At 72.5% G+C, this 57,285-nt stretch carries 45 protein-coding genes and 1 tRNA gene (2 of these 46 cut by a window edge); 30 read left to right on the forward strand and 16 right to left on the reverse strand.

What is annotated here, in order from left to right; all coding sequences use genetic code 11:
- Positions 1-294, reverse strand: the 5' portion of a protein-coding gene (locus KME80_RS03755; protein WP_308125604.1) for a LacI family DNA-binding transcriptional regulator. It extends 741 nt beyond the left edge of the window; the window shows 294 of its 1,035 coding nt (coding positions 1-294); the start codon lies at positions 292-294; its stop codon lies off the left edge, out of view.
- A 182-nt stretch (positions 295-476) separates the two neighbouring features.
- On the opposite strand from KME80_RS03755, the gene KME80_RS03760 reads away from it, so the two are divergent.
- The 6 genes from KME80_RS03760 (at position 477) to KME80_RS03785 (ending at position 10,673) form a co-directional block, all read left to right on the forward strand.
- Positions 477-3,614: a family 78 glycoside hydrolase catalytic domain gene (locus KME80_RS03760; RefSeq protein WP_219500259.1), complete on the forward strand. Its 3,138-nt coding sequence runs from the start codon at positions 477-479 to the stop codon at positions 3,612-3,614.
- 170 nt (positions 3,615-3,784) lie between these two features.
- Positions 3,785-4,675 carry a carbohydrate ABC transporter permease gene (locus KME80_RS03765; RefSeq protein ID WP_308125605.1) on the forward strand — a complete coding sequence of 297 codons (891 nt, stop codon included), beginning with the start codon at positions 3,785-3,787 and terminating at the stop codon, positions 4,673-4,675.
- Entirely contained in the window at positions 4,672-5,496 is an 825-nt protein-coding gene (locus KME80_RS03770; protein ID WP_219500261.1) for a carbohydrate ABC transporter permease, read from the forward strand. Before KME80_RS03765 ends, KME80_RS03770 begins: the two co-directional genes overlap by 4 nt.
- A 49-nt stretch (positions 5,497-5,545) precedes the next feature.
- Positions 5,546-6,997, forward strand: a complete 1,452-nt coding sequence (locus tag KME80_RS03775; protein WP_219500263.1) for an ABC transporter substrate-binding protein — start codon at positions 5,546-5,548, stop codon at positions 6,995-6,997.
- A gap of 11 nt (positions 6,998-7,008) precedes the next feature.
- The gene (locus tag KME80_RS03780; RefSeq protein WP_219500265.1) at positions 7,009-10,104 is read left to right on the forward strand and encodes a DUF5722 domain-containing protein; all 3,096 of its coding nucleotides are present in this window, start codon (positions 7,009-7,011) and stop codon (positions 10,102-10,104) included.
- 80 nt (positions 10,105-10,184) lie between these two features.
- On the forward strand, positions 10,185-10,673 hold the full coding sequence (locus KME80_RS03785; protein WP_219500268.1) for a DoxX family protein: 489 nt from the start codon (positions 10,185-10,187) through the stop codon (positions 10,671-10,673).
- Here KME80_RS03785 and KME80_RS03790 read toward each other — a convergent pair.
- Positions 10,651-11,082: a MarR family winged helix-turn-helix transcriptional regulator gene (locus tag KME80_RS03790; RefSeq protein ID WP_308125606.1), complete on the reverse strand. Its 432-nt coding sequence runs from the start codon at positions 11,080-11,082 to the stop codon at positions 10,651-10,653. The genes KME80_RS03785 and KME80_RS03790 overlap by 23 nt on opposite strands.
- Positions 11,083-11,115: 33 nt before the next feature.
- On the opposite strand from KME80_RS03790, the gene KME80_RS03795 reads away from it, so the two are divergent.
- From KME80_RS03795 to KME80_RS03810, 4 genes are all read left to right on the forward strand, one after another.
- Positions 11,116-12,084 (forward strand): hypothetical protein, encoded by a 969-nt coding sequence (locus tag KME80_RS03795; protein WP_246643907.1) that lies wholly within the window; start codon positions 11,116-11,118, stop codon positions 12,082-12,084.
- Between the two features lie 9 nt (positions 12,085-12,093).
- Positions 12,094-12,948 carry a helix-turn-helix transcriptional regulator gene (locus KME80_RS03800; protein WP_219500274.1) on the forward strand — a complete coding sequence of 285 codons (855 nt, stop codon included), beginning with the start codon at positions 12,094-12,096 and terminating at the stop codon, positions 12,946-12,948.
- 67 nt (positions 12,949-13,015) lie between these two features.
- Entirely contained in the window at positions 13,016-13,762 is a 747-nt protein-coding gene (locus KME80_RS03805) for an SDR family NAD(P)-dependent oxidoreductase (protein WP_219500276.1), read from the forward strand.
- A gap of 11 nt (positions 13,763-13,773) precedes the next feature.
- The gene (locus KME80_RS03810; RefSeq protein WP_219500277.1) at positions 13,774-15,084 is read left to right on the forward strand and encodes a hypothetical protein; all 1,311 of its coding nucleotides are present in this window, start codon (positions 13,774-13,776) and stop codon (positions 15,082-15,084) included.
- On the opposite strand, the gene KME80_RS03815 is transcribed toward KME80_RS03810, so the two are convergent.
- The gene (locus tag KME80_RS03815; RefSeq protein WP_219500278.1) at positions 15,075-15,668 is read right to left on the reverse strand and encodes a class I SAM-dependent methyltransferase; all 594 of its coding nucleotides are present in this window, start codon (positions 15,666-15,668) and stop codon (positions 15,075-15,077) included. The two genes, KME80_RS03810 and KME80_RS03815, sit on opposite strands and share 10 nt — an antisense overlap.
- 46 nt (positions 15,669-15,714) lie before the next feature.
- Here KME80_RS03815 and KME80_RS03820 point away from each other — a divergent pair, with 46 nt between their 5' ends.
- The 3 genes from KME80_RS03820 to KME80_RS03830 are packed head-to-tail and all read left to right on the forward strand — an operon-like array spanning position 15,715 to position 20,394.
- Positions 15,715-16,191, forward strand: a complete 477-nt coding sequence (locus KME80_RS03820; RefSeq protein WP_219500279.1) for a MerR family transcriptional regulator — start codon at positions 15,715-15,717, stop codon at positions 16,189-16,191.
- Positions 16,192-16,229: 38 nt separating this feature from the next.
- Entirely contained in the window at positions 16,230-18,023 is a 1,794-nt protein-coding gene (locus tag KME80_RS03825; protein WP_219500280.1) for a glycoside hydrolase family 15 protein, read from the forward strand.
- Positions 18,024-18,033: 10 nt separating this feature from the next.
- Positions 18,034-20,394, forward strand: a complete 2,361-nt coding sequence (locus KME80_RS03830) for a DUF7824 domain-containing protein (RefSeq protein WP_219500281.1) — start codon at positions 18,034-18,036, stop codon at positions 20,392-20,394.
- A 241-nt stretch (positions 20,395-20,635) separates the two neighbouring features.
- Here the strand turns inward: KME80_RS03830 and KME80_RS03835 are convergent, their stop codons facing one another.
- Positions 20,636-21,820 (reverse strand): hypothetical protein, encoded by a 1,185-nt coding sequence (locus KME80_RS03835; protein WP_219500282.1) that lies wholly within the window; start codon positions 21,818-21,820, stop codon positions 20,636-20,638.
- 113 nt (positions 21,821-21,933) lie between these two features.
- Entirely contained in the window at positions 21,934-23,568 is a 1,635-nt protein-coding gene (locus KME80_RS03840) for a dolichyl-phosphate-mannose--protein mannosyltransferase (RefSeq protein WP_219500285.1), read from the reverse strand.
- A gap of 78 nt (positions 23,569-23,646) precedes the next feature.
- On the opposite strand from KME80_RS03840, the gene rsmI reads away from it, so the two are divergent.
- Together rsmI and KME80_RS03850 are read left to right on the forward strand one after the other, a co-directional pair.
- On the forward strand, positions 23,647-24,495 hold the full coding sequence (rsmI, locus tag KME80_RS03845; RefSeq protein WP_219500287.1) for a 16S rRNA (cytidine(1402)-2'-O)-methyltransferase: 849 nt from the start codon (positions 23,647-23,649) through the stop codon (positions 24,493-24,495).
- 10 nt (positions 24,496-24,505) lie between these two features.
- Positions 24,506-26,080: a dolichyl-phosphate-mannose--protein mannosyltransferase gene (locus KME80_RS03850; protein ID WP_308125607.1), complete on the forward strand. Its 1,575-nt coding sequence runs from the start codon at positions 24,506-24,508 to the stop codon at positions 26,078-26,080.
- On the opposite strand, the gene KME80_RS03855 is transcribed toward KME80_RS03850, so the two are convergent.
- Positions 26,016-27,473, reverse strand: coding sequence for a hypothetical protein (locus KME80_RS03855; RefSeq protein ID WP_308125608.1), 1,458 nt, complete (start codon positions 27,471-27,473; stop codon positions 26,016-26,018). The genes KME80_RS03850 and KME80_RS03855 overlap by 65 nt on opposite strands.
- A 186-nt stretch (positions 27,474-27,659) precedes the next feature.
- On the opposite strand from KME80_RS03855, the gene KME80_RS03860 reads away from it, so the two are divergent.
- Positions 27,660-28,889 carry a glycosyltransferase gene (locus KME80_RS03860; RefSeq protein WP_219500291.1) on the forward strand — a complete coding sequence of 410 codons (1,230 nt, stop codon included), beginning with the start codon at positions 27,660-27,662 and terminating at the stop codon, positions 28,887-28,889.
- Between the two features lie 44 nt (positions 28,890-28,933).
- On the forward strand, positions 28,934-30,715 hold the full coding sequence (metG, locus tag KME80_RS03865) for a methionine--tRNA ligase (protein WP_219500293.1): 1,782 nt from the start codon (positions 28,934-28,936) through the stop codon (positions 30,713-30,715).
- On the opposite strand, the gene KME80_RS03870 is transcribed toward metG, so the two are convergent.
- Complete coding sequence (locus KME80_RS03870; RefSeq protein WP_219500294.1) at positions 30,660-31,877, reverse strand: FAD-dependent monooxygenase; 1,218 nt, start codon at positions 31,875-31,877, stop codon at positions 30,660-30,662. The genes metG and KME80_RS03870 overlap by 56 nt on opposite strands.
- A 55-nt stretch (positions 31,878-31,932) precedes the next feature.
- A complete protein-coding gene (locus tag KME80_RS03875) occupies positions 31,933-35,022 on the reverse strand; it encodes an AfsR/SARP family transcriptional regulator (protein WP_219500296.1) in 3,090 nt (1,029 codons plus the stop codon).
- Here KME80_RS03875 and KME80_RS03880 point away from each other — a divergent pair.
- Positions 35,009-35,896: a TatD family hydrolase gene (locus KME80_RS03880; RefSeq protein ID WP_443680922.1), complete on the forward strand. Its 888-nt coding sequence runs from the start codon at positions 35,009-35,011 to the stop codon at positions 35,894-35,896. The two genes, KME80_RS03875 and KME80_RS03880, sit on opposite strands and share 14 nt — an antisense overlap.
- A gap of 80 nt (positions 35,897-35,976) precedes the next feature.
- Positions 35,977-36,918: a resuscitation-promoting factor gene (locus tag KME80_RS03885; protein ID WP_219500301.1), complete on the forward strand. Its 942-nt coding sequence runs from the start codon at positions 35,977-35,979 to the stop codon at positions 36,916-36,918.
- On the opposite strand, the gene KME80_RS03890 is transcribed toward KME80_RS03885, so the two are convergent.
- A complete protein-coding gene (locus tag KME80_RS03890; RefSeq protein WP_219500304.1) occupies positions 36,904-38,085 on the reverse strand; it encodes an FG-GAP repeat protein in 1,182 nt (393 codons plus the stop codon). The two genes, KME80_RS03885 and KME80_RS03890, sit on opposite strands and share 15 nt — an antisense overlap.
- A complete protein-coding gene (locus KME80_RS03895; RefSeq protein WP_219500306.1) occupies positions 38,082-39,647 on the reverse strand; it encodes a serine/threonine-protein kinase in 1,566 nt (521 codons plus the stop codon). The genes KME80_RS03890 and KME80_RS03895 overlap by 4 nt, the downstream gene beginning before the upstream one ends.
- 90 nt (positions 39,648-39,737) lie before the next feature.
- On the opposite strand from KME80_RS03895, the gene rsmA reads away from it, so the two are divergent.
- Positions 39,738-40,577, forward strand: coding sequence for a 16S rRNA (adenine(1518)-N(6)/adenine(1519)-N(6))-dimethyltransferase RsmA (gene rsmA, locus KME80_RS03900; RefSeq protein WP_219500392.1), 840 nt, complete (start codon positions 39,738-39,740; stop codon positions 40,575-40,577).
- Between the two features lie 122 nt (positions 40,578-40,699).
- Positions 40,700-41,281, forward strand: coding sequence for an NlpC/P60 family protein (locus tag KME80_RS03905; RefSeq protein WP_219500308.1), 582 nt, complete (start codon positions 40,700-40,702; stop codon positions 41,279-41,281).
- On the opposite strand, the gene KME80_RS03910 is transcribed toward KME80_RS03905, so the two are convergent.
- Complete coding sequence (locus KME80_RS03910) at positions 41,254-42,144, reverse strand: arginase family protein (RefSeq protein WP_219500311.1); 891 nt, start codon at positions 42,142-42,144, stop codon at positions 41,254-41,256. The two genes, KME80_RS03905 and KME80_RS03910, sit on opposite strands and share 28 nt — an antisense overlap.
- A gap of 214 nt (positions 42,145-42,358) precedes the next feature.
- Here KME80_RS03910 and KME80_RS03915 point away from each other — a divergent pair, with 214 nt between their 5' ends.
- Positions 42,359-43,261: a 4-(cytidine 5'-diphospho)-2-C-methyl-D-erythritol kinase gene (locus KME80_RS03915; protein ID WP_219500313.1), complete on the forward strand. Its 903-nt coding sequence runs from the start codon at positions 42,359-42,361 to the stop codon at positions 43,259-43,261.
- A 490-nt stretch (positions 43,262-43,751) separates the two neighbouring features.
- Positions 43,752-45,578, forward strand: coding sequence for an ABC-F family ATP-binding cassette domain-containing protein (locus tag KME80_RS03920; RefSeq protein ID WP_219500314.1), 1,827 nt, complete (start codon positions 43,752-43,754; stop codon positions 45,576-45,578).
- A gap of 176 nt (positions 45,579-45,754) precedes the next feature.
- Here the strand turns inward: KME80_RS03920 and KME80_RS03925 are convergent, their stop codons facing one another.
- Complete coding sequence (locus KME80_RS03925) at positions 45,755-46,255, reverse strand: MarR family winged helix-turn-helix transcriptional regulator (protein ID WP_219500316.1); 501 nt, start codon at positions 46,253-46,255, stop codon at positions 45,755-45,757.
- 55 nt (positions 46,256-46,310) lie between these two features.
- On the opposite strand from KME80_RS03925, the gene KME80_RS03930 reads away from it, so the two are divergent.
- From KME80_RS03930 to KME80_RS03940, 3 genes are read left to right on the forward strand one after another with little or no spacing between them, the layout of a single operon-like run.
- A complete protein-coding gene (locus KME80_RS03930) occupies positions 46,311-47,078 on the forward strand; it encodes a trans-aconitate 2-methyltransferase (protein ID WP_246643909.1) in 768 nt (255 codons plus the stop codon).
- Positions 47,075-47,422 carry a VOC family protein gene (locus KME80_RS03935; RefSeq protein WP_219500318.1) on the forward strand — a complete coding sequence of 116 codons (348 nt, stop codon included), beginning with the start codon at positions 47,075-47,077 and terminating at the stop codon, positions 47,420-47,422. Before KME80_RS03930 ends, KME80_RS03935 begins: the two co-directional genes overlap by 4 nt.
- A gap of 54 nt (positions 47,423-47,476) precedes the next feature.
- Positions 47,477-48,985, forward strand: coding sequence for a CYTH and CHAD domain-containing protein (locus KME80_RS03940; RefSeq protein WP_219500320.1), 1,509 nt, complete (start codon positions 47,477-47,479; stop codon positions 48,983-48,985).
- Here the strand turns inward: KME80_RS03940 and KME80_RS03945 are convergent.
- The 4 genes from KME80_RS03945 to KME80_RS03960 form a co-directional block, all read right to left on the reverse strand.
- Positions 48,960-49,793, reverse strand: a complete 834-nt coding sequence (locus KME80_RS03945; protein ID WP_219500322.1) for an NUDIX hydrolase — start codon at positions 49,791-49,793, stop codon at positions 48,960-48,962. The genes KME80_RS03940 and KME80_RS03945 overlap by 26 nt on opposite strands.
- Positions 49,783-51,843, reverse strand: a complete 2,061-nt coding sequence (locus KME80_RS03950; protein ID WP_219500324.1) for an RNA degradosome polyphosphate kinase — start codon at positions 51,841-51,843, stop codon at positions 49,783-49,785. Before KME80_RS03950 ends, KME80_RS03945 begins: the two co-directional genes overlap by 11 nt.
- A gap of 80 nt (positions 51,844-51,923) precedes the next feature.
- Positions 51,924-52,853 carry a TetR/AcrR family transcriptional regulator gene (locus tag KME80_RS03955; RefSeq protein WP_219500326.1) on the reverse strand — a complete coding sequence of 310 codons (930 nt, stop codon included), beginning with the start codon at positions 52,851-52,853 and terminating at the stop codon, positions 51,924-51,926.
- A gap of 48 nt (positions 52,854-52,901) precedes the next feature.
- Positions 52,902-53,843, reverse strand: coding sequence for an acyl-CoA desaturase (locus KME80_RS03960; RefSeq protein WP_219500327.1), 942 nt, complete (start codon positions 53,841-53,843; stop codon positions 52,902-52,904).
- Between the two features lie 268 nt (positions 53,844-54,111).
- Here KME80_RS03960 and KME80_RS03965 point away from each other — a divergent pair.
- The 4 genes from KME80_RS03965 to KME80_RS03980 form a co-directional block, all read left to right on the forward strand.
- A tRNA-Gln gene (locus tag KME80_RS03965) sits at positions 54,112-54,183 on the forward strand.
- 120 nt (positions 54,184-54,303) lie between these two features.
- A complete protein-coding gene (gene glmU / locus KME80_RS03970) occupies positions 54,304-55,764 on the forward strand; it encodes a bifunctional UDP-N-acetylglucosamine diphosphorylase/glucosamine-1-phosphate N-acetyltransferase GlmU (RefSeq protein ID WP_219500338.1) in 1,461 nt (486 codons plus the stop codon).
- Positions 55,765-55,786: 22 nt separating this feature from the next.
- Positions 55,787-56,728 carry a ribose-phosphate diphosphokinase gene (locus KME80_RS03975; RefSeq protein WP_246643989.1) on the forward strand — a complete coding sequence of 314 codons (942 nt, stop codon included), beginning with the start codon at positions 55,787-55,789 and terminating at the stop codon, positions 56,726-56,728.
- A 99-nt stretch (positions 56,729-56,827) separates the two neighbouring features.
- A protein-coding gene (locus KME80_RS03980; protein WP_219500343.1) for a 50S ribosomal protein L25/general stress protein Ctc crosses the window boundary here: on the forward strand, positions 56,828-57,285 show its 5' portion. It continues 157 nt past the right edge of the window; 458 of the gene's 615 nt are visible here — the first part of the coding sequence; its start codon is at positions 56,828-56,830; its stop codon lies beyond the right edge, outside the window.

Below are 57,285 nucleotides of genomic sequence, written 5' to 3' on the forward strand. Positions count from 1 at the left end.
CTGCGACAGCCTGGTCTCGATGCCGGGCAGCACCTCGGAGAAGAACGGGTTGCCGATGTCGCGCACCATGACGCCCACCGAGCGGCCGGAGCCGCCGCGCAACTGCCGGGCGGGCGCGCTGGGCACGAAGCCGAGCGCCTTGATGGAGGCGCGCACCCGGCGCAGCGTCGGCTCGGCGACCAGCTCGGGCCGGTTGAGCACGTTGGAGACCGTGCCCACGGACACGCCGGCGTGGGCCGCGACGTCGACCATGCTGAGCCGGCGGCGCTCGGCCGGCCTGTGGATGTCGGTCACCGGGGGAAAGCCCTTCTGGTCACCTGGCTGGAAGCGTCCAGTCTACCTGTTGAAATGTTTCAGCCAACCGCGCCGTCAGGCTGGGCCTGGGAGAGCGGGCATTGACGCGGAGACCTCGGGCTGTTTACGGTGCGCAGATATTGAAATGTTTCAACTAGCTTGGGAGTCCAATGCATCTCGCCGTGACCGATCCGCGGGTGGAAGGGCTGAGCGAGCCCCTGGGCCTGGACGTGCGCGCGCCCGGCTTCTCCTGGCGGCTCACCGGCCCCGGCCGCGGGCGGGCGCAGAGCGCGTACCGGCTGATCGTGGCGCGCGAGGGCGACCCGGTGGACGACGGGGCCGAGCTGGTCTGGGACAGCGGCGACGTGACCTCGGCCGCGACGTACGACATCCCGTACGGCGGGACGGAGCTGCGGCCGCGGACCCGCTACCACTGGCGGGTCAGGGTGGCCGACGAGAGCGGCGCGTGGTCGGCGTGGAGCCCGGCGCACTGGTTCGAGACCGGGCTGGGCGACGCCGGCGGCTGGACGGCCGGCTGGATCGGCACACCCTCCGTGCCCGGCTCGGAGCGCCTGCCGTCGCTGGAGAACGTGCCGCGCGTCTGGGTGGCCGGGCCGCTCGGCCCGTCGCCGTCGGAGAGCGGGGCGTTTCGGACCCGGTTCACCGTGCCGGGCGGGGCCAGGCCGCTGTCGGCGTCGCTGGTGATCGGCGGCGGCACGGCGGTCGAGGCGTACCTGAACGGCGAGCCGGTCGCGGGGGAGACGCGTGACGGCGCGTTCGTGGCCGAGGCCGGGGACCTGGTCGCCCCGGGCGAGAACGTGCTCGCGATCAGGGCTGACGGGTCCGGGCTGTGCGTGCGGCTGGAGGTCGTGGTCGAGGGCCGGCCGGTGCTGCCGCAGCTCGTGCCGGTGGCCGGGGAGAGCGCGGTGACCGTCACGTCCGGCGGCCGGTGGCGGGCGAGCGACGAGCCCGGCGACGGGTTCGAGCAGCCGGGCTACGACGACTCCGGGTGGTCGCTGGCCGAGGAGGCGGGCCTGCACGGCGACCCGCCGCACGGCCGCGAGCCGATCGGCGACCGGCCCAGCCCCTACCTGCGCCGCGAGTTCGGCGTGCCGTCGCCGGTGCGCCGGGCCAGGCTGTACGCCACCGCGCTCGGCGTCTACGAGATGCACCTGAACGGCACCCGGGTCGGCGCCGACCACCTGGCCCCCGGCTGGACCGACTACCGCCACCGCGTCACATACCAGACCTACGACGTGACGGCGCTGGTGTCGGAGGGGCGCAACGCGATCGGCGCGGTCCTGGCCGACGGCTGGTACGCGGGCCACATCAGCTGGTTCGGGTCCTTCCAGTACGGCAGGCGGCTCGCCTTCCGCGCCGAGCTGGAGATCCTGCACGACGACGGCAGCGTGACGCGGCTGTGCACCGATCGCGACTGGCGGGCCGGGTCGGGCGCGATCCGCTACGCCGACCTGCAGAACGGCGAGCGGCAGGACCTGGCCGCCGAGCCGCTCGGCTGGACGGCGGCCGGGTTCGACGACTCCGGCTGGGCGCCGGCGGTGCCGGTGAGCCCGCCCTCGGGCCGCCTGACCGCCGCCGTCGCGCCGCCGATCCGGGTGCACGAGGAGCTGGAGCCCGTGGCCGTGTGGGAGCGGCGGCCGGGCGTGTGGATCGCCGACTTCGGGCAGAACCTGGTCGGCTGGGTCCGGCTGACCGGCCGCGCCGGGCGCGACCGGCCGGTGGTGCTGCGCCACGCCGAGGTGCTCGACCACGAGGGCGGGCTGCACCTGGCCAACCTGCGCTCGGCGCGGGCGACGGACGAGTTCCTGCCGCGCGGCGACGGGGCGGAGACGTTCGAGCCGCGCTTCACCTTCCACGGCTTCCGCTACGTCGAGGTGTCGGGGCTGCGCGAGGCCCCGGCGGAGCTCACCGCCCGGGTGGCCCACGCCGCGATGGAGCCCGCGGGCGAGTTCGCCTGCTCCGACGAGCGGCTGGACAAGCTGCAGCGCAACATCGTGTGGGGGCAGCGGGGCAACTTCGTGGCCGTCCCCACCGACTGCCCGCAGCGTGACGAGCGGCTGGGCTGGACCGGCGACATCTGGGCGTTCGCGCCCACCGCGCTGTTCAACTACGACGCCGCCGCCTTCCTGCGGAGCTGGCTGGCCGACGTGGTCGACGCGCAGGCCGACGACGGCGCGGTCACGCACGTGGCGCCCGACGTGCTGTCGGGGCGCGGGCTGTCGCCCAACGCCAAGGAGGCGGGCTCGCCCGGCTGGGGCGACGCGCTGGTGATGCTGCCGTGGGCGTTGCACCGGCTGCGCGGTGACGCCGGGGTGGTCGCCGCCTGCTTCGAGCCGATGCTGCGCTGGCTGGCGTACCTGGAGCAGCGCTCCGACAGCGGCGTCTTCCCCGAGGAGGGGTTCGGCGACTGGCTGTCGATCGGCGCCGAGACGCCCAAGCGGCTCGTCGGCACCGCGATCTTCGCGCTGTCGGCGCGGCAGCTCGCCGGGCTCGCCGCCGCGCTCGGCCGGGACGAGGACGAGCGGGCCTGCCTGGAGCTGTACGGGCGCGTCCGGCAAGCGTTCCGCGCGGCCTTCGTCGAGGGGCCCGGCGTGGTGGCGAGCGGGACGCAGACCGCGTACGTGCTGGCCATCACGGCCGGGCTGCTGGAGGAGCACGAACTGCCCAGGGCCGCCGCGCGGCTGGCCCGCGACATCGAGGCGCGCGGCGGCCACCTGTCGACGGGCTTTCTCGGCACGCCGTTCCTGCTGGACGCGCTCACCTCGACCGGGCGGCTGGACGTGGCGTACCGGCTGCTGACGCAGGACACGTTCCCGTCGTGGCTCTACCCGGTCGTGCACGGCGACGCGACGACGATGTGGGAGCGCTGGGACTCCTGGAGCCACCACCGGGGGTTGCAGGACCCGGGCATGAACTCCTTCAACCACTACGCGTACGGGGCCGTCGGCGACTGGATGTACCGGACGGTCGGAGGGCTGGCCGCCGGATCGCCCGGCTACGCCGACGTCGTGGTGCGCCCGCGCCCCGGCGGCGGCATCACGTGGGCGCGCACCGCGCACCGCACCCGGCACGGCCGGGTGGAGGTCGCCTGGCGGCAGGGGGACGACGGCTTCGCGCTGGACGTGGTGCTGCCGCCCGGCACGCGCGGCGAGGTGCACGTGCCGGCGCCGCCCGAGCGGGTGACCGAGGGCGGGGCGCCCGTGGCGGAGTCGCCGGGCGTGCTGTTCGACCGGCCCGGTGACGAGGGCGGGTCGGTCTTCCGGGTGGGCTCCGGCACGTACGCGTTCCGGACGTTTTAACGTTTCACCGTGGCCGCCCGTACATCCCGAAATGTCGGGTTTGAGGCAGCCACGGTGAACAAACCGTTATCCCAGGCTATTGACACAAATAGAGGGGATCGCGAGACTCGAAACGTGTCTGAAACGTTCAAATCAACGCAGGACACGGCAAGGTGAGAGGCAGTTCCATCGTGACCAGCACAAAGGCGCGCCGCCGGCTCCCGTGGGGCGTCTATCTTGTTCTCCTCCCCACGTTCGCCCTGCTCGCGGCGTTCGCGTACTACCCCGCGCTGAACGGCATGGTCCACTCGCTCTTCGAGTGGCGGCCGGGCTTCGAGTCGCCCTTCGTCGGTTTCGAGAACTACCTCACGATGCTCGGCGACGACCTGTGGTGGGCCTCGTTCCGCAACATCGGCGTCATCTTCGTCTGGGCCGTCACGCTCATGTGGGTGTTCCCGCTGCTGGCCGCCGAGCTGGTGATGTCGCTGTCGAGCGAGCGGCTGCGCTTCGTCTTCCGCACGCTGCTCATCCTCCCGCTCGCCTTCCCCGCGGTGGTCAACGTGCTGCTGTGGCAGTTCATGTACGACCCGCGCGACGGCGTCATCAACAGCCTGCTGCGCGCGGTGGGACTGGACGGGGTGGCCGCCAACTGGATCGGCGACCCCGACACCGCGCTGGTCGCGCTGATGACGATCGGCTTCCCCTGGGTGGCGAGCCTGCCGTTCCTGGTCTTCCTGTCGGCCCTGCAGAACGTGCCCGCGGAGATCTACCAGGCCGCCGAGGTCGACGGGGCCGGGCGGCTGCGCCGCTTCTGGAGCATCGACCTGCCGATGATGCTGCGCGACGTCAAGCTGCTGTTCGTGCTGGCGGTGATCTCGGTGCTCCAGTACGGCATGCAGGCGCACATCATGACCAAGGGCGGCCCCGACAACGCCACCCAGGTGCCGGTGCTGCGCATGCTCGACGCCGCCTTCCTGGACACGAGCTGGGGCTACGCCGCCACGCTCGGCACCGTGCTGTTCGCGCTGACGCTCGGCGTGAGCCTGGTCTCGCTGGTTCTCGGCAGGAAGGCGGGAGCGTGAGCCGCACGCGCAGGACCAACCTGGTGGCGGGCGCGGCGCTGTCGGTGCTCGCCTTCGCCGGGCTGTTCCCGTACCTGTTCATGCTGGCCGCCTCGGTCAAGGACAACGAGCAGTTCTTCGCCAGCTACTGGTCGCCGGCCTGGCCGGTCCACCTGGACAACTACGCGGTGGCCTGGGAGCAGGTCAGCCCGTACCTGTTCACCTCGTTCGTGGTGGCGGGGCTGGCCATCGCGGGCACGCTGGTGCTGGCCCCTGCCGCCGCGTTCGTCTTCGCCCGCTACCGCTTCCCGGGGCGCGGCGCGCTGTTCGGGCTGATCGCGGCGCTGCTCATGGTGCCGTCGATCACCAGCCTGATCCCGCTGTTCGTGCTGATGCGCGACCTGGGCATCCTGGACAGCCGGCTGGTGCTGATCATTCCGCACGTCACCGGCAACACGGTGTTCGGGATCGTCATCATGCGCACCTACATGGCGCAGATCCCCGAGGAGATCTTCGAGGCGGCGCGGGTGGACGGGGCCGGCGGCGTCCGCCTGTTCCTGGCCTTCATGCTGCCGCTGGCCCGGCCGGTGATCGGCACGGTGGCGCTGATGACCGTGCTGGGCGTGTGGAACGACTACTTCTGGCCGCTGCTCACCGTGCAGACCGACGAGTTCCGGACGATCCCGGCCGGCCTGGCGTTCTTCGCCAACCAGAACGTGCAGCAGTGGGGGCCGCTGTTCGCCGGATACGTGCTGGCCAGCCTGCCGCTGCTGGCGCTGTTCACGTTCCTGTCGAAGTGGTTCCTGGCCGGCATCCAGGGCGGCATCGTCTCCGGCAAGTGAGGTCATGCGGTTGTTTGAAACGTATCAACCACGAAAGGACCCAGCTCTCATGAGAACACCCCCCAAGAGCGGGCTGGCGGGCGCCGCCATGCTGCTCGCCCTGACAGGCTGCGGCCTGCTGGGCACCGGCGACAAGGGCGCGACCGGCGCCGACGGCAAGGTCACGATCACCCTGGCCGGCCCCAACCAGTGGAACTCCAGCGGCAGCACCTTCGGCCCCGCCTGGGAGGCGATCGTCGACTCCTTCGAGAAGCGCGAGCCCGGCATCGAGGTCAGGACCCAGGTGCTGCCCCTCGACGGCTTCTCCCAGACGATCACCACCCAGCTCGCCGCCGGAACCGCGCCCGAACTCGTCTTCAACCAGCCGCCGCACAAGGCGCACGAGGTGCACGCCCTCGACGCCGAGCTCCAGAAGCCCAACCCGTACGTGCCGGGCAACCAGCGCTGGCTCGACGTGTTCAAGAAGGACTACTTCGGCCCCGGCGTCGCCAAGGCGCTCAGCAAGGAGAGCGGGAAGCTGGAGTACATCCCGTTCAACCTGGTCGCGATCGGCCTGTTCTACAACAAGGACGCCTTCGCCAAGGCCGGCCTCGACGGGCCGCCGGCCACCTGGGAGGACTTCAGGAGCGCCTGCAAGAAGCTGAAGGACGCCGGCTACGACCCGGTCGCGCTCGACAAGGGCGGCATGGCCGTGGGCTGGACCTGGGAGTCGATCAGCACCCAGCTCGTCGACAAGTACCACGACGAGTGGAACTTCTTCGACGCCACCGGCAAGCCCGGCAAGGCCACCGTCGCGCCCCTGGTGACGGAGAAGTCGCTCAGCAAGGCGATCAAGGAGGGCACGCTCAGCACGAAGACGCCCGAGGTCGCCGAGGCGCTCAAGCTCTACAAGGAGTTCTTCGACTGCGGCACGCCCAACTGGACGGGCGTGGCCGACGGCGGCGCGACGGTCGGCTACCGCGACTTCGTGGCCGGCAAGGCGGCCATGTCGTGGGGCACCGACTTCGCCGTCGAGGCGCTGAAGGCGGACGCGAAGTTCCCGCTGGCCACGATGCCGTTCCCGACCATCACCAAGGCCACCACGCCGCTGTCGAGCGACGCCCCGGCCCGCTACGGCGCCTCGATCGGCGGCACCAGCTACATGATCCCGTCGACGGTCAAGGGCGAGAAGTACGCGGCGGCGGTCAAGTTCCTGCAGTACATGAGCTCCCCGGCGATCAAGCCGTGGCTGGACGCGACCGGCGGCCTGCCCGCGATCGAGGGCGTCGAGCCGTCGCCCGAGACCGCCGGGCTGCTGGAGGGCGAGTGGGGCAAGACGTTCCGGGTCACCGGGCTGCCCGGCGGGCCCGAGGGGACCTCGTTCCGCGACGTGTTCGACGGCTACCTGCTCGGCGAGCGGTCGCTGGAGGAGGAGCTGGACGACCTGGCGAAGTGGTGGGACCGCGGCGTCGAGGCCGGCATCAAGAAGAACGCCTGGGGCGACGAGGACTGGGCGAAATAGGAGGAGATGGGATGCTGCGCTTATTGACGGCCTTCGCGCTGGCCGTGCCGATGCTGTTCGCCGGCCTGCCCGCGCGGGCGGCGGCTGCCGGGGTGACCGGGGTGACCGGGGTGGAGGTCGGCGAGAGCACGGTCACCGTCACCGGCACCGCCTCCGGGCCCGCCCGGCTGTACGCGCTGGACACCTGGCAGGACGGCCACGAGGGTGAGGAGCCGGTGGCGAGCGTCGAGGCGGGCGAGTTCCGCGTCGAGGTGCCCCGGATGGAGGGGGAGCAGGACCGGCTGCACGACAAGTTCGTCGCGGTGGGGGCGGACGGGCCGCTGGGCGAGGTGCGTTACGCCGACAAGCTGACGTTCCGGCCCACCAGCCAGACCCCTTATCCCGAAATTTCGTCCAAAAAGGGTCTGCAGGTGCAGATGACCGACGACGCCGAGGAGATCGGCGTCCAGCACGCGGGCATCAACCTGGCCCTCGACTCGGTCATGATGTCCGGCCCCGGCGCGCCGGGCAACACCATCGAGTTCGTCTCGCAGGGCAGGACCTACTACTTCGACCGGGGCGCCGTCGCCGGGGTGGACTCCCAGGTCAAACCGCTGTCGGACAACGGCGTCCTGGTCAACCTGATCGTGCTGGTCTACAACAGCACCGCGCCGAACTCGGCCGCCCGCACGCTCATCCACCCCGACGCCGAGCTCGGCAAGGGCACCGTCTACGCGTTCAACACCAAGACGGCCGAGGGCGAGGCGCACTTCACCGCCGCGATGGAGTTCTTCGCCCAGCGCTACAGCCGGGCCGACGGCCAGTACGGCAGGGCGTGGGGCTGGATCGTCGGCAACGAGATCGACGCCCAGCAGTTCTGGTACAACATGGGCCCGCAGGACCGTGACGTCTTCCTCGACCAGTACACCCGCGCGATGCGGCTGACCTGGCAGGCCGTGCGCAAGTCCGACGCCGCCGCCCGCGTCTACACCTCGCTCACGCACTTCTGGACCGGCGCGGCCAACGACGACCCGAAGTACACCTACAAGGGCCGCGACGTGGTCGACGGGCTCAACGCGCTGACCAAGAGGCAGGGCGACTTCGACTGGCACATCGCCTATCACCCGTATCCGGAGAACCTGTTCAATCCGGCGTTCTGGCAGGACAAGACCGCCACGGACAGCTTCGACACGATGCGGATCACGTTCAAGAACATCGAGCTGCTGCCGCGCTACCTCGCCCAGGAGCACCTCACGTACGGCGGTGAGAGACGGCGGGTGATCCTGTCGGAGCAGGGCCTGAACTCGCAGGACTACACCGCGAAGGAGCTGAGGCTCCAGGCCGCGGCCTATGCCTACGCCTACTACAAGGTCGCCTTCGCCGACGGGATCGACTCGTTCATCCTGCACCGGCACGTCGACCACAAGCAGGAGGGCGGGCTGCGGCTCGGCCTGTGGACGTGGGACGAGGAGCACGCCTCGCCGTCCAACGCGGGCGAGCGCAAGCCGGTGCACGAGGTGTTCGCCGCCATCGACACCGCGCGGTCGCTGGAGGTGACCGAGTTCGCCAAGGAGATCATCGGGATCTCCGACTGGAAGGACGTCATCCCCGGGTTCGACCCGGCCGAGCTGGCGGTCCGCAAGCCGCCGGTGACGGTCGGCGCGCAGCTCGACGCCAAGCCGGTGGCCGAGCGGGTGATCTCCGGCTTCGAGACCGGCACGGACGGCTGGCGGCCCTCGGACAACGCCGCCGCGGTGGAGCGGGTGGCCGCCGACGGCGGGCACGCGCTGCGCGTCCGCTTCGACCGCGACCTGCCCGGCTGGTCCCAGTACGCGAAGTCGTACAAGGGCGCCGACGTGCTGTTCGGCAAGCCGCTCGACGCCTCGCGCACCGCGCGGCTCTCGGTGTCGATCCGGGTGCCGGACAGCGCCGACGACGGCTTCAAGCCGGGCAACGCGTTCTCCGCCAAGATCCGCGTGTACGGGCGCGACGGCGCCGTGGCAGAAGGCGTGGGCGCGATCGACCCCGCGCGCGGCTGGAACAGGCTCACGCTCGACCTGTCCCGCTGGGCCCCGCGTGACGCGATCTCCCGCGTCAAGGTGTGGGTACGCGGCTCGGTGGGCTCCGACTGGGCCGGCTCGTACGAGATCGACAGGCTCGGCCTGGCCGCCGCCGCGCTGCCCGCCACGGACCGGCGCAACGTCGAGATCACCGCCGCCACGGCCGAGCGCGGCCTGGTCGGCTCCACGGTCACCTTCACCGTGACCAACCGCGACGTGCTGCCGATGGCCGGCCAGGTCAGGCTCACGGCCTGCGACGGCGTCACCGTCGACCCGGCGGCGCTGCGCGTCACCGGCCTGCGCGCCGGCGCGAGCCGCACGTTCGACACCAAGCTGACCGCGTACGGGCCCGCCGACGGCGAGTATCCGGTCGTGTGCGCGTCCTACCTGCGGCAGGAGCACCGGGTGACGTTCCGGCTGCCGCCGGAGGCCGGCTACGTGCCGCCCGCGCCCGACGCCTTCGCCAACCAGGAGCTGGCCGACGGCTTCGACACGGCCGGCGACTACCAGGTGCACCGGGTGGAGCCGGAGAACAAGGAGCTGCCGCGGGTGAGCTACGCGGACGGCGCGCTGTCGGCGGGCAACGCGACGGCGGGCTGGTTCGGGCTGCTGTCGTCGGGCGTGTCGCCGCGCAACCCGGCGTTCAGCACGGCCATCACCATCCGGAAGTTCCAGGGCGACTCCACCGACATGGACACCGTCTACACGGGCCTCGTCAAGGACGGCAAAACGGACGTGGTGGCCTTCTATGTGAACACGCAGAAGTTCGCCGGCTTCGAGGTGCGCGGGCCGCAGGTGCCCGGCGGGCTGGCGGTGTTCGGCATCAAGCAGGGCGTGACGATCCCGGACGGCGGCCGGTTCGCGCTGTCGCTGGTGGGTGACCGGGCCGCCATGTACGCCGACACCGGATCGGGCTGGGAGCTGGTCACCGTGGCGACGCTGGAGCACCTGCCCGAGCTGTCGGACCCGGACGTGCGGGCCGGCTACCGCTACGGCTTCGGCGTCCGCGGCGACGCCGGCGCCTCCCCGCTGCTGCTCGACGCCGTGGAGGGCCGCAGCATCTCCTGATCCCTTGTTCCTCCATTTTGGATAGTGCTACTATCTAGCCAACAACTGGATAGTGTCACTATCCAAAAGGAGGATCGATCATGTTCATCGTCATCGGCGTCCTGGTCGGGGCGCTCCTGCTGTTCAGGTTGCTGGGTGCGCTCGGCGTCCGCCGCTTCGCCACCTGGAAGGTCAGCGCGGCGCACGGGCTCGCGGTCATGCTCGTCCTCACCGCCAGCGCCCACTTCGTCCCGGCGGGCGTCACGTTCATGCCCAACCACGCGTCGATGGTCGCCATGATGCCGCCGTTCGTCCCGTTCCCGAGCTTCATGGTGTACGCGACGGGCGTGCTGGAGCTGGCGGGCGCGGCCGGGCTCGTCCTCGGCGCCACCCGGCGGGCCGCGGGGCTCTGCCTGGCCCTGTTCTTCCTGCTGGTGCTGCCGGCCAACGTCTACGCCGCCGTCGCCGACGTGCCGGACGCCTCGCCCCTGTGGTTGCGCGTGCCGGAGCAGGTGCTCTACATCGCGGTCGCGCTGTGGGCGGCCGACGCCCATCGGCTCCCGGTGGTCAGCCGGCTGCGATCAGCTTGATCAACTGCTCGCGGAACCAGTCGTAGTCGTCCAGGGCGCCCATCAGGTGCTCGGAGGCGCGTTCCTCGTGGCGGGCGGCGGCCAGTGCGCCGGCGCCCGCTTCGGTGATCCGGACGAGCATGCGGCGGCGGTCGCGGTCGTCGGGGTGGCGCTCGACATGGCCGGCCTGGCGCAGGTGCTCGACGGTGCGGCTCATCGTCTGGTCGGTCACCCGGCACAGCGCCGCGATCTCCCGCTGGGAGAGCGGGCCTGCCGCCAGGTGGTGCAGGGCGATCAGCCCGGCGTGGGTCAGGCCGTGCGCCTCCAGGAACGCGTGGAAGCGCCCCTCCACGACGCGGGCCGCCACCGACAGCAGGCGCCCGGTCGGCCAGGCGGCGATGTCGCCGCGGATCGCCTCTCCCTCGTCCACCGGCACATTGTCCCGTAGTTCATAATGTTCAGCATGCTGAGCAATCGGGTCGTGCTCTGGGGAGTCGTGGCCAGCGCCGTGCTGACGGGCCTGATCTGGGTGGCGGGGCAGCGCCTCCAGGTCGAGCTGCTGCCCGACCAGGGCGCGGCCTGGTACTACTGGAAGCTGCCCGAGCCGACCGTCTGGACCCGCCTGTCGGCCTGGCTCGGCTACGCCGGACACCAGCTCGCGCTCTGGGGCGTCATCTACTACGCGCAGACCCGCGTCCGCCGCTACACCTCCGGCCTCCACCGGGTCAACGTGGTGGCGCTCGCGGTCAACTTCGGCTTCATCGTGCTGCACCAGCTCCAGACCCAGGTGTTCTACGACGGCCTCGCCCAGGACGTGTCGATCTTCAGCTCGCAGGGCTCGGTGGTGCTGCTGCTCGTCGTGGTCCTGCTCATGGAGAACCGCCGCCGCGGCCTGTTCGCCGGCCGGCCCGCGCCCATCTCCGCCGGGGTCGTCGACTTCGCCCGCCGCTACCACGGCTACCTGTTCAGCTGGGCCGCCGTCTACACGTTCTGGTACCACCCGATGGAGACCACCAGCGGGCACCTGATCGGGTTCTTCTACATGTTCCTGCTGCTGCTCCAGGGCAGCCTCTTCCTGACCCGGGCCCACACGAACCGCTGGTGGACGCTCACCCTGGAGCTGCTGGTCGCCGCGCACGGCACGCTGGTCGCCGTCATGAGCACCGGGCCCGGCGGGCTGTGGCCGATGTTCCTGTTCGGCTTCCTCGGCGTGTTCGTCCTCACCCAGATGCACGGGCTCGGCCTCGGCGTCCCGGCCCGCTGGGCGCTCGCCGCCGGCTACGTGGCCGCCGTCGTGGCCGTCTACGCGGTGCGGGGCTGGGGCAGCCTCGACGAGGTGGTGCGCATCCCGGCCATCGAATACCTGCTCGTCGCGGTGCTCGCCGCCCTGCTCTGGGGCGGGATGCGGCTGGTCGCCGCCGTGCGCGGTTAGGGTTGAGGAATGTCCCCTTTGCACTCCGCCGGTGAGCAGCGGCGGCGCGAGGAGCTGCGCGACTTCCTCAGGTCGCGGCGGGCCCGGCTGACCCCCGAGGAGGTCGGAATGCCCGGCGGCGGCCGGCGCCGGACCCCCGGACTGCGACGCGAGGAGGTCGCGGTGCTCGCCGGCGTCGGCGTGTCCTGGTACACGTGGTTGGAACAGGGGCGCGACATCCAGGTGTCCGGGGACGTGCTCGACGCCGTCAGCCGGGCGCTGCGGCTGGGCGCCATGGAACGCGAGCACCTCTACCTGCTGGCCGGGCTCAACCCGCCGCCCCGCGAGGCCGGCGACGACGGTCAGCCGCTGCGCGAGGAGCTGCTGCGGGTGCTGGAGGCGTGGTCGCCCCGGCCCGCGTACGTGCTCGACCGGCACTGGAACTTCGCCGCCGTCAACGACGCCGCGCGGGCCGTGTTCGGTTACGCGGACGAGGACCGCAACTGCCTGATCGCCTTCTTCACCAGCCCCCGCCACCGGGCGGCGTTCCGCGACTGGGCCGCCGGTGCGCCGGGCGTGGTGCGGCAGTTCCGGTGGGACATGGCCCGCTACCCGGACGATCCGGAGTTCGGCCGGCTGGCCGCCCACCTGTCGGAGTCCAGCCCCGAGTTCGCCGCGCTGTGGGCCGAGCACGAGGTCGGCGAGACCGCGCAGGGCGTCAAGGTGATCACCCACCCAGAGGTCGGCGAGCTGGTCTTCGAGTTCACCGGCGTCCCGGTGCCCGGCCGGCCCGACCACCGGCTGCTCCTGCACAACCCGCAGCCCGGCACCGGCACCGAGGAGAAGCTGACCCTGCTCGTCCGCCAGGTGCGGCTGGCCGGTTGACTGGTGGTGCCAGACCTAGGCTGAGCCGCGTCTGGATGGGTCCGCCGGGCCGCCCGACAATCGAGCCATGACACGATTTGACGGCAAGGTCGCGCTGGTCACGGGCGCGACGAGCGGCATGGGACTGGCGACGGCGAAGCGGCTCCTGGACGAGGGGGCGAGCGTGGTCGTCACCGGCCGCGACGACGACAGGCTGGCACAGGCGGTCAAGGAGCTCGACGGCGGCGACCGGGTGCTCGCGGTACGCGGCGACGTGGCGAGCGCGGGAGACCGTGACGAGCTGATGCGCCGGATCGCCGAGCGGTTCGGGCGGCTGGACGTGGTGGTGGCCAACGCGGGCGTCGGCATCTTCGCCCCCAGCGCCGACCTCACCGAGGCGGACTTCGACACCTCCGTGGACGTCAACTTCAAGGGCGTGTTCTTCACCGTGCAGAAGGCGTTGCCGCTGATGGGCGCGGGCGCCTCCGTGGTGATCAACGCTTCCTGGACCCTCCATCGCGGGCTGGCGATCGCGTCCGTCTACTCGGCCACCAAGGCCGCCGTGCACAACCTGGCCCGCACCCTCGCGGCCGACCTCGGCGGGCGCGGCATCCGCGTCAACTCGGTCAGCCCCGGATACATCGACACGCCCATGTTCCGGGGCGCCATGGACGACGACGCCGCCGCGGCGGCCACGGCCCAGGTGGCGCTCGGGCGGCTGGGGCGCTCGGAGGACGTGGCGGCGGCCGTGGCGTTCCTGGCCTCCGACGACGCCTCGTACATCACCGGCCAGGACCTCGTCGTGGACGGCGGGCTTGTCGGGGTCGCGGGGTAAGTTCTGGGGGCATGACTCGAAGATCACGATTATGGTGGTCGGCCGCGCTGACGGCGACGGCGGCGGGGGTCGCCTACCTGCTGTCGCTGACCGGGGAGACCTTGGCGTTCGGGTACTTCTCCAGCGGGTTCTGCCCCGGCGCCGACCTGCGCTGGGAGGTCCCGGACAGGGTGTGGCCGCTGGTGGAACGGGTGCCGCTGCTCTGGTACAACGCGGCGCCGCTGATCGTGGCGGCCTTCGGGGCGCACTGGCTGACGACCCGGCTGGGGCGGCCCCGGATCGGGCGGGTGCTGGCCCGGGTGACCGCGGTGGTGACCCTGCTCCTGTACGGCCACGGCCTGATCGCGTTCGGTGTGGACATGGCGATCGACCGGCAGTGCCTGGAGATGTGGGGCGGCGTCGAGGGAGCGCGCTTCTTCCTCCGGAACGACGTCGCGCCCACGATCGCCGCCCTCTGCGTGCTGGTCGCCGCGCGCGGTCCCAGGCTCCGGACGCGCCGGATGGTGCGTTCGCGGTGGTTCCGGCGGGGTGTGGCGGGAGCGACGGCCCTGGGGGCGCTGGCGTTCCTCCCCGCCGCCGACCTGACCCCGGGGCCCATCACGACCGGCGGCTGCGAGTCCGGCACGGGCGCCTACCTCTGCGAGCTGCGCCAGAACGGCAGGTTCACCAAGGTGGGCGACCACCTCGCCCTCGCCTATGGGCGGCAGCGGTGCGCGGCCTTCCGCGGCGAGCCCACGGAGGCGTACGCCATCGCCCCGATCTGCCCGCCGGCGGCCGACGTGCTGCGGCGTGCCCAGGCCGCCGACCAGGCCGCCTGGGAGGCGGAGGAGGCCGCCGAACAGGCCGTGTGCGACCGCGCCAGGCACCGGCCGAGGATCAGGCCGGTACGCGTGGCCCACGACCGCATGCTGACCGACTACGGCGTGATGGAGGCCGTCGAGACCGAGGACGCGCTGGACGACGACCTGCTGAACAGGGCCCAGGACGACGGGCTCGTGGCCGCCCGGCGCGGCCACCTGCTGATCACCACCCACTCCGACTACACCAACTGCCTGACCGGTGAGGCGTACGACCGCCGGCCGCCGGTCGAGACCAAGGGCTGGGACCGGGTCGTGGAGCTGGGCTATGAGAGCCCGACCGGGGTGCTGGAGCTGGTGGAGGCCATGTCCGGGGAGGGGCTGCCGAACCTGGCCGTCCGGGGCGCGGGCCGCTACCGGGTCCGGGTGCACTACCGCGAGCCCGACTGGGAGGCGTGGACCCCGCAGCACGTCCTCGTCATGGTCTATCCCGGCAGGAGCGAGCGTGTGATCGACTATCGGTGAGCGACGAAGACCGTGAGGCCGGACAGCTCCTCCCGGTCCACCCGGTGGAACACGTCGCCGAGCGCGGCCCGTACCCGCTCCAGGCCGGCGTCGGACATGCGCAGGCCGCGCGCCACCCGGGACGGCGCGGAGCCGCCGTGCCAGGCGATCAGCGCCCGGCCGCCCGGCCGGGTGACGCGGTGCAACTCGCGCACGGCCGGGGCGAGCTCCGGCCAGATCGCCACGGTGTTGACCGAGACCACCCGGTCGAACGCCCGGTCGGGGAAGCCGGTGTCGGAGGCGGTGCCGAGCCGCAGGTCGGCGGCGGGCGCGCGGCGGGCGGCGAGCAGGCGCATGTCGGGTGACGGGTCGACGCCGCACACCCGCGCGCCCGTCGCGCAGAGCAGGCGGGCCAGCCCGCCCGCGCCGTAGCCGATCTCCAGGACCCGCTGCCCGGGCCCGGCGGCGACCAGGGGCAGGATCTCCTTCTGGTGCCGATTCGTCCAGAGCATGAACCGGCCCGCCATCCGGCCCACCCACCCCACCGGGTGTGTGAAGGGCGAGTCGTAGGAACGGCCGTCGATCCAGGATGTCGTGGTTGGCATGAATTCAGCCAAGCGGTTCAAGCCGGGTTGAAGTCAAATGGGAGACATGGACCTGATCCCGATCGGTGAGGCGGCCCGGCGGCTCGGCCTGAACGCCTCCGCGCTGCGCTACTACGACGAACGCGGGCTGGTGCGGCCGGTGGGCCGCAGGCAGGGCAGGCGTGTCTACGGCGTCGAGGAGCTGCGCCGGCTGGCCTTCCTGCGCACGGCGCAGCTCCTCGGCATCCCGCTCGACACGGCGGGCGCGGTGCTGGACGCGCCGGGAGCGCGCTGGCGGGAGGAGGTCACCGGCACGCTGGCGGCGCTGGACGCGCTCGTCTCCCGCGCCCGGACCGCCCAGGAGGTGCTGCGGCACGCCCTCGACTGCCCCACCAAGCATCCGGTGCGTGAGTGCGGCTTCCTGATGGGCGAGCTCGACCGGCTGCTCGACGGCGTGTCCCCGCAGCAGCTCGCCGCCGAGCACGGCCTGCGGGGCGCGGGCGGCCCGCCCGGTTTAGCCGCCGAGCCCTCCGGGCAGCCCTGACCTGCCGACTCGGGAGCCGCGGCGGGGATGAGGGGACGATGAGCGACTGTCCGCCGATCGGCGCGTACGCCTTCCTGTCCGACTGCCACACCGGCGCCCTCGTCGGCCCGGACGGCGCCGTCGAATGGATGTGCGCGCCGCGCTTCGACGCGCCCAGCCTGTTCGCCAGGCTGCTCGACCGGCGCGGCGGCGGCGCGTGGGAGCTGACCGTCGACGGCGCCTCGGTGCGCGAGCGCCGCTACCTGGACGAGACGCTGGTGCTGCGGACCCGCTGGGAGGGCCCCGACGGCGTCGTGGCCGTGCACGACTTCCTCGCCACCACCGGCGACGGCGGCCTCGAACCCGTCCACCGGCTGGTCCGGCTCGCCACCTGCGAGCGCGGCCGGGCGCTCGTCCGCTCCCGCGTGCTGGCCAGGCCCGGCTACGCCACCCGCGACGCCCGCTGGACCCGGCGCGACGACACGCTCGTGGAGGACGACGGGGCGGTCCTCACCGGCCCGCCGGAGGCGTCGCTGCGCGAGGGCGAGTCCGTGGCGTTCACGCTCGCCTACACCGGCGAGCGCGCCCCCGCCGACGCCCACGCGCTCCTCGACGAGACCGTACGGTCGTGGCGGTCCTGGTCGGCCCGGTCCGGCTACTCCGGCGTCGGCGCGGCCGAGGTGCGGCAGAGCGCGGTGGTGCTGCGCGGCCTGCTGTACGACGAGACCGGGGCGCTGCTGGCCGCCCCCACCACGTCGCTGCCCGAATGGCCGGGCGGCCCGCGCAACTGGGACTACCGCTACGCCTGGCAGCGCGACTGCGCGCTCACCGTCCTCGCGCTGCTGCGCCTGGACCACCGCGAGGAGGCGGGCCGCTACCTGCGGTTCGTGCTCGACCGGTGCGCGAGCTGCCACGACCGGCTGCCGCCCATGTTCGCCGTCGACGGGGGCGAGGTCGCCCGGGAGACGACGCTCGGCCACCTCGACGGCTACGCCGGGTCGCGGCCCGTCCGCGTCGGGAACGACGGCTTCCACCAGCACCAGCTCGACGGCTACGGCCACGTGCTCGACGCCGCCCTCGCCTACCACGACGTCACCGGCGACCTCACCGGCGACGAGCTGGACAGCCTGTGGCGGCTCGTCGACCAGTGCGCGGCCCGCTGGCGCGAACCCGGCGACGGCCCCTGGGAGGTGCGCCACAACCCGCGCCACTGGACCTACACCACCCTGTACGCCTGGGTGTGCTTCGACCGCGCCGTCAGGCTGGCCGAGGCCACGGGCTCGACCGGCGCCCCGATCGACGCGTGGCGGCGCGAGCGCGACGCCGCCCGCGACGAGATCCTCACGCGCGGCTTCGACCGGGAGATCGGCGCGTTCACGCAGTCGTACGGCTCGCCCGACGCCGACGCGTCGCTGCTGCGGGTGCCGCTCGTCGGCTTCCTCGACTGCCGCGACCCGCGCGTGCTCGGCACCCTCGACCACATCCAGGCCCGGCTCGGCGAAGGGGGCGCCCTGGTCCACCGCTACGACCCGGACGCCACCGGCGACGGCGTCGACGGGCCGGAGGGGGCGTTCCTGATGTGCTCGTTCGAGATGGTGTCGGCGCTCGTGCTGGCGGGCCGTACCGCCGAGGCGCGCGACCGCTTCGAGACGCTGTGCGCCCGCGCCCGCCCGCTCGGCCTGTTCGCCGAGGAGATGGCCGCCGACGGCGCCATGCTCGGCAACTATCCGCAGGCGTTCACCCACCTGGCCCTCATCGAGGCCGCCCTGAACCTCGACGCCGCCGGCCACACCGACGCCCTGCACGACTGGGCCTCCCAGGCGCGCGACAAGGTTGTCGGTCGCCGCGCCTAGTGTGCCCGGCATGACCGAGGCGTGGGCGGCAGTACGGTCGGCGATCGACGCCGAGGACGCGGCCGCCGTGGCGGCCCTCGTGGCCGGGCTGGGGCGCGACGGGCGGCACGAGGTGGCGCGTGAGCTGCCCGGCCGCCTGCCGGTGGTCGTGGTCCGGCCGTGGCGGTGGCTCGTGGCCATGCGGGTGGCCGGGTGCGGCGCCATCGGCGGCGCCGCCGCCGTCGCCTCCTGGCTGTGCCGTCGCGAGCTGCGCGTTTGGGGCGGGGAGGAGATCGCGCCGTTCCTGCTGGCGATCTCGTCCCGGCCGCCGGAGTGGCGTGCCGACCTGGCCTTACGCCTGGCGCGCCGCGTCCGCGAACCCGGCGCGAACGCTGAGCTGGCGCTGGGCCTGCTGCGCGCCACCGGGGCGGAGCCGCCCGCGCACGACCCGCTCGTCCACGCCTGGTTCGCATCGGTCCTGGACGCCCCGGCCGGCCGGATGGCCGCAGCGCTGCGGGCCGATCCGCTGCTCGACGCCATGCTGCCGCGCCTGTTCGAGGCAGGGGGCGTGCTGCCCGCCCGTCCCGGCGCTCCGGAGGCGCTGGTCTCGCTCACGCTGGACGGCCGGGTGCCGCGGGCGACGCTGCTGGACGGCTGCCTGAGCCGGTTCCTGCGCCGGGGGAGCGCCGCCGAGCTGCGGTTCTTCGCCGGTCTGCACGAGCTGCTCGCGCCCGCTGCCGACGAGGTGGCCGCGCGGCGCCGCGCCTACCTGGCGCTGCTGCCGTCGGCGCCGGGCCCGGTGGCGGACCTGGCGCTGCGGCACCTGCGCCGCCTCGGCGCCCTGCCGCCCGGCGAAGCGCGCGAGGCGGTCGACGCCCTTCTCCATCGGGCGGAAGGCCGCCTGATCTCGGCCGGGCTGGGCCGGCTCGACCGCCTGGCCGCCCAGGACGCCGACGTGCTGGACGCGTTCGCCACCGGGCTGAGCGTGGCGCTCGGGGCCGGGGCGGGCGAGACGCGTCACCGGGCCGCCCGGCTGGTGGTCCGGCATGCCGCCCGCTTCACCCCGGCGGGGGCGGAGCCGGTCCTGGAGGCCGCCCGGCTGATGCCCGGCGACGAGGGCGCGGAGGCCGTCGCCGCCCTCACCGGGACGCCCCTGCCCCAGGCCGGGCCGCCAGAGTCGGAGCCGCCAGAGTCGGAGCCGCCAGAGTCGGAGCCGTTCGTGCCGCTGCCGTTGCGGGGCGCGCCCGCGCCGGAGCGCTGGGCGCCGCCGACGCTCGCGGCCGGGTGGCTGGGGCGGGCCAGGCTGGCGGAGCTCGACTGGCGGGGCGCCGAACGCTGGCTCGACGCGTTCGTACGGCTCGCCGCCACGGACCGCGCCGGCCTGAAGGGTGCGCTGGCCATGCCCGGCCTCGCGCGGGAGCCGGGGGTCCCGCCGCCGGACGGGGCGCTGCCGGAGGCCCGGTTCGCCGAGGTCCACCGGGCGCTGGCCGCCGACGCCCTGCCGCCGTACCTGCTGGCCACCCCGACGCACGCCGACGGGCGGCTGGATCCGGGTGAGCTCGTGTCCCGGCTGGAGGGGTACGAGCGCGGCGGCGTCGAGGCGTTGCCCGTGGACCTGCGGCAGGCCCTTCTCCGGCTGCCCCGCGAGGCGCCGGGGGACGTGGCCGAGCGGGCCGCCCGGCTGGAGGGGCCCGCGGGGCGTGCGGTCGCCGGCCGGCTGGCGGGGACGGATCGGCCCGCCGAGCCGTGCGTCACCGTGCGCTGGGAGGGCCACGCCACGGGGCCCCGCGTGTCGGTCACGGGGCTGCCGTTCGAGCCGGCGGGGCAGGGGTGTGACGCGCTGCTGGGCGTCATGCCCGCGCACCGGGAGGCGGTGGCCGGGCGGCTCGTCGGCGACCTCGCCGCGATGCCGTCACCGGACGACCTGCGGGCGCTGGCGGCGGCCGACGGCCCGGCGGGTGACGCGGTGGCGCTGATCCTGGCGCATCACCTGTGCGCCGGGGCGAGGGGCGGGGCGGTGGCGCCGATGCTGTGGCTGGCGGCGTCGGGGGACCTGCCGGGCGAGGCGGTGGGCAGGCAGCTCGCGGCGCTGTTCCGGCACGGCGCCGGCCACTCGCCGTCCGGGGCGATGGCGGCGCTGCGGAGCGCGGCCAGGCAGGGGGCGCACCTCATGGTGTGGGAGGCGGTGGCGGCGCTGCTCGGCGCCGCGCTGCCGGGGCCGGGGGAGCGGGCCACCGGCACGCACACCCGCCTGGTGGCGTTCGCCGCCGAGGCGGCCGGCTGGGCGGATGCCCGGGGCGCGATACCGGCCGTGGCGCGGCTGGCGGCCGGGCAGCGCGTCACGGGGCTGGTTCGCGAGTGCCGCCGCCTCCACGCCCTGCTCACCGCCTGAGACGGCAAGGTCACCCCGAGGGTGCGTCGAAAAGTCTCCGGCTCCGGGGAATGGGTCAGGGGGGCCTGTGGTTATACACCACGTAGCCGGTGTGTCCAGTGTCCCCGGGCCTCACCTATTGCCTTCGCGGACTACCGTTCGGCTGGAGCCGCGTTGTGCCTTTCGCCGAGAGGCGACCTGCACATCGGTTTACACGTCGGGACGCCCGCCTTCCTCCGGGAAGGCGGGCGTTTCGGCGTTCTCAGGTGGAGTTGACGTACTTGCGGGGCCGCAGCGCGTGGGCGCGCAGGGCGGCCAGGGCGGCGAACTGGCCGGTGCGCGTCAGACGGACGGCCAGGTCGTCGCCGAAGGCCAGGTCGAGGGCGGTGAGCTGGCCGACGAGGGCGTTGATCGGGGCGGACACGTCGTCCAGGCCCGTCGCCGGGTGCCAGCCCTCGCCGCCGACGACCTCGGCGACCCGTTCGCGGAGCTGGGCGGGTGACATGAGGACGCCGTCGGCGAGCAGCATCAGCGCCGCCTCCCGCGCCGACACCTCGAACTCGTGCTCGCCCCGGGCCAGCAGCAGCCGGGTGACGGCCTCCCACATGGCGTCGGGGGAGGCGAGCAGGGCGCGGCCGTGGTCGGTGATGGCCAGGCGGGAGCCGTCGCGGCTGAGCGCGCCCAGGTCGCGTTCGGCGAGCTCGCGCAGGCGCAGCGCCTCGGGCGAGGGCGCGAGCCGGAGCGGCAGGTTTATGTCGGAGGCGGCCAGCGACAGCAGCTTGTGCAGGGCGGGCAGCGGCTGCGGGGTCACGGGCGCGTACAGGCGGACCTCGAAGGGCTGGGCGAGCTCGCGCCGGGCGGGGCCACGGCCGAGGACCCAGCGGTTGAGGCGTTCGCCGTGGACGCGGTGCAGCCAGCTGTCGCCGCCGAGGTCGGCGCGCGGTTCGGTGAGCCAGCGGCGGGTCAGGGCGACGCGGTCGACGCTCTCGCCGGCGACGATGGCGAGCTCCAGGGCGGCCGAGCAGGCGACGTGGGCGCCGAGCTCCTCCGGCCCCATGATCATGCTCCAGCGCAGTTCGGGCACGTCGGGCGGCAGGACGCCTGTGGCTTCGAGCGCCTCCTGGTAGGCGGCGGTGCCGGCTTCCTCACCCTCGCGGGCGTAGGCGCGCAGGATCTGCGCGGTGGTCGGCGAGACGCACAGCGCTGCGTAGCGTTCGAGCCCGCCGAGTTGCAGCAGCCTGCCCAGCGAGGAGGCCAGGCGCTCGTGGTCGCCGCCCACCTTGAGCGGCAGCGTGTACCAGAGGAATTCGCACACGTCGAGCTGGGTCACCGTTTCCAGCGGCTCGCCGCCGGTCAGCCATTCGACGGCGGTCCTGGCGTCGTCGGCGAGGTCCGGCTGGGACCGCTCCAACTCGGCGAGAAGCGCGGTGACGTCTGGTGCACTCATGCCTCGAAGTTTGCCGTATGGACCCCAGGCCTGACGATGACCGAATCCGGTGCGTATTGGGTCTTGCACAGCGACTACCCTACGAAATCACTATGTAATGGACTGTGACCGGGTTAGATCCATAGCTTGTCGAAGAGCATCCTCGCGTTCCAGTCGCTGTAGGGAATGACTTCGGCCGACAGTACAGGATGAAGCCACCAGAAGTTGATCAAAGCGAGCAGTGCGAAGGCTCCGACGAGAGCGGCGCCGGTGGTGCGTCGCATCGGGAGGCGGCCGTCGTCGGTGCGGACCGTGGGCCCTATCAGCCATCCGGCACACAGGGTGATCGCCAGCACCATGAACGGCACCATCGGGATCGCGTAGAAAAGGAACATTGTTCGGTTCTCGGCGAAGGCGAAGTAGAACCAGGGCAGCCACCCCATCGCGTAGGCGAGAAGCACGGCCCCGGCCCGCCAGTCGCGGTTGCCCACGTACCAGGCGATGAGCGTCACCAGGGCGGCCAGCGCGCCGAACCAGATCACCGGCGTGCCCACCCCGAGCACCGCCTCCGAGCAGTCGGGGGCCCCGCACACCTGCTGCTTGCCCTCGTAGTGGAAGGCGACGGGCCGCAGCAGCAGCGGCCACGACCACGGCTCCGACATGTAGGGATGGGAGGTGGCCAGGTCGTTGTGGAAGCTGAAGACCTGCCACTGGTACTCCACCCAGGAGCGGGCCGAGTCGATGAGGAAGAAGAACGGGTTGCCCGACGAGGTGGCCTGGTCCCACTTGCGCCCGTAGCCGGTGGCGGTGGCGAACCAGCCCGTCCAGGTCGCCATGTACGTGACGAACGGCACGAGGGCGAAGGCGACGACCCCGTTGGGCACGTCCTTGGCGAACGCTCCCTGGTAGGGGTGGCGCAGGCCGACGGCCCGGCGCGCCCCGAAGTCCCACAGCAGCGACAGGATCGCGAAGGCCACCGCGAACGCCAGCCCGGACCACTTGACCCCCATCGCCGCGCCCAGGCACACCCCGGCGGCGATGCGCCAGGGCCGCCAGCCGAGCGAGGGGCCCTGCGGGGTCAGCGGCGAGCTCTCGTACCAGTCGACGAGCTTCTCCCTGGCCCGGTCGCGGTCGACCACCAGGCAGGCGAAGGCGGCGAGCACCCAGAACATCAGGAAGATGTCGAGCAGGGCGGTGCGTGAGAGCACGAAGTGCAGCCCGTCCAGGGCCAGCAGCAGACCGGCGAAGCAGCCCAGCAGCGTCGAGCGGGTCATCCGCCGCGCCACCCGCGCCAGGATCAGGATCGACAGCGTGCCGATGACCGCGGCGGCGAAGCGCCAGCCGAACGGGGTGAGCCCGAACAGCCACTCGCCCGCGCCGATCATCCACTTGCCGAGCGGCGGATGCACGACGTAGGAGGCGCACGGCCCCAGGTCGTCGGTGCACTTCTGCCAGATGTCGGTGTTGCCGGCCAGGATCGCCTTGTCGGCGTCCTTGATCGTGACGCGCTCGACCAGCCAGGTGATCAGCGAATAGCCGTCCTTGGCGTAATAGGTCTCGTCGAAGACGACGGCGTTCGGGTGTCCCAGCCCGGTGAAGCGCAGCACGCCGCCGAAGACGGTGACGAGCAGCGGTCCGATCCAGCCCCACAGCGCCTTGCCGGGCATCGGGGGGATCATGCGCGCGCGCACGGACGAACCAGGGGGACTGCTCGCGCCAGGCTTCGGCTCGCCGCCGGAGGTCTGGTACGGGAAATCGGTCACCGCCATTCGGCCATCGTACGGTGCGGAAGCCGGTGCTTACCCAAGAAACACGGGGCAATCCGGGTGCCCTGTCACAATGGTCGGGTGACACGACAGGGCAGGTTGGTGCTGGCAGGGGCCCCGATAGGTCAGGCGGGCGACGTCTCGCCGCGGCTGCGCGAGGTGCTGGAGAGCGCCGACGTGGTGGCCGCGGAGGACACCCGCAGGCTGCGCAGGCTGGCCGGTGAGCTGGGGGTGGAGATCGGCGGCCGGGTCGTGTCCTACTACGACGCCAACGAGGCGGGCCGCGCGCAGGAGCTCGTCGAGACGCTCAAGGACGGCCGCACCGTCGTGGTGATCACCGACGCGGGCATGCCGGGCGTCTCCGATCCCGGCTACCGGCTGACCAGGCTGGCGGTCGACGCGGGCGTCACGGTGACCGCGCTGCCGGGGCCGAGCGCCGTCACGACGGCGCTGGCCGTCTCGGGGCTGCCGAGTGACCGGTTCTGCTTCGAGGGCTTCCCGCCGCGCAAGGCCGGCGACCGGGCCCGCCGCCTGGCCGCGCTGGCGCGCGAGGAGCGCACGATGGTGTTCTTCGAGGCGCCGCACCGGCTGGACGACTCGCTGGCGGCGATGGCCGCCGCGTTCGGCGACGACCGGCAGGCGGCGGTCTGCCGCGAGCTGACGAAGACCTACGAGGAGGTCCGCCGCGGCGGCCTGGGCGAGCTGGCGGCCTGGGCGGCGGACGGCGTGAAGGGCGAGATCACGGTCGTGGTCGCCGGGTTCACGCCCGACGACGGGCCGCCGGACATCGACGCGCTCGTGGCCGAGGTGGACCGCCGGGTGGCCGCCGGGGAGCCGGCCAAGACCGCCGTCGCGGACGTGGCCAAGGGCGCGGGCGTGCCCAAACGCGAGCTTTATGACGCGGTTCACAGAAGATCCACGACGCCATAGTGTGCGGATCGTGAAGAACTGGGGGGTTTCGCGGCAGCGCCTGGTCCCGCCGATGCAGGAGGGCCCGCTGTGGGGCTGGCTGGGCCCGGTCCTCGTGGCGGTCTTCGGCGGGATCCTCCGCTTCTTCCGGCTCGGCGAGCCGCACGCGGTCGTCTTCGACGAGACGTACTACATCAAGGACGCGTACGCGCTGCTCAAGTACGGGGCGGAGCGCGCGATGCTGGGCACAGCCAAGGACCCCGTCGCCGACGAGCGGCTGATCACCGGCAACCTGGACATCTTCAAGCAGTGCGCCGACGCCCACGAGTGCGCCCTCTACGTGGCCCACCCGCCGCTCGGCAAGTGGATGATCGCGGTGGGCGAATGGCTGTTCGGCATGACGCCGTTCGGCTGGCGGTTCGCGGCGGCGCTGGTGGGGACGCTGTCGATCCTGATCCTGGCGCGGGTGGCGCGGCGGATGACCCGCTCGACGCTGCTGGGCTGCTTCGCCGGTCTGCTGCTCGCCTTGGACGGGCTGCACTTCGTGCTCTCGCGTACCGCGCTGCTCGACATCTTCCTGATGTTCTGGGTGCTCGCCGCCTTCGCCTGCCTGGTGGTCGACCGCGACCGGGCCAGGGAGAGGCTCGTCGGCTGGTACGAGGGCGGTCCGGGGCCGTCGCTCGGCTGGCGGCCCTGGCGCGTCGCCGCCGGGGTGTGCCTGGGCGCGGCGTGCGCGGTGAAGTGGTCGGGGATCTTCTTCCTGATCGCCTTCGCCGTCATGTCCCTCCTGTGGGACCTGGGCGCCCGCCGCGCCGTCGGCATGCGGCAGCCGTACCGGGAGACCCTCGCGCTCGACGGGCCCCGCTGGCTGGCCGCGCTCGCCGCCGTGCCCGCGATCACGTACGTGCTGTCGTGGACGACCTGGTTCGTCACCGACAACGGCTGGGGGCGCAACTGGGAGCAGGCCACGTCGTCCGGGCCGCTGTTCTTCGTCGTCGACTCGGCCCGGTCGTGGCTGGAGTACCAGTTCCAGGTGCTCGGCTACCACACCGGGCTGACCGACTATCACCCGTACATGTCCGAGCCGTGGACGTGGCCGCTGCTGTTCAGGCCGGTGTCGTTCCACTACCCGGCCGGCATCCCGCCGTCCGCGTGCGGCTCCGACGCCTGCTCGCAGGCCGTGCTCGGCGTCGGCACCCCCGCCCTCTGGTACGGCTCCGCGCTGGCGCTGCTCGGCCTCGTCGCCTGGTACGTCTCCAGCCGCGACTGGCGGGCCGGGGCCGTGCTGCTGGCCTACGCGGCGGGCTGGCTGCCCTGGTTCTACTACGCGCTGGCGCAGAACCGGACGATGTACCTGTTCTACATGATCCCGCTGGTGCCGTTCATGGTCCTGGCGGTCACCCTCGTCGCCGGGCTCGCGCTCGGCAGGGCGGACGCCGCCCCGGCGCGGCGGGCGGCCGGGGCCGCGGCCGTGGGGGCGTTCGCGCTCATCGTCCTGATCAACTTCGGCTGGCTCTATCCGGTGCTGTCGGCCGAGACGATCACGCAGGCGGAGTGGTGGTCGCGGATGCTCGTCGACTCCTGGGTGAAGACGGCGCCCAAGTGACGCCCCGCCGCAGCGTGATCGCCGCCGCGATGCAGGCCAGCGGCACGGCGGGCAGGACGTAGCGGTAGTCGAACTCGGCCGTCGCCGCCGGAGCCAGCAGCAGCCCGAACGCGCCCAGCCACGGCAGCACCACCGGCCCGCCCAGCGTCCGCCAGCGCACCGCGATGCCGTAGAGGCCGATCAGCATGATCCCGGCGAGCATGATGCCGCGCAGGTAGAACACCTTCTGGTAGCCGCTCATGATGTCGGCCCAGGGCGAGACGATCTTGGTCTCGGGCGGCCCCTGCTCGTAGGCGAACGCGTCGGTGTGGGTCCAGCCCTGGTAGGACGGCCAGTTGGGCAGCCGCTTGGGATTGCCGGTGCTGTCGAGCTCGTAGTAGGGCTTGAACTCGTACATGTTGTAGGTCGCGGCGTCGGGGAAGACCGGCCGGCCCCAGTGGAAGGAGCGCAGGAAGTCGCGCGCCACCACGCCCAGGTAGTCGCCGGGCTGCGACATGATCGCCCGCATGGCGAACGCGCTGGCCGCCTCGTTGGTGACGTCGGTGAACTTCTTGCCGGTGCCCCAGCGGTGCAGCACCTCGCCGGTGCCCTCGCCGTCGCCGCTGCCCTGGCCCCACAGATACCACTGCGCGTAGTCCTTGCGTTCGTGCACCGGGTCGTTGATGCACAGCAGGACGAGCTCGACCTCCTTGTAGGGGTCGATGTTCATCTTGTCGCAGTCGGCGAAGATCGCGGTGCGCATGTAGAGGATGAGGCCGTCGCTGTTGGTCATCGCGAATTTGCCGAAACTTGCCGCGAACCACCCCATGTAGGCGGCGACCGGCACCGCGCAGGCCGTCACCACGGCCGCGACCGGCTTCCACCCGGTCCGCTTGACCAGCAGGTAGAGCACGACGAGCGCGAGGATCGGCAGCCCGATCGAGCGCGTCAGCCAGGTCAGCGCCAGCAGCAGCCCGACGACCGCGCCGACCTTCCACGACATGCGCCGGTTCCACAGGACGAGCGTGATCACGCCCACGACCAGCAGCGTGAACATGGAGTCCGACATGATCAGCTGTTCGAGCTGGATCTGGTAGGCGTCGAACAGCACCGGCGCGGCGGCCAGCGTCGCCCCCCACTTCGGCAGCGCGAACTTGCGCCGCAGCAGCGCGTAGATCAGCGCCGCCGTGGCCAGGCCCATCAGATGCTGGGTCAGCGTCACCAGCGTGAAGCTGTGGAACGGCTTGAGCAGCAGCAGCCAGAACCCGTAGCCGTCGGGCCGGATCGGGTGCGGCCGGGGGTGCAGCGCCACCGACACGTACTCGTAGGAGTCGTTGAACCACATCGCCGGGCCGTAGCCGAGCATGGTGATCAGCCGCAGCACCGCACCCGCGGCGAACGCTGCGGCGAACACCCGATGACGGCCCAGGAAAGCCCGCGCACGAGCCGTCCGGCCTGGGGCGGAGTGGTCCACAGGGGTAATCTCCGCGACGCTCACCATGCTGTAAAGAATGCCAGTCGTTTCGGTGACTTGCCCCGACCATGGACGGGCACACGGCATGATGGTGTGCTGGAAGAGCCTTAACTGAAGGGTTGAGACGTGGAACTGACGGTGGTCATGCCCTGCCTCAACGAGGCGGAGACCGTGGAAGTCTGTGTGCGCAAGGCACTGGCGTGCATGGAGGAGCACGGCATCGAGGGCGAGGTCCTGATCGCCGACAACGGCAGCACGGACGGCTCGCAGCAGCTCGCCCGTGACGCCGGCGCCCGCGTCGTCCACGTGGACGAGAAGGGCTACGGCAACGCCCTGATGGGTGGCATCCGCGCCGCGCGCGGCCGCTACGTGATCATGGGCGACGCCGACGACTCCTACGACTTCACCTCGTTGCTCCCGTTCGTCGAGCAGTTGCGCGACGGCGCCGACCTCGTGATGGGCAACCGGTTCAAGGGAGGCATCGCCCCGGGCGCGATGCCGCCGCTGCATCGCTACCTGGGCAACCCGGTGCTCTCGTTCATCGGCCGGCTGTTCTTCCCGTCGGCGATCGGCGACTTCCACTGCGGGCTGCGCGGCTTCCGCCGCGACTCCATCCTCAAGCTGCACCTGCAGACCGGGGGCATGGAGTTCGCCAGCGAGATGGTGGTGCGCTCGACGCTGTCGGGGCTCGACGTGCGCGAGGTGCCGACCACGCTCTCGCCCGACGGCCGCTCCCGCCCGCCCCACCTGCGCTCCTGGCGCGACGGCTGGCGTCACCTGCGCTTCCTGCTGCTCTACAGCCCCAAGTGGCTGTTCTTCTACCCGGGCATCCTGCTCATGGTGCTGGGGCTGGTCGCGGGCACCGCGCTGACGTTCGGGCCGGTCGAGATCGGCGAGCTGGCCTTCGACGTCGACACGCTGGTCGGCGCGTCGGCCGCGGTGGTGATCGGCTTCCAGGCGGCCCTGTTCGCGCTGTTCACCAAGGTCTACGCGGCCGAGGAGGGCTTCCTGCCTGAGTCGTCCCGGGTGCGCAGGCTCATCGACATCGTCAGCCTGGAGAAGGGCCTGATCGTCGGCGGCCTGCTGGCCCTGGCCGGTCTGGTCGGCCTGGTGGCCTCGCTGGTCCACTGGCAGGTGCGCGACTTCGGCGAGCTCGACCCGCGCGAGTCGCTGCGCCTGGTCGTGCCGTCGGCGACGGCGCTCATCATGAGCTTCCAGACGATCTTCGCCTCGCTGTTCATCAGCATCCTCGGCATCCGCCGCACCCGCGAGTCGTCCATCGACGTCGCCGCGAAGGCCGCCGAAGAGGCCGCCGAGGCCGTCACACGTGAGGAAACTTCGGCAACCTCGCGCTAGCAATTCGTTCGAGGCGCGCGGCGTCGGCCCGTAGGCTTGGACCCATGTCCCAGCACATTCTGACCGCCGTCGCGTGGCCGTACGCTAACGGCCCCCGCCACATCGGGCACGTCTCCGGGTTCGGCGTGCCGTCCGACATCTTCAGCCGCTACCAGCGGATGGCGGGCAACAAGGTGCTGATGGTCTCCGGCACCGACGAGCACGGCACCCCGATCCAGGTGCAGGCCGACAAGGAAGGCGTCACGGCCAGGGAGCTGGCCGACCGCTACAACCGCGTCATCGCCGAGGACCTGACCGGGCTGGGGCTGTCCTACGACCTGTTCACCCGCACGACGACGAAGAACCACTATGCCGTCACGCAGCAGATCTTCAAGGGTCTCTACGACAACGGCTACATCTTCCCCAAGACCACGATGGGCGCCATCTCCCCGTCGACCGGGCGCACCCTGCCCGACCGCTACATCGAGGGCACCTGCCCCATCTGCGGCTACGACGGCGCGCGCGGCGACCAGTGCGACAACTGCGGCAACCAGCTCGACCCGATCGACCTGATCAACCCGGTCAGCCGCATCAACGGCGAGACCCCGGTCTTCGCCGAGACCGAGCACTTCATGCTCGACCTGCCCGCCTTCGCCGAGGTGCTCGGCACCTACCTGCAGTCCAAGCAGGGCGAGTGGCGGCCCAACGTGCTCAAGTTCGCCCTCAACCTGCTCGGCGACCTGCAGCCGCGGGCGATCAGCCGCGACCTCGACTGGGGCGTGCCCATCCCGCTCGACGGCTGGCGCGACCAGCCCAACAAGCGGCTGTACGTGTGGTTCGACGCGGTCATCGGCTACCTGTCGGCCTCCATCGAGTGGGCCAGGCGCTCCGGCGACCCCGACGCCTGGCGCCAGTGGTGGCAGAACCCCGACGCGCGCGGCTACTACTTCATGGGCAAGGACAACATCGTCTTCCACGCCGAGATCTGGCCGGCGATGCTGTTCGGCTACAGCGGCATCGGCGCCCGCGACGGCCGCCCGGGCGAGCTCGGCAAGCTCGACGTGCCGTCCGAGGTGGTCTCCAGCGAGTTCCTGACGATGGAGGGTAAGAAGTTCTCCTCCTCCCGCCAGGTCGTCATCTACGTGCGCGACTTCCTGGCCCGCTACGACGCCGACGCGCTGCGCTACTACATCGCCGTGGCCGGGCCCGAGAACCAGGACACCGACTTCACCTGGCAGGAGTTCGTCAACCGCAACAACGGCGAGCTGGTCGCCGCGTGGGGCAACCTGGTCAACCGGTCGATCTCCATGGCGTCGAAGAACTTCGGCGTGGTGCCCGAGGCCGGCGACCTGACCGACGCCGACCGGGCGCTGCTGGAGCGCTCGCGCGGCGCGTTCGCCCCGGTGGGCGCCGAGCTGGGCCGCTCCCGGTTCAAGAACGCCATCACCGAGGCGCTCGACGTGGTCCGCGAGGCCAACAAATACCTGGCCGAGCAGGAGCCGTGGAAGCTCAAGGACGACCCGGAGCGGCAGAAGTCGATCCTGCACGTCGCCCTCCAGGTGGTCGACGACGCCAAGACGATGCTGACGCCGTTCCTGCCGAGCTCGTCCAACAAGGTCCACGCCATGCTGGGCGGCCAGGGCGTCTGGTCCGGCATGCCGGAGATCCGCGAGGTCGACGAGGACGGCGGCCAGTCCTACCCGATCATCACCGGCGACTACGACGGCGCCGCCCGCTGGGAGCACCGGCCGATCAAGCCGGGCACCCCGCTCGCGCCGCCGGTGCCGCTGTTCAAGAAGCTGGACCCCAAGGTCGTGGACGAGGAGCTCGCGCGGCTGGGCGAGTGACGCCGTAGTCGGGCAGGGAGACGGCCTCGGCCGTCTTCCGCACCGACCTGGCGATCGCCTTCTTCCACGGCATGTAGGGCAGCAGCTTGTAGTTCTGGTTGACCAGCCAGGCCATGAGCTTGCTGTCGGGCACCATGAACTTGCTGACGCCCTCGCCGGACTTCTGGCAGGCGGTGGCGTAGCCGCGCATGACCTGCTCATAGCGGGCGAACGCGGCCCGGTGGTCGGCCCCGGCCGCGGCGATCTCGCCCGCCAGCACGTACGCGCCGACGACGGCCAGCCCGGTGCCCATGCCCGACAGCGGCGACGGGCACCAGGCGGCGTCGCCGAGCAGCGCCACCCGACCCCGTGACCAGCGGTCCAGCTTGACCTGGCTCGCGGAGTCGAAGTAGAAGTCGGGCGCCCCGTCCATCGCGGCCAGCAGCCGGGGCGTCTCCCAGCCGACGCCGGCGTAGGCCTCGGCCAGCAGCCGCCGTTGCGCGGCCACGTCCCGCCGGTCATGCTCCAGCGGCTGCGAGGCGAACCAGAACATGGCCTTGGCCTCGGCGTTGTGCCTGGCGCTGTAGACGCCGACCGTCCGGCCGGGCACGTTGTAGGCCAGGCCGCTGTGGTCGAGCCCCAGGTAGTTGTCCAGGGTGAACACCGCGCAGTAGAGGCCCAGGTGGTGGACGAGGCTCCGCTCCGGGCCGAACGTCAGCGCCCGCACGTTGGAGTGCAGGCCGTCGGCGCCGATCACCAGGTCGAACCGCCGCGCCGCGCCGCTCTCGAACGTCACCTCCCCGGCCTCGGAGATCGAGGTGATGGAGTCGCCGAACACGTACTCCGTGTCGTCCCTGGTCGCCTCGTGCAGGATCGCGGCCAGGTCGCCGCGCAGGATCTCCACGTCCCCGGCGAACAGGTCCTCGGGCATGCGGGTCAGCTTCCTGCCCGCCTCGTTGACGTTCCAGGTGGCGCCCATCCGGGTCCGTTCGCGTTCGACGGCGTCGAGCAGGCCCATCCGGCGCAGCACCGTCAGGTGCGCCTCGCCCCGGAAGTCGACGGCGTAGCCGCCCGCGCGCAGGGCGGGCGCGCGTTCGACGATCGTGGCGCGGTGGCCGTGGCGGGTGAGCCAGAAGGCGAGGGCGGGGCCGGCGACGCTCGCGCCGGAGATCAGGATGTCCATGCGGCCGAGCCTGCCCGGCGGCGCTCACCGGCCGCTCACCGGTGAGTCACCGGCCTCAGCGGCTGGTCGAGCGCAGGGGTGAGGCCGCCACGGCCTCCGGGGCGACCCCGGCGAGCAGGCACGCCTCGGCGATGCCCAGGCCCGCGCCCTCGCCCCTGACGCGCGCGTACTCAGGCTCGCCGAGCAGGTCGCGCACGGCCGCGGCGGCGCGCGTCACCTCGGGGTCGGCGGACTCGGCGCCGCGGACCCCGGCCGCGACCCCCAGCAGTCTCGCGGCCCGCCCGGCGTCCGGGACGGTGGCGTACGTCTCCAGCACGGCCAGCGCCTCGATCGGCCGGGCGCACTCGGGGATCGCCCCCACCGTCAGCGACACCTCCACGGCCTGCACGAACGCGGCCCTGGCCGCCGCGAGGTCGCCCTCGGCCCGCGCGAGCCTGCCCATGCCCACCAGCAGCCGCGCCCTGCTGCCCGAGCTCTTGAGCCACTGCGGGTCGGCCAGCCGCACCGCCTGCTCGTAGAGGCCGCGCGCCCCGGCCAGGTCGCCCTCCTGGTAGGCGGCGTCGCCGAGCCCGCGCAGCGCCGTGCCGACGTACGTGGGCAGCCCGACCCGCCGCGCCACCTCGGCGGCCCGCTCGTAGTCGGCCCTGGCGCCGGCAAGGTCGTGGCGGATGCGGTAGTCGCCCCGGTTGCACAGCAGGTCGGCCAGGTCCTCGGCGGCCCCCAGCCGTTCGGCCAGCGCCACCGCCTCCTCGACGCGGGCCAGCGCCGTGGCGTCGTCGCCGCGCACGCTCGCCATCCAGGCGAGCGCGTCGAGCACCAGCGCCGCCCCCCACCGGTCGCCCAGCGCACGGAAGCCGGCCAGCGCCGCGTCCAGCCCGCGCTCGGCCGCGCCGAAGTCGGCCTCCGCCATCTGCGGGTAGGCCCACACCAGCCCGGAGACGGCCCGCTCCCACGGGTCGGGGCTGGCGGCGGCCTGCCGGATCACCTGGATCGTGACCTGCGGGTGGTCGCCCCCGGCGGTGACCATCGGCCACAGGAACGCCAGCAACGGCCGGCGCCGCCCCCGCTCGCCGCGGGCCACCAGCGTCTCGGCCGCCCGGGTCCACGGCTCGCGGACGGCCGAGGTGAGGCCGCCGCTCACCGCCGTCAGCAGGCACAGCACGTAGTCGTCGCCCAGCTCGGGGTCGGGCACGTCACCGGCGGCCTCCAGCAGCGCGAGCGCCGGCCCGGCGGCGGCGCTCCGCATGCCGCGCATCCACAGATAGGACGACATCGCCCCCAGCAGATGCATCCCGGTCGCCACCTCGCCCGCCTCGACGGCCCAGCCCAGGGCCGCCATCAGGTTGTCGTGCTCGGCGGCCAGCCGCTCCAGCCGGTCGAGCTGCCCCTCGCGCCGCAGGTGGGCGTCGGACTCCTCGGCCAGGGCCAGGAAGTGCTCCGCGTGCGCGCGGCGTACGGCGGGCTCCTCTGCGGCGAGGTGTTCGGCGCAGAAGGCGCGGATGGTCTCCAGCATCCGGTAGCGGCCGCCGGAGACCTCCACGAACGACTTGTCCGCCAGCGAGTCGAGCAGCTCCTCCGCCCCCGGCAGCGCGCACACCCGGGTCGCCGCCGAGGCCGTCGCCCCGCCGGGGAAGACCGTCAGCCGGCGGGCCATCGCCTGCTCGCCGGCGGTGAGCAGGTCCCAGCTCCAGGCGACCACGGCACGCAGCGTCCGGTGGCGGGCGTCGGCGGTGCGGCTGCCCCGCGACAGCAGGCGGAACCGGTCGTCGTGGGCGAGCCGCCCGGCGAGCTCCGCGGGCTCGTGCGTACGGGTGCGGGCCGCGGCCAGCTCGATCGCCAGCGGCAGCCCGTCCAGCGTGGCGCAGATCCGCGCCACCGCCTCACCGGCCGCGAACCCCGGCCGGACCGCCGACGCCCGATCGGCGAACAGCCTGACGGCGTCGTCCGGGGCGAGGGGGCGCACCGGCCACAGGTGCTCGCCCGTGACGTTCAGCGGCTCGCGGCTGGTGGCCAGCACCCGCAGGCCGGGACAGGCCGCCAGCAGCCGCTCGGCCAGCGCGGCGGCCTCGCCGACCAGGTGCTCGCAGTTGTCGAGCACGAGCAGTAACGCCCGCTCGCCGATCACCTGGACCAGGCGGGTCTCGTCGGCGGCGCCGCCCGGCCGCACCGGGCCGAGCAGCCCGTTCTCGCGGACGCCGAGCGCGGCGAGCACCGTGCGCGGGATCGCGCCGCCGCCCGCCACCGGGGCCAGCGCCGCCAGGCACACGTCCCCGTACGGCCGGGCGACCTCCACCGCCAGCCGGGTCTTGCCCGCGCCTCCCGGGCCGAGCAGCGTCACCAGCCTCGCCCCGCCGAGCAGCGACCGCACCGCCGCGACGTCACGCTCGCGCCCGACGAAGCTGGTCAGCGGGGCGGGCAGGGCAGGCCCGGCGGGCGCGGGCTCGCCGTGGAGCAGCGACCGGTGCAGGCCGGTCAGGGCGGGCGACGGGTCGGCGCCGAGCTCGTCGGCCAGCACCCGCCGGGCCCGCTCGAACGCCACCAGCGCCTCGGCCTGCCTGCCCTCGGCCTGGAGGGCGCGCATGAGCTGCCCGCACAGCCGCTCGCGCAGCGGGTGGCGGTCGATCAGCTCGCCCAGCTCCGGGATCACCTCACGCGCGCGGCCCCGCAGCAGGTCGGCCTCGATCCGGTCCTCCAGCGCCTCCAGACGGCGCTCCTCCAGCGCCGCGCCGAACGCGGGATCGAGGTCGGCCACGGCCGGCCCGCGCCAGAGCGCCAGCGCCTCCCGCAGCAGCCTCGCCGACAGCCCTGGATCGCCCGGCAGGGCGTCACGCCCCTCGGCGGCCAGGCGCAGGAAGCGGTGGGCGTCCACGTCGTCGGGGGCGACGGCCAGCAGGTAGCTGGCGGCCGACAGCTCCACCGCCACGCCGTCGCGCCGCAGCCTCGACACCTGCGACTGCAGCGCGTGCCGCACGTCGCCCGGCGGGCGGTCCCCGTACAGGACGTCGATCAGCCGCTCGCGCGGCACGACCTGGCCCGGGGTGAGCAGCAGGCAGGCCAGCAGCGCGCGCCGGGCCGGGCCGCCGAGCGCCACCTCGGAGCCGTCCGCGCGCCACGCGCGGGTGCTGCCGAGGATGCCGAAACGCATGGAAGCTACCTTAGGAGGCGTGAGCAAGATTCCCGCCGCCCCGGAGCCGCTGTCCGCGCAGGTGTTCGACAGCCACTGCCACCTCGACATCATGGTGGGCGACCGGCAGGCGTCGTCCGGCGACCCCGTGGCGCTGGCCGCGCAGGCCGCCGAGGCGAGCGTGCGGAGCATCCTCGACGACGCCCGCGCCGTGGGCGTCACCCGGCTGGTGACGATCGGCTACGACCTGCCGTCGTCGCGGTGGAACGCCGAGGTGGCCGCCGCGCACGAGGGCGTCTACGCCGGGGTCGCGGTGCACCCGAACGAGGCCCACGACGCGACTCCCGAGGTGCTGGCCGAGATCGAGGCGCTGGCCGGGCGGCCCGAGGTGCGGGCCGTGGGGGAGACCGGGCTCGACTACTACCGCGACTGGGCGTCCAAGGAGGATCAGCACGCGAGCTTCCGCGCGCACGTCGAGATCGCCAGGCGCACCGGCAAGGCGCTGGTCATCCACGACCGCGAGGCGCACGACGACGTGCTGAAGGTGCTCGCGGAGGCAGGGCCGCCGCCGGTGGTGGTATTCCACAGCTTCTCCGGCGATGCCGACATGGCCAAGAAATGCGCCGACGCCGGATATTTCATGTCCTTCTCCGGGCCGGTCACGTACAAGAACGCCGGCTACCTGCGCGAGGCCGCGCAGGTAGCGCCCGCCGAGCTGATGCTCGTCGAGACCGACGCCCCCTACCTGCCGCCGGTCCCGCACCGGGGCAAGCCCAACGCGCCCTACCTCATCCCGATCACGCTGCGCTGCCTCGCCGAGGTCAAGGGCGTCCATCCTGACGCGCTGTGCGAGACCATCAGCGCCAACGGAATCACGGTCTTCGGCGAGTGGTAGCCATGATTCGGTGAAGCCGCGGCGGCGGAGGTTCCGCCGTCACTACCGTCGGGCGCCGGAAGCTCAACCGGAGGTCGCCCGTGCGAGGAAAGCGGCGTGCCCCGCGTCCCAAGATCCCCTGGCGCTCGCCGTGGACGCCTGTGGTGTGCCTGGCGGGCGTGGTGACCGTGACCGCCATCGCGGTCATCGGCAGCCTGGCCAAGGACGTGGTGCTGGTGGTCGACGGCGAGCCGAGGGCCGTGCGGAGCTTCGCCTCCTCGGTCCTCGAACTGCTCGGCGACCAGGGAGTCAAGCTCGGCAGGGACGACGTCGTACGTCCCGCCGCCCATGCGCAGGTCATCGACGGCGCCCGCATCGAGATCCGGCGCGCCAGGCCGATCACGCTGACGGTCGACGGCCGCACCACGCGGCGGGTCGTCACCGCCACCACCGTGCGCGGCGCGCTGGCCGAACTCGACATCCCGGCCGGCCGCCTGTCGGCGCCGCGCCACCGCCACGTGCCGCTGACCGGCATGTCGCTGACCGTCTACACCAAGCGCACCGTGTACGTGTTCGCCAACGGCAGCACCCGCCAGACCCGCACCACCGCCAGGACCGTGCGCGAAGCGCTCCGGCAGAGCGGGATCCCGCTCCAGCCAGGCCAGCAGGTGCGGCCCGCCGCGCACACGTTCCCGGCGGAGGGCACCGTGATCACCGTGCTGCCGCCGCGCACCGTGCCCGTCGGGCTGGAGGTCATGCGGCTCAACTGGGCGGCGCTGGCCCACTGCGAGTCACGCGGCAACCCCAAGGCCGTCAACCTGCACGGGCCCTACTACGGGCTCTACCAGTTCAGCCTGCCGATGTGGCAGCTCGTCGGCGGCACCGGCATGCCGCACGCCTGGCCCGCCGAGGAGCAGACGTACCGGGCGCAACTGCTCTACCAGAAGGTCGCCGGCAAGTGGGAGGGCCAGTGGCCGAACTGCGGGGCGCACCTGTTCGGCACGCCTGCCGTCTCGTCGGCCAGCGCCTCAACCGGCCAGTGAGACGCCGAAGTCGGCCCCCTTCCGAGGCTGGACCGCGCGCAGGCCGTCGGCGTTGCGCGCGGCGACCGACACCGAGCCGTACGGGGCCGCGTCAGGCCGGCCCGCGTACAGCTTGTTGCCGCTGAAGGCCAGCGCCCAGCCGGTCAGCCCGCCGGCAGGCGCGAACCGCCGGTCGTCGGCGCCGTCGGCGGCGTCGACCACGCGCACCTCGCCGCCGTACGGGGCGCCGATCGCCAGCCTGCCGTCGTCCGAGGCGGCCAGCGCGAACCCGAACGCCTCCCCGCCGCCCTGCCGCACCTGGACCTTCGGGGCCAGCTTCTCGTCGTAGAGCTGCACGTACCCCGCCCCCGGAGCCCCCACGGCCGGCCCGGCGCCCGCCACCCACGCCACCGCGTAGCCGTAGCGGTCACCCGAGGCGTCGGTGGGGGAGTCGAGCTTGACCGTGGACAGCCGCGCCGCCAGCGCGTCCGCGACGACCACCACCGAGCCCGAGTCGACCTTGCCCTCGGCCACCTGCCGGCCCGCGCCGTCGTCGTTCTCGTACGGCACGCCGACCACCAGGCCGTTGCCCGGCCCCATCGCCAGCGACCAGCCGAACTGGTCACCCACCTCGCTGTTGCCCCGCACGTCCACCGACTGCTGGCTGATCCGGCGCAGCGCTCCGGCGCCCTTGCGGACGTAGACGGCGCCCGCGTCGGCGAGCGTCCCGTCGTCCTCGTACGGCGCGCCGATCGCCACCAGGTCGTCCCGGGCCGCCAGCGACCAGCCGAGCCGCGCGCCGCGCTGCGGCCCTTGCGCCACCAGCCGCTGTGGCGCCGCCGCCCCGCCGCCGCGAATCACGTACGCGGCGCCCGCGTCGGCACTGCCCGCCACATCCGTGTAAGGGGCGCCCACGACCAGGTCGGCGCAGGCGTCGCCGTCGACCTTGGCCAGCGCCACCGACCAGCCGAACCCGTCGCCCTCCGCCAGCCCCGGCACCTCGACCGGGACGACCTTGTCGCCCGAGATCACGTACGCGGCGCCGCGCCGGTCGTCCGCGAACGGGTCGCCCACCGCCACGTCGTCCACCCCGTCGCCGTCGAAGTCGGCGGCCCCGCCGCACGCCGACCCGGTCGCCTGGACGGACAGCGGGCTCAGCGCCAGCAAGAGAACCAGGAGGATCTTCACAGCCTGACCTCGATCTGGTCGCCGTCCTTGAGCATCGTCGCCGACAGCGCCACCGGCTTGCGGTAGAGCGGCAGGTCGAACACGAACACGCCGTCGATCCGGTCACCCGGCCCGAGCGCCGCCACCGGCGGCCCGCCCTCCAGCGGGCCGTGGCTGCCGCCCTGGTCGTCGCGGAGCGTCACGGCCGGGTCGCCGAGCTCGCGTGACGTGCCGCCGGGGTTCAGCACGGTCCAGCGCAGCACGCAGAGCTGGCCCTGCGTCTGCGTCCGGCCGTCGTACTCCTTGAGGCCGCACTCGGGCGCGCTCGGCACGATCAGCATCGGGTCGTCGAACCCCGCGCCCAGCGTGAACCGGCGGCCCACGTCCCCGGCGGGCTGCCCGGCGGCCACCGGCGACGCGCTCGCCCCCGGGACGCCCCCGTCGCGGCCGGAGGTCGCGATCAGCACCGCGCCGGTGACGGCGATGGCCAGCAGGGCCGCCGCGCCGGCGATCAGCCACCGCGTGCCGCGAGGCCGCTGGTGCCCGGGGTCGGTGGCGCTGTCGGGAGGCGGCAGCGTGTGGTGGGCGGCTTCCTTCTTCGGAGGGTCGGGCGCGGCGGGCCGTACGGCGGTCGTGTCGCCGGGCGGGGGCGTCGTGAAGGTGGCCGTGATGTCCGGTTCGTCCACCACGTTCTGCGGCGCCCGCCAGTCGCTCAGCACCTCGGTCGCGACCAGTGTGGGCGGGTTCGCCGACGTCGGCGCGGCCCCTCCGACCAGGGCGAGCACCAGCTCCTGCGCCGTGGGACGCTGCGTGGGCTCCATGTCGGTCGCGCGCCGTACCAGCTCGTCCAGCGGCGCGGGCAGCACCCCCAGGTCCGGCTGCAGGTGCAGGACCCGGGTGGCGAGCGTGATCGGGTCGCCCCGCCCGAACGGATGCCGCCCGTTGCCCGCGTACGCGACCAGGCACCCCCACGCGAAGATGTCCGCCGCCGGGGTCACGCTCTGCCCGCGCACCTGCTCCGGCGCCCACCACCCCGGGCTGCCCAGCAGCTCACCGGAGAGCGTGAACCCGGTCTCCCGGTCGAGCGCCCGCGCGATCCCGAAGTCGATCACCCGGGGCCCCGACAGCGACAGGATGACGTTCGCCGGCTTGAGGTCGCGGTGCACCAGCTCGGCGACGTGGATCGCGGCCAGCGCCGCCGCCACGCCCAGCGCCACGCCGTGCAGCGGCCCGGGGTCCAGGGCCCCGTACGTGGCGATCTGGTCGGAGAGCGGGGTGCCGGCGATGTACTCGGTCACCATGTACGGCCTGCCGTCGCCGGTGTCGCCGTTGTCCAGCACCTGGGCCGTGCAGAACGACGCGACGCGACGCGCGTTGTCGACCTCCGCGTGGAACCGGGCCGCGAACCCCTCCTGGTTGGCGAACTCGGCCTTGACCACCTTGACGGCCACGAACCGCCCCGTCGGCGCCCGGGCGAGGAACACGGTCCCCATGCCGCCTTCGCCGAGCCGCCCGAGCAGCCGGTACGGTCCGATCTCCCGCAGATCCGTGGGGCGAAGCGGGGCGGCGCCCGTTGGCTCCATGAGGGACGTCCCTTCCTGTTCCACCCATCCTCCCCTCACCGGCCCCCGTTCGCCATCGCAGGTTCTTCGATGCGGGAGACTGTATGGATGATGAGGCTGCTGGGCCCCGCAGAAATACGTATTTTGGCGAACAAGCTAGATCTGCGGCCCACCAAAAAGCTAGGCCAGAACTTCGTGATCGACGCGGGGACCGTCCGGCGGATCGTCCGCGTGGCCGAGGTGACGGCCGACGACGTGGTCATCGAGGTGGGTCCCGGCCTCGGCTCCCTCACACTCGCGCTGCTGCCCGAGGCCCGTCACGTGGTGGCCGTCGAGATCGACCCGGTCCTGGCCGGGCAGCTTCCGCTCACCGTCGCCGAACGCGACCTCTCGGACAAGCTCACCGTCGTGGGCGCCGACGCCATGAAGATCACCGAAGCCGACCTCGCCGGACACGCCCCGACCGCGCTGGTCGCCAACCTGCCCTACAACGTGGCCGTCCCGGTGGTGCTCCACCTGCTGGAGGTGCTGCCCTCGCTGCGCAAGGGGCTGGTCATGGTGCAACTGGAGGTCGCCGACCGGCTCGCCGCCGCGCCGGGCTCCAAGGTGTACGGGGTGCCGTCGGTCAAGGCGGCCTGGTACGCCGACGTGCGGCGGGCCGGGCCGGTGGGGCGCTCGGTGTTCTGGCCGGTGCCGAACGTGGATTCCGGCCTGGTCTCCCTCACCCGCCGCGAACCGCCGTCCACCACGGCGTCGCGGGAAGAGGTGTTCGCGGTGATCGACGCGGCCTTCGCCCAGCGCCGCAAGACGCTCCGCGCGGCCCTGGCCGGCTGGGCGGGCAGCCCGCCGCAGGCGGAGGCGGCGCTGCGCGCGGCAGGCGTGGACCCCTCGGCCCGGGGCGAACAGCTCGACGTCGAGGCGTTCGCCCGGATCGCCGAGCACCGCCCTTAGCCTCCGTCCACAGCCTCCAGGCGTCGTGCGCCGAGTTGTCCACAGAACCTGGTTCGGGTCGATGACGCCCGGGTTCACCGGACGATCCTGGGGCCTCCCGTTTCAACGACAGGAGGCCGACCATGACCGTCCACCAGACCATCCCCGCCGCTGTGTCCGGAGCTGCCCTCACCGCCGCGCTCGCCCTCCCCATGTCTCCGGCAGCGGCGTCCGCGCCGGGAGACCCGTGCCCCGCGTCCGCCTCCGCCGCCGTCGCCTGCGCGGTCATCCGCCTGAAACCCGGCGCCCCCACCACCAAGGGCGCCGTCGCCGCGGCCGCCGCCCTGGCCCGGCTCGGCACCCCCTTCTCCTGGGGCGGCGGCTCCCCGTCCGGCCCCACCCGGGGCATCGGCAGAGGCGCGTCCACGGTCGGCTTCGACTGCAGCGGCCTGACCCTGTACTCCTGGGCCCGCGCGGGCGTCCGGCTCGGCCACTACACGGGCGCCCAGTTCCGCCAGGGCCGCCGCGTCCCGCTGACGGCCCTGCGCCAGGGTGATCTGGTCTTCTTCGGCGGCGGCTCCGGCGACCCCACCCACGTGGGCCTCTACGTACGCGGCGGCGTCATGGTGCACGCCCCGAAGACCGGCGACGTGGTCAGGACGACCCGCTTCCTCGACAACCCCTACTTCCGCGCCACCTACCGGGGCGCCGTCCGCCCGGGCTGACCCGCCCCCCGCCCGGCGCAGGTCTCGACCAGCGCCTTCACCAGGGGCGCCAGCAGCTCCCGGTCCTCCTCCCGCGCGGGCTCGTACTCGGTGATCCCCAGCCCGGCCACCGGGTGCCGCTCCGCGAGCGCCCGCACCATGCCCAGCAGCTCCTCGGGCAGCAACCCGCCGGGCACCGGCGCCCCGACGCTCCCGAACACCCCCGGTTCCAGCACATCGAGGTCCACATGCACGTACACCACCTTGCCCGCCGCCCCGTCCCCTCCGCTGCCCGCCCCGACGCCTTCCCCGCCGTCCTGCCCGCCGTCCGCCCGGCCGGCTGCCTCGACGGCGTCGAGCAGCGCACCCACGTCGGCCCCCCGCACGTGCCCCACGCCTGCCGCCCGGACGAACTCCGCCTCCCCCGCGTCCAGATCCCGCACCCCCGCGAGCACGATCCGCCCCGGGTCCAGCGGTGGCGCCGCCACGAGCCCCACCGGCCCCTCCCCGGTGAGCGCCCGCAGCACCATCCCGTGATACGCCCCCGACGGCGACGAATCAGGAGTGTTCAGGTCACCGTGCGCGTCGAACCACACCACCACCAGCCGCTCGCCGTACTCCCGCAGCGCCGCCTCGACCGGCGCCAGCTCCACCCCGCAATCACCCCCCACGACCACCACCAGCCCGGACCCCTCCGCCGTGGCGAGGGCCGTCCGCACCCGCCCGGCGGTCACGGCCAGATCGTCGTCCACCACGTCCACCCGCACCCGCGTGCCGGCCGGGACCATCCCGGCCAGCAACCGCGCCCCCTCACGCAGCCGTTCCGCCGTCGGCGCCCCGGACCCCCGCCACTGCGGCACCTCGACAACGGTCACTTCACCCATGACCCCCACCCCTCCCACAAACATCGCGAACCGCCCCATCATCCCGCCCAGCGCCAGCCGCCACACCCCCGCCCGCGCGGGCGAGGCCGCACCCTCGACCTGCGAGGACGCCCTTCCACAGCCCCCGAATCCCGGACGACGCCTTCCCACGCTCCCGGTCCCGCTACCATCGAGTGTCCTCGCCCCGTCGGCAGTGAAAGTGGCGGCAGAATCCATGAGTTCCGTGACCGTACGGGTGCCCGCCAAGGTCAACGTGCAGCTTTCCGTCGGCCCGCTCCGGGATGACGGCTACCACGACCTCGTCAACGTCTTCCACGCCGTCTCGATCTTCGACGAGGTGGTGGCCAGCGAGTCGGAGACCATCGGCGTCTCGGTGACCGGCGAATGGGCCGACCGGGTCCCGGTCGACGACAGCAACCTCGCCGTCCGCGCCGCCCGCGCCCTCGCCAAGCACGCGGGCCGCACTTACGGCGTCGACCTCGTCATCCGTAAGGCCATCCCGGTGGCGGGCGGCATGGCGGGCGGCAGCGCCGACGCGGCCGGGGCACTGCTGGCCTGCAACGAGCTGTGGGGCCTCGGCCTGCCGCGCGAAGACCTCATGGAGATCGGCGCCGACCTGGGCAGCGACGTGCCGTTCGCCCTCATGGGCGGCACCGCCGTCGGCACCGGCCGGGGCGAACGCCTCGCCCCGCTCACCACCCGCGGCGCCTTCCACTGGGCCTTCGCGATCGCCGACGGCGGCCTGTCGACCCCCACGGTCTACGCCGAGTGCGACCGCCTCCGCGCCGCCACGTCGTCGAAGATCCCCTGGCCGGAGGTCGACCCCGACCTCATGGAGGCCCTGCGCACCGGCGACCCGCACGGCCTCGCCCTCCACCTCGCCAACGACCTCCAGCCCGCCGCCCTGGCGCTGCGCCCCTCCCTGGCCGCCACCCTGGCCGCGGGCCGCGCTGCCGGCGCCCTGGCCGCCCTGGTCTCCGGCTCCGGCCCCACCTGCGCCTTCCTCGCCGCCGACGCCGCCCACGCAACCCGCCTGGCCCAAGCCCTGGCCCAGACCGAAGGCACCTACACCGCCATCCCCACCTCCGGCCCCGCCCCCGGCGCCACCCTCCTCTAACCCCCAGCCGAAACCCCCGCCCGCCCGCCCGGGCCGCACGTTGAGGCCGCCCGCTCGGGCCGCTCGGGCCGCGCGTTGGGGCTGGGCGCTCGGGCCGCGCGTTGGGGCTGGGCGGCTGGCCTGCCCGCTCGGCCTCCCCGCTCGGCCTGCCCGTTCTGGCTGCACGTGGGGACCGGCGGGGCGATCACCCGACGGCGTACGGGCGTGCGAGTGTGCGTGCGTACGACTGCACGAGCGTGTGGGCGCACAGGTGTACGGGTGCATGGGTGTGCGGGCGTGGGGTGCGCTCGCGCGGGCCTTCGGGCGCACGGGCGTATGGGTGCACTCGCACGGGTGCACGGGCCGTCTGGTCGTTGCGGTTCGGCGGGCCCGGGGGCGGGGGCCTTCACGTCGGGGCAGGCGTATGGGCGGGGCTGAAGGTGGATGCGGCGGGTCGTCGGCCCACTGGGGGAGTTTCGTGCTCTCCGTGAGCCGATACGCTTGGAGAACGATGAACCTGGTCAATCTCGAGTCAGTCTCCCACGCCTACGGGCCCAAGCCGCTGCTCAGCGACGTCTCCCTCGGGGTCGAGATGGGTGAGCGCATCGGTGTCGTGGGCCGCAACGGCGGTGGCAAGACCACGCTGCTGAGCGTGATCGCCGGAGACGTCCGGCCCGACAGCGGGCGCGTGACGCACACGCGGGGCCTGCGTGTCGGCTTCCTGTCGCAGCAGGACCTGCTCGACCCGTCACACAGCGTGCGCGAGACCGTGCTGGGCGAGCTGGCCGAGCACGAGTGGGCGGGTGACCAGCGGGTCCGCGAGATCCTCGGCAACCTGATCGGCGACCTCGACCTCGACGCCAAGGCGGGCGACCTGTCGGGCGGCGAGCGCAGGCGTACGGCGCTGGCCCGGCTGCTGATCGGCGAGCACGACCTGATCATGCTGGACGAGCCGACCAACCACCTCGACATCGAGGCGATCGCCTGGCTGGCCGCCCATCTGGCGGGCCGGAAGGGCGCGCTGGTGGTGGTCACGCACGACCGCTGGTTCCTCGACGCGGTGTCCACCCGTACGTGGGAGGTCGTCGACGGCCGCGTCGAGCGCTACGAGGGCGGATACGCCGCGTACGTGCTGGCCAAGGCCGAGCGGGCGCGCATCGCCCAGGCCGCCGAGGAGCGCCGCCAGAACCTCATGCGCAAGGAGATCGCCTGGCTGCGTCGTGGCCCGCCCGCGCGTACGTCCAAGCCGAAGTTCCGGATCGAGGCGGCGCAGGCGCTGATCGCGAACGAGCCGCCGCCGCGCGAGACCGTCGAGCTGATGCGCTTCGCCGCCGCGCGCCTGGGCAAGACCGTGTACGACCTCGAGGACGTCACGCTGCACGCCGGCGGTCCCGGCGCAGGCCCGCTGGTGCTCGATGACTGCACCTGGCAGTTCGGCCCCGGCGACCGCATCGGCCTGATCGGCGTCAACGGGTCCGGCAAGTCGTCGGTGCTGCGCCTGCTCGCCGACACGATCAAGCCCGACTCGGGCCGGGTCGTGCGCGGCAAGACCGTACGCCTCGCGCACCTGTCGCAGGAGCTCGCCGAGCTCGACCCCACGCGGCGGGTCCTGGAGACGGTCGAGTCGGTGCGCAAGTACATCCAGGTCGGCAAGAAGGAGTGGACGGCCTCCCAGCTGCTCGAACGCCTCGGGTTCAAGGGCGAGGCGCAGTGGAAGGTCGTCGGCGACCTGTCCGGTGGAGAGCGCAGGCGGCTGCAGTTGCTGCGCCTGCTCATGGACGACCCGAACGTGCTGCTGCTCGACGAGCCGACCAACGACCTCGACATCGAGACGCTGAACGAGCTGGAGGACCTGCTCGACGCCTGGCCCGGCACGCTGATCCTGGTCACGCACGACCGCTACTTCCTGGAGCGGGTCACCGACCGGTGCGTGGCGCTGCTCGGCGACGGCCGGCTGTCGTTCCTGCCGGGCGGGGTGGACGAATACCTCGAACGCCGCGCCGCCGGCACCGCCGTGACGGCTCGCGTCGCCGGCACCCCCGCCGGGCAGCCCGCCGCCCAGTCGGCCAACTCGGCGGCCCAGCCCGCGCCTCCGTCCGGCGAGGTCTCCGGCCTCTCGGCCAAGGAGGAGCGCGAGCTGCGCAAGGAGCTCAACCGCCTCGAACGGCAGCTCGACAAGCTCAGCGGCCAGGAGGCCAAGCTGCATGCCGCGATGGCCGACGCGGCCAGCGACTACGCCAAGCTCGGCTCCCTCGACGCCCAGCTCCGTGACCTGCACGCCCAGAAGGAGACCGTCGAGGCGGAGTGGCTCGAACTCGCCGACCGCCTGGGCGACTGACACCGCCGACCCCGCCCCGGGTGCACTCCGTACGCGGGCATCAAAGGTGACCGGGGTTCGGGGGTGCGACAGGGCCTTTCGGGCGCGTGGGTGGCCTGCCCCCTGGGCATTCCGTGCCGGGTGGCCTGTGCGGGCCGCCCCCGTGTGAGGGAAGGGGCGTGGAGCTCAGCCGGGGGTCAGCTGTCGAAGGGCGCGAGGAGGGTGCGGAGGAGGGCGGCGAGGGTTCGCTGGTCGTCCGGAGCGAGGGAGGACAGGAGCTCGTGCTCGCGCCGCAGCAGGTCGGAGAAGGCGGCGTCGACGCGGGCGAGCCCGGTGTCGGTGAGGGAGACGAGGACGCCGCGCCGGTCCTCGGGGTCGGGGCGGCGGCGGACGAGGCCGGCCTGGGCGAGGCGGTCGATGCGGTTGGTCATGGTGCCGGAGGTGACGAGGGTGGCGCGCAGGAGGGCGCCGGGGCTGAGCTCGTACGGCTTGCCGGCGCGCCGGAGGGCGGTGAGCACGTCGAACTCCCAGGGTTCGAGGTCGTGTTCGCCGAAGGCGGCCCGCCGGGCCCGGTCGAGGTGCTTGGCCAGCCTGGACACCCGCGAGAGCACCTGGAGCGGTTCGACGTCGAGGTCGGGGCGTTCGGCCCGCCACGCCGCGACGAGCCTGTCGACCTCGTCCTGCGCATCGTGCGTCATGGCATGAGTGTACTGTCTTGACATCGAGATACATATCTCGATACCAATTATCTTCATGTCAAGAGATATGTGGGACCCGGCCACGTACGACAGGTACGCCGACGAGCGGTCGCGGCCGTTCTTCGAGCTCCTCGCCCGGGTACGGGCCGACAGCCCCGATTATGTCGTGGACGCGGGCTGCGGCACCGGCGAACTGACCACGGAGCTGGCCCGCCGCTGGCCGGAGTCGACGGTGGACGGCTTCGACTCCTCCCCGAACATGATCACCAGAGCCCGCTCGATCGACGGCGCCACGCCGAGCTTCGCCGTCGCCGACGTGACCACCTGGCACCCCGACCGCCCCGTGGACGTGCTGGTCAGCAACGCCGTCCTCCAGTGGGTCCCCGAGCACCGCGACCTGATCGAACGCTGGGTCGAGGCGCTGAGCCCCGGCGGCTGGCTGGCCTTCCAGGTCCCCGGCAACCATCGCGCCCCCAGTCATGCGGCCATCCGCGAGCTGTGCGCGTCGCGGGAATGGTTGGACCGGCTCGGCGACCTCGACAGGGGCGACCCGGTCGGCACGCCGGTGGACTACGCGGACCTGCTGAGCGGCTGCCGGGTGGACGCCTGGGAGACCACGTACGTGCACATCCTCCAGGGCGAGAGGCCGGTGCTCGACTGGGTGTCCGGCACCGCGCTGCGCCCGGTTCTCGACCGGCTGCGCCCGGACGAGGCCGAGCGGTTCACCGCCGAGCTGGCCGGGCTGCTCGCCGACGCCTATCCCGCGAGGGAGTACGGCACCCCGTTCCCGTTCCGCCGGATTTTCGTGGTGGCTCAGAAATGATCACAGCGCTGCACCATGTCCAGCTCGCCGCGCCGGCGGGCAGCGAGCCCGAGCTGCGGGCGTTCTACGCGGGCGTGCTCGGGCTCACGGAGGTGCCCAAGCCGCCGGAGCTGGCCAGGCGGGGCGGCGCCTGGTTCCGGGGCGACGGCGTGGAGGTGCACCTCGGCATCGAGGAGGACTTCAGGCCGGCCCGCAAGGCGCATCCGGCGTTCCTGGTGTCGGACCTGGACGCGCTGGTGGCCAGGCTGCCCGACGCGGTGCCGGACGAGCTGTTCCCCGGCTACCGGCGCGTGTACGTGTCGGACCCGGTGGGCAACAGGATCGAGCTGCTTCAGCCCGTGTGATGTTCGTCCCGGGGTGACATCATTGTCCGGAGAACCGGACTCTTGCGAGGTGTCGTGGGCATCGAGATCGAGGACAAGTTCGACGTTCCCCCCGGCTTCGAGGTGCCGGACCTGACCGGTCTGGCGGAGGTCGTCGGCCCCAAATCCTTCCGGCTCGTCGCCCTTTATTACGACACACCCGATCTGCGGCTGGCGTCCAGGGGCGTCACGCTCCGGCGCAGGCGGGGCGGCGCCGATCCCGGCTGGCATCTGAAGCTGCCCAAGGCCAAGGGCGTGCGCCAGGAGATCACCCACCCGCTCACCCGCAGCACCAGGATCGTCCCCGCTGAGCTGGCCGAGCTGGTCCGCGCCTACACGCGGGGAGCCGAGCTCCAGGTGGTCGCCGAGCTCGACACGCGCCGCAGCATCACGGTCCTGCGCGACGGCGGCACGAAGCTCGTGGAGATCGCCGACGACCGTGTCAAAGGCACGGTGTTCGGCAAGAACGGCGAAACCGGCGGCGATACCGTCACCCGCTGGCGCGAGGTCGAGGCCGAGCTGTTGGAGGGCGACGCCAAGCTGCTGGCCAAGGTGGGCAAGCGGCTGACGAAGGCGGGCGCCTCGCCGTCGGCGGCGGCCAGCAAGCTGGCCAAGCTCCTCGGCCCGCCACCGGTCCCGCGCGCCGAGCTGGAGCCGGGCACCGCGGGTCACGCCGTCGCCGGCTACCTGGCGGGCCACGTGGCCGCCCTCCTCTCCCAGGATCCCCGGGTACGGAGGGCCGAGCAGGACGCGGTGCACCAGATGCGCGTGGCCGCCCGCAGGCTGCGCAGCGCGCTCAAGGCGTTCAAGCCGATCGTCCGGGGCACGGCCGAACTGCAGGAGGAGTTGCGATGGCTCGGCGAGGTGCTGGGCGAGGCCCGTGACCTGGAGGTGACCAGGGCCAGGTTCGCCGCCGAGCTGGACCGGCTGGCGCCCGAGCTCGTCACCGGCCCCATCCGCGTACGCCTCGGTGACGACCTGCTCAAACGCGAGCAGGAGGCCTACGGTCGCATCCGCGAGGAGCTCAGCGGCGAGCGCTACTACCGGCTGCTGGACGCGCTCGACGGGCTGGTGGCCGCGCCCCGGCTGACGAAGGCCGCGGCCGAGCCCGCCGCGAGCACCCTTCAGGACGTGGCGGAGGCGGGCTGGGCCCGGGTGACCGGGGCGTACGAGACCGCGCGGGCGATCGCCGACCCGCAGGCGCGCGAGCTGGCCATGCACGACGTTCGCAAGGCCGCCAAGCGCGCCCGCTACATCGCCGAGGCGCTCCAGGGGCCGCTGGGCAAGCCGATGGCCAGGCTCGCCGAGCTGGCGGAGGACGTACAGGAAGTGCTGGGGGCGCACCAGGACGGGGTGGTCGCGCAGGAGACGCTGGCCCGTGAGGCGCAGGCGGCCAGGGAGGCCGGCGAGGATACGTTCACGTACGGGCTGCTGGTCGGGCTCGAACGGGCGGCGGCCGAGCGGGCGCACGCGGAGTTCCCCGGGGTGTGGGCGGAGACGACGCGGGCGGTGGCGAAGCTCACGTCTCGTGGTGCTCCACGCTGACGACCCGCTCGCCCACCCGGTGCAGCACGGCGAACGCGCCCTTGCGCAGGTGCGCGTCCGTCCCGCTGAGCGCGGCGATCAGCCCGGGCAGCACCTTGCCGTGGCTGCACACGACGGCGGGCCCGGTCAGCTCGCCGACCAGCGCCGGGGTCTTGCGCGGGTCCTGGCTCTCCTCGGCCAGCAGCGCGTCGCGGGTGATGTCGCGGGTGTACGGCTCCAGCGTCTGGACGCAGCGCAGGCTGGGTGAGCTCAGCACGGTCCTGGGCCGGTAGGCGGGCAGGACCGTGGCCAGCGTCGCGGCCTGGGCCCTCCCTTCGGCGTCGAGCGGGCGCAGGGCGTCGTCGCCGTGCCACGCCTGGCGGGAGCCCGCCGAGCCGTGCCGCACCAGGACGAGCGGGACCGTGTCCAGCGGCGCGGCGGGCAGCGCGCGCAGCAGGCCCGCGTCCCACTCGTAGGTCAGCAGGTCGCGCGCCCGTTCCGGGGACAGCCAGCGCAGCTCGTCGACCTCGTCACCGGGCGTGAACGGGTCCTCAGCCGCCACCCGCCCGGCCCAGTAGTCGACCCGCTTGAGCCGCGTGCCGAGCAGGTAGTGGACCGGAGGCAGGGCGCGGCCGAGCGTCACGGTCAGGCCGGTCTCCTCGCGCACCTCGCGCAGCGCGGCGGCGATCACGTGCTCGCCGGGCTCCAGCTTGCCCTTGGGGAAGGTCCAGTCGTCGTAGCGCGGCCGGTGGACGACGGCCACCTCGGGGGAGCTCTCCTCGCCGCGCCACACGACGGCGCCGGCGGCCAGGATCGGGTCAGTCGTCAATGGTCCTCCAGCGGCGCGTGCCGATCAGGTGGCTCTGCAGGTCCTCGCCCTGGTGGCGCACCCACGCGCCGTCGGAGCCGAGCCACCACGTGCTCGTGGTCTCGGCCATCGCCTGGTCCATCAGCTCGATCAGGTACGCCTTGTGCTGCGGCGAGGTGACCTTGACCAGGGCTTCCACCCGGCGGTCGAGGTTGCGCCGCATCAGGTCCGCGCTGCCGATCCACACCTCGGGCCGCCTGCCGAGGCCGAACTCGTACACCCGGGAGTGCTCCAGGAAGCGCCCCAGCACCGAGCGGACGCGGATCGTCTCCGACAGACCGGGGATGCCGGGCCGCAGCGTGCACACGCCGCGCACCCACAGGTCCACCGGCACGCCGGCCCGTGACGCGCGGTAGAGGGCGTCGATGATCGGCTCGTCGACCAGCGAGTTCGTCTTGATCCTGATCCGCGCCGGGCGGCCCGCCTGCTGGTGGGCGATCTCCCGCTCGATCCTGGCCAGCAGCCCGCCGCGCAGCGAGTGCGGCGCGACCAGCAGCCGGCGGTAGGCCGAGTGGTTGGAGTAGCCGGTCAGGTGGATGAACAGGTCGGTGACGTCCTCGCCGACCAGCGGGTCGGCGGTGAGCAGGCCGAAGTCCTCGTACTGCCGGGCGGTCTTGGGGTTGTAGTTGCCGGTGCCGATGTGGCAGTAGCGGCGCAGCTCGCCGGAGGCCTCCTGGCGGACGACCAGCGCGAGCTTGCAGTGCGTCTTGAGCCCGACGACGCCGTAGACGACGTGGCAGCCGGCCCGTTCCAGCTTGCGGGCCCAGGAGATGTTGGCGTGCTCGTCGAACCTGGCCTTGATCTCCACCACGACCACGACCTGCTTGCCCGCCTCGGCGGCGTCGATGAGCGCGTCGACGATGGGGGAGTCGCCGCTGGTCCGGTAGAGGGTCTGCTTGATCGCCAGCACCCTCGGGTCGGCCGAGGCCACCTCGATGAAGCGCTGCACGCTGGTGGCGAACGAGTCGTACGGGTGGTGCAGCAGCACGTCGCGCTCGCGCAGCACCGCGAACAGGTCGTCGGCCGAGCTGATCGCCTCGGCGGGCACGAACGGCCGGTAGCCGAGCTCGCCCCGGTCCAGGTCGGCGATCGCGTGCAGCCCGGTCAGGTCGAGCGGCCCGGCGATCCGGTAGATCTCGTGCGGAGCCAGCTCCAGCTCCTCCACGAGCAGGTCGAGCACCTCCTGGGTGATGGTGTCCTCGACCTCCAGCCGCACCGGCGGCCCGAACCTGCGCCGCCGCAGCTCCTTCTCCAGGGCCTGCATGAGGTTCTCGGTGACGTCCTCGTCGACCTCCAGGTCCTCGTTCCTGGTGACCCGGAAGACGTGGTGCTGGACGATCTCCATGCCCTTGAAGAGCTGGCCCAGGTGCGCGGCGATGACGTCTTCCAGCGGTACGAACCGGTCCTTGGACGCGGTCACGAACCGGGGGAGCTGCGAGGGCACCTTGACCCGGGCGAACACGGTGTGGTCGGTGGCCGGGTTGCGCACCACGACAGCCAGATTCAGGCTCAACCCTGAAATGTACGGAAACGGGTGGGCGGGGTCGACGGCCAGCGGCGTCAGGACCGGCCGGATCCGCTCACGGAAGAGCTTGCGCAGCTCGGTGCGTTCCTCGCGGCCCAGGTCGTCCCAGCGGACGATCTCGATGCCCTCGGTCGCGAGCTGCGGGCGGATCCGCTGGTGGAAGGCCGCCGCGTGCCGCCGGGCCAGATCGTCGGCGACGGTCGCGATCCTGGCCAGCTCCTCGCTCGGCTTGAGCCCGCTCTTGGTGCGCAGCAGCAGGCCGGTCGCCATGCGCCGCTTGAGCCCGGCCACCCGGACGCGGAAGAACTCGTCGAGGTTGCTGGCGAAGATCGCCAGGAAACGGACCCGTTCCAGCAGCGGCAGTGACGCGTCCTCGGCCAGCTCCAGCACGCGTTCGTTGAACTGCAGCCAGCTCTCCTCGCGGTTGAGGAACCTCTCCTGTGGCAGGGGTAGATCGTTACCGGAATGCAGCAGTTCAGCGGACATACGTGGAATATGCCCGGTCCGGTTGAACAGAACGTTAACTTCCCCGCAACGACTTATTCGCCTGGCAGGACGCCTGGCTCTCAGTCGCCCGGCTCGCCCTGTCCGAGGCGGGCGGCCCGCTCGGCCAGCCGGGCCTCACGCTGGCGCAGCTTGTCCTCGCGCTCGCGGACCTTCTCGGCTTCCTTCATGAGCCGCTCGCGCTCCTTCTCGGCCTCTTTGAGCAGGCGCTCGCGCTCCTTCAGCTCGCGCACCCTGGCCTTCTCGGCCTCCTTCAGCTCCCGCTGGCGGATCTTCTCCGCCTCCTTCTGCTCCCGCTCGCGAGCCTTCTCCAGCTCGCGCAGCTCCTTGTCGCTGGTGCGCGGCGCGACGGCGGGCTGCGGGACGGCGGGCTGCGGCACGGCGACGGGCTGCGGCCGGGTGGCCAGGGTGATCGTGGGCTGCGGGTTGAGCCCGGTCAGGCCGTTCCAGGCCAGGTTGACCAGGTGGGCCGCGACCTCCTCGCGGCCGGGCTTGCGCACGTCCAGCCACCACTGGCCGGTCAGTGCCACCATGCCGACCAGCATCTGGGCGTACATGGGGGCGAGCTTGGGGTCGTAGCCCCGGCCGACGAACTCGTCGGCCAGGACGTCCTCCACCTGGCTCGCGATCTCGCTGATCAGGCTGGCGAACGTGCCGGTGCCCGACGCGGCGTGCGAGTCGCGGACCAGGATGCGGAACCCCTCGCTGCTCTCCTCGATGTAGCGGAGCAGGGCCAGCGCGGCCCGCTCCAGCTTGACCAGCGAGTGGGTGGCCGACAGCGCCTCGGTGATCATGGCGAGAAGTTTCTGCATCTCGCGGTCGACGACCACCGCGTAGACGCCCTCCTTGCCGCCGAAGTGCTCGTAGACCACCGGCTTGGAGACCTGGGCGGTCGCGGCGATCTCCTCGATGGAGGTCCCGTCGAACCCCTTCTCAGCGAACAGGGTGCGACTGATCAGTATCAGTTGCTCTCTTCGTTCTCTTCCGGTCATACGCCTGCGAGATCGGGATTCGGTCACGGTTCCCATAATGGCGTGCTGTCAGGAGATTCTCTTGGCCGCCAGGCGTTCCGGAGTGGGCCAGCGCACGTCGTGCGCCCAGCCGAGCCGCTCGAAGATCCGGATGACGCCGGCGCTCAGGTCGATCTGCCCCTTGAGGACGCCGTGCCGGGCGCAGGTGGGGTCGGAGTGGTGCAGGTTGTGCCACGACTCGCCGAACGACGGGATGGCCAGCCACCACACGTTGCGCGACTTGTCGCGGACCTGGAAGTCCTCCTCGCCGAACACGTGGCAGATGGAGTTGATCGACCAGGTGACGTGGTGCAGCAGGCCGATGCGCACGAGCGAGCCCCAGAACAGCGCGGTCAGCGCGCCCTGCCAGGACCAGGTGACGAGGCCGCCGATGACGCCCGGCAGCAGGATCGAGGTGAGCGCGAGGGCGCCGAACCAGCGGTGGAGCTTCATCACGTCCGGGTCCCTGACCAGGTCCGGGGCGTACTTCTCCCGGTTGACCCGGTCGGCGTCGAACAGCCAGCCCATGTGCGCGTACAGCAGGCCCTTGGTCATGGACCTGAACCCGGGGCCGAAGCGCCACGGCGAGTGCGGGTCGCCCTCCTTGTCGGAGAACTTGTGGTGCTTGCGGTGGGTGGCGACCCAGTCGAGCACCGACATCTCCAGGGAGAGGCTGCCCGCGATCCCCAGAGCGATCTTGAGCGGGCGCTTGGCCTTGAACGAGCCGTGGGTGAAGTAGCGGTGCAGGCCGACCGTGACGCCGAGACCGGAGATGACGTAGAAGACCGCCGCGATCACCACGTCGCTCCAGCCGATGAGCCCCCATCCCCATGCGATCGGCACGGCGGCGCCGATAGCGATCAGCGGGAGCCCGACGACCAGCGCGAACGTGATCAGTTCGGCCTTGGTGCGCGGTTCGGGTTCGAAGTCGGGCTTCGGTCCTGGGGTCGAGCGTTCGGCGAGTACGGTCATCGGCTGCCTCTCACGAGCTGTTTGCGGTGATTGTCCTGGCTACGCAAACGTAACCTACGCCATCGTAAGTTAGGAAGCCCTAAGCGGCGATGTGTGTTTCGCAACGGGCTTGCCAACGACATGCGTGGGTTTCATGGCTTGCGGCTTTTGGGACGGTCTGTTATGCCGTCTCCCTGCCCAGAGAACGCCCTGACACTCAGATGGGGGCGAAGGTGGGCGCGGAATCGGTATCGTAGGGGGTGTGTCGGACGCCACGGTGTCCGATTAATCCCGGATCGTCTAATCGGCAGGACAAGTGGTTTTGGTCCACTTTGTAGGGGTTCGAGTCCTCTTCCGGGAGCCTTTCGGGCGTCCCCCCTCGCGAGAGAGCCCAGGACGGGCAGGTATCCTCACGATGTCGGGAGGGTAGCGGTGCGGTAGCCACTGCCCTGAACCGTCCAGCCACAGGGAGCCTCAGTCCGTGAGTGTGCCGCGCCCGGCAGCCGTCGTCGTCCTCGCCGCCGGCGAGGGGACCCGGATGAAGAGCCAGACCCCGAAAGTCCTGCACGAGCTGTGCGGCCGAGCCTTGGTCGACCACATGCTCTCCGCCGCCCGTGACCTCGGTCCCGAGCGGCTCATCGTCGTCATCGGCCACGCGCTCGAACGCGTCGGCGCCCACCTGGCCGAGACCAGCCCCGACGCCCGCGCCGTCGTCCAGCGCGAGCAGCGCGGCACCGGCCACGCGGTCCGCACCGTGCTGGAGGAGGTCGGCGCCATCACCGGCACCGTCCTGGTCACCTACGGCGACGTGCCGCTCCTGCGCGCCGAGACCATGGCCGAGCTGCTGCGCAAGCACGAGGCCGACGGCAACGCGGTCACCGTGCTCACCGCCGAGGTGCCCGACCCCACCGGCTACGGCCGCATCGTCCGCGACCCGGACGGCGCCGTGCTGGAGATCGTCGAGGAGAAGGACGCCACCCCCGAGCAGCGCGCCATCAAGGAGATGAACTCCGGCATCTACGCCTTCGACGGCGCGCTCCTGGCCGACGCCGTCAAGCGGGTGTCCACCGACAACGCCCAGGGCGAGGAGTACCTCACCGACGTGCTGTCGATCCTGCGCGGCGACGGCCACCGGGTCGGCGCGCACGTCGCCGCCGACCACGCCGAGGTCGAGGGCGTCAACGACCGCGTCCAGCTCGCCCACGCCCGCAAGGTGCTCAACCAGCGCCTGCTGGAGCGCCACATGCGCGCCGGCGCCACCATTGTGGACCCGGCCAGCACCTGGATCGACGTCGGCGTCACCATTGAGCCCGACGCCGTCATCCACCCCGGCACCCAGCTCCACGGCAGCACGGTCATCGAGGCCGGCGCCGAGGTCGGGCCCGCCACCACGCTCACCGACACCCGGGTCGGCGCCGGCGCGGTCGTCCGCAACGCCGTCGCCGACAGCGCCGAGATCGGCCCCGAGGCCAGCGTCGGCCCCTACTGCTACCTGCGCCCCGGCACCGTCCTGGGCCGCAGGTCCAAGGCCGGCACCTTCGTCGAGATGAAGAACTCCCAGGTCGGCGAACGCTCCAAGGTCCCACACCTGACCTACGCGGGCGACGCCACGATCGGCGACGACGTCAACGTCGGCGCGGCCGTGGTCTTCGTGAACTACGACGGCGTCAACAAGAGCCGCACCACCGTGGGCGACGGCGCGTTCGTCGGCTGCGACACCATGCTCATCGCCCCGGTGACGATCGGCGACGGCGCCTACACGGCCGCCGGCTCCGTCATCGACGGCGATGTGCCGCCCGGCGCGATCGGGGTGGCGAGAGCGCGTCAGCGCAACATCGAGAAATGGGTCTTGCGCAGGCGCGCGGGCACGAAGTCGGCAGCCGCGGCCGAGCGGGCGCTGGCCGAGCAGCAACAGCAGGAGAGCAGCAGTGACCAGCATTAAACAGCCGGGCGAGAAGAACCTCATGCTCTTCTCCGGCCGCGCGTATCCGGAGCTGGCCGAGGAGGTCGCCGAGCACGTGGGCGTCTCCCTTACCCCCACCAAGTTGATCGACTTCGCCAACGGCGAGATCTACGCCCGCTACCTGGAATCCGTCCGGGGCTGCGACGCCTTCGTGATCCAGAGCCACACCGGCCCGATCAACCAGTGGATCATGGAACAGCTCATCATGGTCGACGCGCTCAAGCGGGCCTCCGCCAAGCGCATCACCGTGGTCATGCCGTTCTTCGGCTACGCCAGGCAGGACAAGAAGGGCCGCGGCCGCGAGCCCATCACCGCCCGGCTGATCGCCGACATCTTCAAGACCGCGGGCGCCGACCGGCTCATGTCGATCGACCTGCACACCTCGCAGATCCAGGGCTTCTTCGACGGCCCGGTGGACCACCTGTTCGCCATGCCGGTGCTGGAGAGCTACCTGAAGAACAAGCTCGACCTGGCCAACACCACGATCGTCTCGCCCGACACCGGCCGGGTGCGGCTGTCGGAGCGCTGGGCCGACACGCTCGGCACCCCGCTGGCCTTCATCCACAAGCGGCGCGACCTCGACGTCGCCAACTCGGTGAAGGTCAACGAGGTCGTCGGCAAGGTACGCGGCCGGACCTGCGTGCTCATCGACGACATGATCGACACCGCCGGCACGATCTGCAAGGCCGCCGACGCCCTCTACGAGCAGGGCGCCACCAACGTGATCACCGCCGCCACGCACGCGGTGTTCTCCGACCCGGCGGTCGACCGGCTGAAGAACTCGCGCATCTCCGAGGTCATCGTCACCAACACGCTGCCGCTGTCGCAGGAGAGCCGCTTCGACAAGCTGACCGTGCTGTCCATCGCCCCGCTGATCGCCCGCGCCATCACCGAGGTGTTCACCGACGGCTCCGTCACCAGTCTGTTCGAGGGAGACACCTGAGCCCGGTAGGCTGTGAGGGTTGCGCTCGTAACGCCTTCCGCTAGGGCGGGTGAGGGGGAGCGCAAAACCCCGTCGAACTCTGCATCCCTAGGAGATGTCGTGTCTGAAGTCCGTATCGCCGCCGAGCAGCGCACCACGTTCGGCAAGGGCGCCGCCCGCAAGATCCGCCGCGCCGACAAGGTGCCCGCCGTCCTCTACGGGCACGGCATCGACCCCAAGCACCTGACCCTGCCGGGCCACGAGGTGCTCCTCGCGCTCCGCACGCCCAACGTGCTGATCCGCCTCCACGGCGAGGGCGTCGACGAGCTCGCGCTGCCCAAGGGCGTCCAGCGTGACCCGATCAAGGGCTTCGTCGAGCACGTCGACCTGCTCCTGGTCAAGCGCGGCGAGAAGGTCACCGTCGAGATCCCCGTCACCGCCGTCGGTGACGTCAACTCCGAGGGCCTGTTCGACCAGCAGCTCATGAGCATCGCGGTCGAGGCCGAGGCCACGCACATCCCGACCGGCGTCGAGGTCAGCGTCGAGGGCCTGGAGGTCGGCGCCTCGATCACCGCCGG

The organism is Nonomuraea ceibae, from assembly GCF_019396325.1.
In the GTDB taxonomy this organism is placed as follows: Bacteria; Actinomycetota; Actinomycetes; order Streptosporangiales; family Streptosporangiaceae; genus Nonomuraea; species Nonomuraea ceibae.

Excerpts from the sequence above, each read along its gene's own strand:
- KME80_RS03935 (WP_219500318.1), top strand. The coding sequence starts at position 47,075 with ATGATCACAGCGCTGCACCATGTCCAGCTCGCCGCGCCGGCGGGCAGC.
- KME80_RS03800 (WP_219500274.1), top strand. The coding sequence starts at position 12,094 with ATGTCCCCTTTGCACTCCGCCGGTGAGCAGCGGCGGCGCGAGGAGCTG.
- KME80_RS03950 (WP_219500324.1), bottom strand. The coding sequence starts at position 51,843 with ATGTCCGCTGAACTGCTGCATTCCGGTAACGATCTACCCCTGCCACAG.
- KME80_RS03920 (WP_219500314.1), top strand. The coding sequence starts at position 43,752 with ATGAACCTGGTCAATCTCGAGTCAGTCTCCCACGCCTACGGGCCCAAG.
- KME80_RS03925 (WP_219500316.1), bottom strand. The coding sequence starts at position 46,255 with ATGACGCACGATGCGCAGGACGAGGTCGACAGGCTCGTCGCGGCGTGG.
- KME80_RS03825 (WP_219500280.1), top strand. The coding sequence starts at position 16,230 with ATGAGCGACTGTCCGCCGATCGGCGCGTACGCCTTCCTGTCCGACTGC.
- metG (WP_219500293.1), top strand. The coding sequence starts at position 28,934 with ATGTCCCAGCACATTCTGACCGCCGTCGCGTGGCCGTACGCTAACGGC.
- KME80_RS03835 (WP_219500282.1), bottom strand. The coding sequence starts at position 21,820 with ATGAGTGCACCAGACGTCACCGCGCTTCTCGCCGAGTTGGAGCGGTCC.
- KME80_RS03775 (WP_219500263.1), top strand. The coding sequence starts at position 5,546 with ATGAGAACACCCCCCAAGAGCGGGCTGGCGGGCGCCGCCATGCTGCTC.
- rsmA (WP_219500392.1), top strand. The coding sequence starts at position 39,738 with ATGAGGCTGCTGGGCCCCGCAGAAATACGTATTTTGGCGAACAAGCTA.
- KME80_RS03805 (WP_219500276.1), top strand. The coding sequence starts at position 13,016 with ATGACACGATTTGACGGCAAGGTCGCGCTGGTCACGGGCGCGACGAGC.
- KME80_RS03810 (WP_219500277.1), top strand. The coding sequence starts at position 13,774 with ATGACTCGAAGATCACGATTATGGTGGTCGGCCGCGCTGACGGCGACG.
- KME80_RS03910 (WP_219500311.1), bottom strand. The coding sequence starts at position 42,144 with ATGGGTGAAGTGACCGTTGTCGAGGTGCCGCAGTGGCGGGGGTCCGGG.
- KME80_RS03785 (WP_219500268.1), top strand. The coding sequence starts at position 10,185 with ATGTTCATCGTCATCGGCGTCCTGGTCGGGGCGCTCCTGCTGTTCAGG.
- KME80_RS03780 (WP_219500265.1), top strand. The coding sequence starts at position 7,009 with ATGCTGCGCTTATTGACGGCCTTCGCGCTGGCCGTGCCGATGCTGTTC.
- KME80_RS03895 (WP_219500306.1), bottom strand. The coding sequence starts at position 39,647 with ATGGAGCCAACGGGCGCCGCCCCGCTTCGCCCCACGGATCTGCGGGAG.
- KME80_RS03815 (WP_219500278.1), bottom strand. The coding sequence starts at position 15,668 with ATGCCAACCACGACATCCTGGATCGACGGCCGTTCCTACGACTCGCCC.
- KME80_RS03930 (WP_246643909.1), top strand. The coding sequence starts at position 46,311 with ATGTCAAGAGATATGTGGGACCCGGCCACGTACGACAGGTACGCCGAC.
- KME80_RS03955 (WP_219500326.1), bottom strand. The coding sequence starts at position 52,853 with ATGACCGGAAGAGAACGAAGAGAGCAACTGATACTGATCAGTCGCACC.
- KME80_RS03905 (WP_219500308.1), top strand. The coding sequence starts at position 40,700 with ATGACCGTCCACCAGACCATCCCCGCCGCTGTGTCCGGAGCTGCCCTC.
- KME80_RS03840 (WP_219500285.1), bottom strand. The coding sequence starts at position 23,568 with ATGGCGGTGACCGATTTCCCGTACCAGACCTCCGGCGGCGAGCCGAAG.
- KME80_RS03880 (WP_443680922.1), top strand. The coding sequence starts at position 35,009 with ATGCCGAAACGCATGGAAGCTACCTTAGGAGGCGTGAGCAAGATTCCC.
- KME80_RS03795 (WP_246643907.1), top strand. The coding sequence starts at position 11,116 with ATGCTGAGCAATCGGGTCGTGCTCTGGGGAGTCGTGGCCAGCGCCGTG.
- KME80_RS03975 (WP_246643989.1), top strand. The coding sequence starts at position 55,787 with ATGCTCTTCTCCGGCCGCGCGTATCCGGAGCTGGCCGAGGAGGTCGCC.
- KME80_RS03820 (WP_219500279.1), top strand. The coding sequence starts at position 15,715 with ATGGACCTGATCCCGATCGGTGAGGCGGCCCGGCGGCTCGGCCTGAAC.
- KME80_RS03960 (WP_219500327.1), bottom strand. The coding sequence starts at position 53,843 with ATGACCGTACTCGCCGAACGCTCGACCCCAGGACCGAAGCCCGACTTC.
- KME80_RS03830 (WP_219500281.1), top strand. The coding sequence starts at position 18,034 with ATGACCGAGGCGTGGGCGGCAGTACGGTCGGCGATCGACGCCGAGGAC.
- KME80_RS03915 (WP_219500313.1), top strand. The coding sequence starts at position 42,359 with ATGAGTTCCGTGACCGTACGGGTGCCCGCCAAGGTCAACGTGCAGCTT.
- KME80_RS03875 (WP_219500296.1), bottom strand. The coding sequence starts at position 35,022 with ATGCGTTTCGGCATCCTCGGCAGCACCCGCGCGTGGCGCGCGGACGGC.
- KME80_RS03870 (WP_219500294.1), bottom strand. The coding sequence starts at position 31,877 with ATGGACATCCTGATCTCCGGCGCGAGCGTCGCCGGCCCCGCCCTCGCC.